This is a genomic window from Pseudomonas sp. YY-1 (assembly GCF_002843095.1).
In the GTDB taxonomy this organism is placed as follows: Bacteria; Pseudomonadota; Gammaproteobacteria; order Pseudomonadales; family Pseudomonadaceae; genus Aquipseudomonas; species Aquipseudomonas sediminis_A.
Genome location: NZ_PJLX01000005.1, coordinates 164,475 through 219,917 on the forward strand (window position 1 = coordinate 164,475; position 55,443 = coordinate 219,917).

54 protein-coding genes, 1 pseudogene and 1 riboswitch (2 of these 56 running past the window's edge) are annotated in these 55,443 nt (G+C 64.3%); of the genes and pseudogenes, 29 read left to right on the forward strand and 26 right to left on the reverse strand.

The annotated features are described in order from the left end of the window. A protein-coding gene (locus CXP40_RS09355) for a DNA-3-methyladenine glycosylase (RefSeq protein WP_099526359.1) crosses the window boundary here: on the reverse strand, nt 1-640 show its 5' portion. It extends 80 nt beyond the left edge of the window; 640 of the gene's 720 nt are visible here — the first part of the coding sequence; the start codon lies at nt 638-640; its stop codon lies off the left edge, out of view. A 246-nt stretch (nt 641-886) separates the two neighbouring features. Between CXP40_RS09355 and CXP40_RS09360 the strand changes: the two genes are divergently transcribed. From CXP40_RS09360 to lipB, 11 genes are all read left to right on the forward strand, one after another. After that, complete coding sequence (locus CXP40_RS09360) at nt 887-2,152, forward strand: glutamate-5-semialdehyde dehydrogenase (protein WP_106733486.1); 1,266 nt, start codon at nt 887-889, stop codon at nt 2,150-2,152. Further along, the gene (nadD, locus tag CXP40_RS09365; protein ID WP_106733487.1) at nt 2,153-2,812 is read left to right on the forward strand and encodes a nicotinate-nucleotide adenylyltransferase; all 660 of its coding nucleotides are present in this window, start codon (nt 2,153-2,155) and stop codon (nt 2,810-2,812) included. 66 nt (nt 2,813-2,878) lie between these two features. Beyond that, nucleotides 2,879-3,232 (forward strand): ribosome silencing factor, encoded by a 354-nt coding sequence (gene rsfS, locus CXP40_RS09370; RefSeq protein ID WP_003240193.1) that lies wholly within the window; start codon nt 2,879-2,881, stop codon nt 3,230-3,232. A gap of 9 nt (nt 3,233-3,241) precedes the next feature. Next, nucleotides 3,242-3,709: a 23S rRNA (pseudouridine(1915)-N(3))-methyltransferase RlmH gene (gene rlmH / locus CXP40_RS09375; RefSeq protein WP_013717179.1), complete on the forward strand. Its 468-nt coding sequence runs from the start codon at nt 3,242-3,244 to the stop codon at nt 3,707-3,709. Nucleotides 3,710-3,719: 10 nt separating this feature from the next. Further along, nucleotides 3,720-5,612 carry a penicillin-binding protein 2 gene (mrdA, locus tag CXP40_RS09380; RefSeq protein ID WP_106733488.1) on the forward strand — a complete coding sequence of 631 codons (1,893 nt, stop codon included), beginning with the start codon at nt 3,720-3,722 and terminating at the stop codon, nt 5,610-5,612. A 38-nt stretch (nt 5,613-5,650) separates the two neighbouring features. After that, a complete protein-coding gene (gene rodA / locus CXP40_RS09385) occupies nt 5,651-6,754 on the forward strand; it encodes a rod shape-determining protein RodA (protein WP_177429648.1) in 1,104 nt (367 codons plus the stop codon). Nucleotides 6,755-6,772: 18 nt separating this feature from the next. Continuing rightward, nucleotides 6,773-7,783, forward strand: a complete 1,011-nt coding sequence (gene mltB, locus CXP40_RS09390; protein ID WP_099526364.1) for a lytic murein transglycosylase B — start codon at nt 6,773-6,775, stop codon at nt 7,781-7,783. Then, nucleotides 7,780-8,793 carry a septal ring lytic transglycosylase RlpA family protein gene (locus CXP40_RS09395; protein ID WP_106733489.1) on the forward strand — a complete coding sequence of 338 codons (1,014 nt, stop codon included), beginning with the start codon at nt 7,780-7,782 and terminating at the stop codon, nt 8,791-8,793. Before mltB ends, CXP40_RS09395 begins: the two co-directional genes overlap by 4 nt. Nucleotides 8,794-8,902: 109 nt before the next feature. Beyond that, on the forward strand, nt 8,903-10,078 hold the full coding sequence (locus CXP40_RS09400; RefSeq protein WP_099526366.1) for a D-alanyl-D-alanine carboxypeptidase family protein: 1,176 nt from the start codon (nt 8,903-8,905) through the stop codon (nt 10,076-10,078). Between the two features lie 151 nt (nt 10,079-10,229). Beyond that, nucleotides 10,230-10,508, forward strand: a complete 279-nt coding sequence (locus CXP40_RS09405) for a DUF493 domain-containing protein (protein ID WP_017675504.1) — start codon at nt 10,230-10,232, stop codon at nt 10,506-10,508. A 5-nt stretch (nt 10,509-10,513) separates the two neighbouring features. Next, nucleotides 10,514-11,131, forward strand: a complete 618-nt coding sequence (lipB, locus tag CXP40_RS09410; RefSeq protein ID WP_106733490.1) for a lipoyl(octanoyl) transferase LipB — start codon at nt 10,514-10,516, stop codon at nt 11,129-11,131. 205 nt (nt 11,132-11,336) lie between these two features. On the opposite strand, the gene lipA is transcribed toward lipB, so the two are convergent. The 6 genes and pseudogenes from lipA to leuS form a co-directional block, all read right to left on the reverse strand. Further along, nucleotides 11,337-12,389, reverse strand: a complete 1,053-nt coding sequence (gene lipA / locus CXP40_RS09415) for a lipoyl synthase (protein ID WP_099526368.1) — start codon at nt 12,387-12,389, stop codon at nt 11,337-11,339. 195 nt (nt 12,390-12,584) lie between these two features. After that, nucleotides 12,585-13,841, reverse strand: coding sequence for a lytic murein transglycosylase (locus CXP40_RS09420; protein ID WP_106733491.1), 1,257 nt, complete (start codon nt 13,839-13,841; stop codon nt 12,585-12,587). An 81-nt stretch (nt 13,842-13,922) separates the two neighbouring features. Next, nucleotides 13,923-14,069: pseudogene (arfA, locus tag CXP40_RS09425) on the reverse strand (alternative ribosome rescue factor ArfA); the annotation flags it as partial. Between the two features lie 93 nt (nt 14,070-14,162). Beyond that, entirely contained in the window at nt 14,163-15,197 is a 1,035-nt protein-coding gene (gene holA, locus CXP40_RS09430; protein ID WP_106733492.1) for a DNA polymerase III subunit delta, read from the reverse strand. 57 nt (nt 15,198-15,254) lie between these two features. After that, the gene (gene lptE, locus CXP40_RS09435) at nt 15,255-15,866 is read right to left on the reverse strand and encodes an LPS assembly lipoprotein LptE (RefSeq protein ID WP_106733493.1); all 612 of its coding nucleotides are present in this window, start codon (nt 15,864-15,866) and stop codon (nt 15,255-15,257) included. 54 nt (nt 15,867-15,920) lie between these two features. Further along, nucleotides 15,921-18,533 carry a leucine--tRNA ligase gene (gene leuS / locus CXP40_RS09440; RefSeq protein ID WP_106733494.1) on the reverse strand — a complete coding sequence of 871 codons (2,613 nt, stop codon included), beginning with the start codon at nt 18,531-18,533 and terminating at the stop codon, nt 15,921-15,923. A gap of 179 nt (nt 18,534-18,712) precedes the next feature. On the opposite strand from leuS, the gene CXP40_RS09445 reads away from it, so the two are divergent. Together CXP40_RS09445 and CXP40_RS09450 are read left to right on the forward strand one after the other, a co-directional pair. Next, complete coding sequence (locus CXP40_RS09445; RefSeq protein WP_099526374.1) at nt 18,713-19,141, forward strand: hypothetical protein; 429 nt, start codon at nt 18,713-18,715, stop codon at nt 19,139-19,141. A 50-nt stretch (nt 19,142-19,191) separates the two neighbouring features. Further along, entirely contained in the window at nt 19,192-19,962 is a 771-nt protein-coding gene (locus tag CXP40_RS09450; protein ID WP_106733495.1) for a YdcF family protein, read from the forward strand. Between the two features lie 82 nt (nt 19,963-20,044). Here the strand turns inward: CXP40_RS09450 and lnt are convergent, their stop codons facing one another. The 5 genes from lnt to miaB form a co-directional block, all read right to left on the reverse strand. After that, on the reverse strand, nt 20,045-21,568 hold the full coding sequence (gene lnt, locus CXP40_RS09455) for an apolipoprotein N-acyltransferase (RefSeq protein ID WP_106733496.1): 1,524 nt from the start codon (nt 21,566-21,568) through the stop codon (nt 20,045-20,047). 92 nt (nt 21,569-21,660) lie between these two features. Beyond that, on the reverse strand, nt 21,661-22,500 hold the full coding sequence (locus CXP40_RS09460) for an HlyC/CorC family transporter (RefSeq protein WP_099526377.1): 840 nt from the start codon (nt 22,498-22,500) through the stop codon (nt 21,661-21,663). 6 nt (nt 22,501-22,506) lie between these two features. Beyond that, a complete protein-coding gene (ybeY, locus tag CXP40_RS09465; RefSeq protein WP_099526378.1) occupies nt 22,507-22,986 on the reverse strand; it encodes an rRNA maturation RNase YbeY in 480 nt (159 codons plus the stop codon). Continuing rightward, nucleotides 22,979-23,971 carry a PhoH family protein gene (locus CXP40_RS09470; RefSeq protein WP_099526385.1) on the reverse strand — a complete coding sequence of 331 codons (993 nt, stop codon included), beginning with the start codon at nt 23,969-23,971 and terminating at the stop codon, nt 22,979-22,981. The genes ybeY and CXP40_RS09470 overlap by 8 nt, the downstream gene beginning before the upstream one ends. 87 nt (nt 23,972-24,058) lie before the next feature. Then, a complete protein-coding gene (gene miaB, locus CXP40_RS09475) occupies nt 24,059-25,402 on the reverse strand; it encodes a tRNA (N6-isopentenyl adenosine(37)-C2)-methylthiotransferase MiaB (RefSeq protein WP_106733497.1) in 1,344 nt (447 codons plus the stop codon). Nucleotides 25,403-25,557: 155 nt separating this feature from the next. On the opposite strand from miaB, the gene CXP40_RS09480 reads away from it, so the two are divergent. Further along, on the forward strand, nt 25,558-25,881 hold the full coding sequence (locus CXP40_RS09480; protein ID WP_013717157.1) for a DUF1820 family protein: 324 nt from the start codon (nt 25,558-25,560) through the stop codon (nt 25,879-25,881). A gap of 38 nt (nt 25,882-25,919) precedes the next feature. Here CXP40_RS09480 and CXP40_RS09485 read toward each other — a convergent pair whose 3' ends face one another. The 5 genes from CXP40_RS09485 to CXP40_RS09505 form a co-directional block, all read right to left on the reverse strand. Beyond that, nucleotides 25,920-26,468, reverse strand: coding sequence for a tetratricopeptide repeat protein (locus CXP40_RS09485; RefSeq protein ID WP_064494964.1), 549 nt, complete (start codon nt 26,466-26,468; stop codon nt 25,920-25,922). A 95-nt stretch (nt 26,469-26,563) separates the two neighbouring features. Then, nucleotides 26,564-27,196, reverse strand: coding sequence for a hypothetical protein (locus CXP40_RS09490; RefSeq protein WP_106733498.1), 633 nt, complete (start codon nt 27,194-27,196; stop codon nt 26,564-26,566). Further along, nucleotides 27,196-28,485 (reverse strand): glutamate-1-semialdehyde 2,1-aminomutase, encoded by a 1,290-nt coding sequence (gene hemL, locus CXP40_RS09495; protein WP_106733499.1) that lies wholly within the window; start codon nt 28,483-28,485, stop codon nt 27,196-27,198. Before hemL ends, CXP40_RS09490 begins: the two co-directional genes overlap by 1 nt. Before the next feature lie 22 nt (nt 28,486-28,507). Further along, the gene (gene thiE / locus CXP40_RS09500) at nt 28,508-29,131 is read right to left on the reverse strand and encodes a thiamine phosphate synthase (protein ID WP_106733500.1); all 624 of its coding nucleotides are present in this window, start codon (nt 29,129-29,131) and stop codon (nt 28,508-28,510) included. After that, a complete protein-coding gene (locus CXP40_RS09505; protein ID WP_177429644.1) occupies nt 29,128-29,925 on the reverse strand; it encodes a hydroxymethylpyrimidine/phosphomethylpyrimidine kinase in 798 nt (265 codons plus the stop codon). The genes thiE and CXP40_RS09505 overlap by 4 nt, the downstream gene beginning before the upstream one ends. 143 nt (nt 29,926-30,068) lie before the next feature. On the opposite strand from CXP40_RS09505, the gene CXP40_RS09510 reads away from it, so the two are divergent. From CXP40_RS09510 to CXP40_RS09555, 10 genes are all read left to right on the forward strand, one after another. Beyond that, on the forward strand, nt 30,069-31,229 hold the full coding sequence (locus CXP40_RS09510; protein WP_106733502.1) for an MFS transporter: 1,161 nt from the start codon (nt 30,069-30,071) through the stop codon (nt 31,227-31,229). A gap of 90 nt (nt 31,230-31,319) precedes the next feature. Further along, a complete protein-coding gene (locus CXP40_RS09515; protein WP_106733503.1) occupies nt 31,320-32,066 on the forward strand; it encodes a siderophore ferric iron reductase in 747 nt (248 codons plus the stop codon). Further along, nucleotides 32,060-32,827, forward strand: a complete 768-nt coding sequence (locus CXP40_RS09520; protein WP_106733504.1) for an ABC transporter ATP-binding protein — start codon at nt 32,060-32,062, stop codon at nt 32,825-32,827. The genes CXP40_RS09515 and CXP40_RS09520 overlap by 7 nt, the downstream gene beginning before the upstream one ends. Nucleotides 32,828-32,829: 2 nt before the next feature. Beyond that, nucleotides 32,830-34,806 carry a Fe(3+)-hydroxamate ABC transporter permease FhuB gene (gene fhuB / locus CXP40_RS09525; protein WP_106733505.1) on the forward strand — a complete coding sequence of 659 codons (1,977 nt, stop codon included), beginning with the start codon at nt 32,830-32,832 and terminating at the stop codon, nt 34,804-34,806. Then, complete coding sequence (locus CXP40_RS09530; protein ID WP_106733506.1) at nt 34,803-35,693, forward strand: ABC transporter substrate-binding protein; 891 nt, start codon at nt 34,803-34,805, stop codon at nt 35,691-35,693. The genes fhuB and CXP40_RS09530 overlap by 4 nt, the downstream gene beginning before the upstream one ends. Nucleotides 35,694-35,808: 115 nt before the next feature. Next, complete coding sequence (locus CXP40_RS09535) at nt 35,809-38,193, forward strand: 7TM diverse intracellular signaling domain-containing protein (protein WP_371916945.1); 2,385 nt, start codon at nt 35,809-35,811, stop codon at nt 38,191-38,193. A 107-nt stretch (nt 38,194-38,300) separates the two neighbouring features. Then, a complete protein-coding gene (locus CXP40_RS09540) occupies nt 38,301-38,942 on the forward strand; it encodes a TetR/AcrR family transcriptional regulator (RefSeq protein ID WP_106733508.1) in 642 nt (213 codons plus the stop codon). Further along, on the forward strand, nt 38,939-40,588 hold the full coding sequence (locus CXP40_RS09545; RefSeq protein ID WP_106733509.1) for an acyl-CoA dehydrogenase family protein: 1,650 nt from the start codon (nt 38,939-38,941) through the stop codon (nt 40,586-40,588). Before CXP40_RS09540 ends, CXP40_RS09545 begins: the two co-directional genes overlap by 4 nt. 12 nt (nt 40,589-40,600) lie before the next feature. Continuing rightward, the gene (locus CXP40_RS09550) at nt 40,601-41,032 is read left to right on the forward strand and encodes a PaaI family thioesterase (RefSeq protein ID WP_099526238.1); all 432 of its coding nucleotides are present in this window, start codon (nt 40,601-40,603) and stop codon (nt 41,030-41,032) included. A 51-nt stretch (nt 41,033-41,083) separates the two neighbouring features. Continuing rightward, nucleotides 41,084-41,287: riboswitch (cobalamin riboswitch) on the forward strand. 51 nt (nt 41,288-41,338) lie between these two features. Then, nucleotides 41,339-42,019, forward strand: a complete 681-nt coding sequence (locus CXP40_RS09555) for an energy-coupling factor ABC transporter permease (RefSeq protein WP_106733510.1) — start codon at nt 41,339-41,341, stop codon at nt 42,017-42,019. Between the two features lie 9 nt (nt 42,020-42,028). Here the strand turns inward: CXP40_RS09555 and CXP40_RS09560 are convergent, their stop codons facing one another. Next, a complete protein-coding gene (locus CXP40_RS09560) occupies nt 42,029-42,757 on the reverse strand; it encodes a hypothetical protein (RefSeq protein WP_106733511.1) in 729 nt (242 codons plus the stop codon). A gap of 67 nt (nt 42,758-42,824) precedes the next feature. Here CXP40_RS09560 and amn point away from each other — a divergent pair, with 67 nt between their 5' ends. Next, nucleotides 42,825-44,357 (forward strand): AMP nucleosidase, encoded by a 1,533-nt coding sequence (gene amn / locus CXP40_RS09565; protein ID WP_177429645.1) that lies wholly within the window; start codon nt 42,825-42,827, stop codon nt 44,355-44,357. 1 nt (nt 44,358) lies between these two features. Here amn and CXP40_RS09570 read toward each other — a convergent pair whose 3' ends face one another. Further along, nucleotides 44,359-45,330, reverse strand: coding sequence for a threonine dehydratase (locus CXP40_RS09570; protein WP_106733513.1), 972 nt, complete (start codon nt 45,328-45,330; stop codon nt 44,359-44,361). A gap of 80 nt (nt 45,331-45,410) precedes the next feature. Here CXP40_RS09570 and CXP40_RS09575 point away from each other — a divergent pair, with 80 nt between their 5' ends. Beyond that, a complete protein-coding gene (locus CXP40_RS09575) occupies nt 45,411-46,754 on the forward strand; it encodes a PLP-dependent aminotransferase family protein (RefSeq protein ID WP_106733514.1) in 1,344 nt (447 codons plus the stop codon). Here CXP40_RS09575 and CXP40_RS09580 read toward each other — a convergent pair. Both CXP40_RS09580 and CXP40_RS09585 read right to left on the reverse strand, forming a co-directional pair. Further along, nucleotides 46,744-47,187: an acetyltransferase gene (locus CXP40_RS09580; protein ID WP_106733515.1), complete on the reverse strand. Its 444-nt coding sequence runs from the start codon at nt 47,185-47,187 to the stop codon at nt 46,744-46,746. The genes CXP40_RS09575 and CXP40_RS09580 overlap by 11 nt on opposite strands. A 59-nt stretch (nt 47,188-47,246) precedes the next feature. Next, nucleotides 47,247-48,278 carry an NAD(P)-dependent alcohol dehydrogenase gene (locus CXP40_RS09585; protein ID WP_106733516.1) on the reverse strand — a complete coding sequence of 344 codons (1,032 nt, stop codon included), beginning with the start codon at nt 48,276-48,278 and terminating at the stop codon, nt 47,247-47,249. Nucleotides 48,279-48,451: 173 nt separating this feature from the next. On the opposite strand from CXP40_RS09585, the gene CXP40_RS09590 reads away from it, so the two are divergent. Further along, nucleotides 48,452-49,021, forward strand: a complete 570-nt coding sequence (locus tag CXP40_RS09590; RefSeq protein ID WP_177429649.1) for a pseudouridine synthase — start codon at nt 48,452-48,454, stop codon at nt 49,019-49,021. A gap of 217 nt (nt 49,022-49,238) precedes the next feature. On the opposite strand, the gene CXP40_RS09595 is transcribed toward CXP40_RS09590, so the two are convergent. The 5 genes from CXP40_RS09595 to CXP40_RS09615 form a co-directional block, all read right to left on the reverse strand. After that, a complete protein-coding gene (locus CXP40_RS09595) occupies nt 49,239-49,631 on the reverse strand; it encodes a globin (protein WP_106733518.1) in 393 nt (130 codons plus the stop codon). A gap of 79 nt (nt 49,632-49,710) precedes the next feature. After that, nucleotides 49,711-49,929, reverse strand: coding sequence for a DUF2788 domain-containing protein (locus CXP40_RS09600; protein WP_003240295.1), 219 nt, complete (start codon nt 49,927-49,929; stop codon nt 49,711-49,713). Between the two features lie 89 nt (nt 49,930-50,018). Further along, nucleotides 50,019-50,498, reverse strand: a complete 480-nt coding sequence (locus CXP40_RS09605; protein ID WP_004424680.1) for an Lrp/AsnC family transcriptional regulator — start codon at nt 50,496-50,498, stop codon at nt 50,019-50,021. Between the two features lie 365 nt (nt 50,499-50,863). Beyond that, on the reverse strand, nt 50,864-51,745 hold the full coding sequence (locus tag CXP40_RS09610; RefSeq protein WP_106733519.1) for a cation diffusion facilitator family transporter: 882 nt from the start codon (nt 51,743-51,745) through the stop codon (nt 50,864-50,866). 4 nt (nt 51,746-51,749) lie between these two features. Continuing rightward, entirely contained in the window at nt 51,750-52,169 is a 420-nt protein-coding gene (locus CXP40_RS09615) for a polyribonucleotide nucleotidyltransferase (RefSeq protein WP_099526226.1), read from the reverse strand. Nucleotides 52,170-52,317: 148 nt separating this feature from the next. On the opposite strand from CXP40_RS09615, the gene hrpB reads away from it, so the two are divergent. Together hrpB and CXP40_RS09625 are read left to right on the forward strand one after the other, a co-directional pair. Then, nucleotides 52,318-54,852 carry an ATP-dependent helicase HrpB gene (gene hrpB, locus CXP40_RS09620; protein ID WP_106733520.1) on the forward strand — a complete coding sequence of 845 codons (2,535 nt, stop codon included), beginning with the start codon at nt 52,318-52,320 and terminating at the stop codon, nt 54,850-54,852. 7 nt (nt 54,853-54,859) lie between these two features. Beyond that, a protein-coding gene (locus CXP40_RS09625; RefSeq protein WP_106733521.1) for a TlpA disulfide reductase family protein crosses the window boundary here: on the forward strand, nt 54,860-55,443 show its 5' portion. It continues 223 nt past the right edge of the window; 584 of the gene's 807 nt are visible here — the first part of the coding sequence; the start codon lies at nt 54,860-54,862; the stop codon falls past the right edge of the window.

Below are 55,443 nucleotides of genomic sequence, written 5' to 3' on the forward strand. Positions count from 1 at the left end.
AGTGACGTGCGTAGGCGGCATCAACGAAACGGTAGGGCAGGTCTTCGTCGCGGCCCTTGGGGATACCCAGGCGCGCGCACTGGATGATCACATGCGGTCGTTCGCCGACATCTTCGACGAACAGTCGCTGCGGATCGAAACGGCGCGCATCCCAGTCCGGCACTTTCAGACCCAGCGCCTTGCAGAGCAGCGTCTGCCCGGCGCATAAACGCTCGATGGCGCGGGGTTGGTCGAGGCTGCCCGGGTTGTTGCGTTGCATCGCCGCCAGGGCATCGGGGCCGCTGATGGCATCGACCCAGGGATGTGCGGATTTGATCAGCACCGCATTACCAGGCCCGTGAGCACTGAAGTTCAGCGAATCGCCGCCGCGCGCGTAGTACATGTAGATATGCCCGCCATCGGCGAACAGCGCCTTGCGCTTCTCTGTGTAGCCGAGCGATGCATGGCTGCCCTTGTCGACCAGGTAGTAGGCCTCGGTCTCGATGATCCGTGCACTCAGCCACAGCGCACCGACGCGATGGCGGATGACCTTGCCAAGCAATTCGCGGGCGAGCAGCTGTGCATCGCGGTCGAAGAAGGTGTCGGGCAATGGATTGGCATCAGGCCAGGGCAAGCTGAGGGTGGGGTCGGCAGGCTTCATCTGTCGCACGGGGGCTAAGTCTCGGGCGGCGAGCATAGCAACAAGAAGCTTAAAAATGCCTGAACGCTCCAGCACCCCATGATGGCCATGTTTGCCCCGCGGCACGTTACATCGGCTACGTCTGGCATTGCCTGGCATTCATCACCCGGCGGATGGGTTGCCTACCGCTTGCCAGACGCCGCTGGGCGCGGCCTTGCGAGCCCGCTATAATCAGCCCCTTTTTCCAACTGCCAGACCTCCGCCGCCATGACCGAGTCCGTGCACGACTATATGACCCGCCTGGGCCAAGCCGCCCGCCAGGCATCAAAGGTGCTCGCCCGCGCCAGTACCGCGCAGAAGAATCGCGCGCTGCACGCCGCTGCCAATGCCCTCGACGCCGCTCGCGCCGAGCTGACTGCCGCCAATGAGCTGGACCTGGCCGCCGCCCGCGCCAGCGGTCTGGAGCCGGCCATGGTCGACCGCCTGGCGCTGACGCCGGCTGTGATCGACAGCATGATCGAAGGCCTGCGCCAGGTGGCGACCCTGCCCGACCCGATTGGCGAGATTCAGGGCATGCGCTACCTGCCGTCCGGTATTCAGGTCGGCAAGATGCGCGTGCCGCTGGGCGTGATCGGCATCATCTACGAGTCGCGTCCGAACGTGACCATCGATGCCGCCAGCCTGTGCCTGAAGTCCGGTAATGCCACCATCCTGCGTGGCGGCTCCGAGGCCATTCATTCCAACCAGGCGATTGCCCGCTGCATCCAGCAGGGCCTGGCCGAGGCTGACCTGCCGGCCGCTGCCGTGCAGGTGGTGGAAACCACTGATCGCGCTGCCGTCGGTGAGCTGATCGCCATGCCGAAGTTCGTCGACGTGATCGTGCCGCGCGGTGGCAAGGGCCTGATCGAGCGCATCAGCCGTGATGCCAAGGTGCCGGTGATCAAGCATCTGGACGGCGTTTGCCACGTCTATATCGACGTCGCCGCTGATCTGGACAAGGCGATTCGCGTTGCCGACAACGCCAAGACCCAGCGCTACTCGCCGTGCAACGCCATGGAAACCCTGCTGGTGCACGCTGCCGTGGCGGGCAAGGTGCTGCCGCCGCTGGCCGCCATCTACCGCGACAAAGGTGTTGAGCTGCGTGGTGATGCCGCCACCCGCGAGCTGCTGGGCGGCGATGTGCTGGAAGCGAGCGAAGACGACTGGTTCGCTGAGTACAACGCGCCGATCCTGGCGATTCGCATCGTCGACTCGCTGGATGCGGCCATCGAACACATCAATCATTACGGCTCGCAGCACACCGATTCGATCATTACCGAGAACTTCAGCGATGCACGGCGTTTCCTCACCGAGGTGGATTCCGCTTCGGTGATGGTCAATGCCTCGACTCGCTTCGCCGATGGCTTCGAGTACGGCCTGGGTGCTGAGATCGGTATCTCCACCGACAAGCTGCACGCACGCGGCCCGGTCGGCCTGGACGGCCTGACCAGCGAGAAGTACGTGGTCTTTGGCGATGGACACATTCGCACATAAATGAACGGACTCGGCGCCCGACGCATCGGCCTGCTCGGCGGTACCTTCAACCCGGTGCATATCGGGCATCTGCGTGCCGCGCTGGAAGTGGCGGAATTCATGGCGCTGGACGAGCTGCGGTTGATCCCCAGCGCCAGGCCGCCGCACCGTGATACGCCGCAGGCGACGGCCGAGCAGCGCCTGGCCATGGTCGAACTGGCGGTGTCTGGCGAGACGCGGTTGACGGTCGATGACCGCGAGCTTCTTCGCGACAAGCCGTCGTACACGGTGGACACGCTGGAGTCGGTGCGCGCCGAGTTGGCGGTGGACGATCAGTTGTTTCTGCTGCTCGGCTGGGACGCTTTTTGCGGCCTGCCGAGTTGGCATCGTTGGCAGGAGTTGCTGCAACACTGCCATCTGCTGGTACTGCAGCGGCCGGATGCCGACAGCGAGGCGCCGGAGGCGCTGCGCGATCTGCTGGCTGCACGCAGTGTCAGTGACCCGCTGAGCCTGCAGGGTGCAGGCGGGCAAATCAGTTTCATCTGGCAGACTCCGCTGGCGATTTCCGCCACGCAGATTCGCCACTTGTTGGCAACCGGCCGCTCGGCGCGATATCTGCTGCCCGATGCGGTACTGGCCTATATCCAGGCGCACGATCTGTACCGTGCGCCCAATGCTTGAAACGCTGCGCATGTGCGCTGGCGTCCATTACACGAGGCAAATGAGTCATTTATGAGCAAGCAGAACATGCCCAGCGAAGAGCTGGTCAAGATCGCCGTGGCGGCGCTGGAAGAGATCAAGGCGACCGACATCACCGTGATCGACGTCAAGGACAAGACCAGCATCACCGACTTCATGGTGATCGCCAGCGGTAGCTCCAGCCGTCAGGTCAAATCGCTGGTGGAAAACGTGCTGGAAAAGGTCAAGGAGCAGGGCGTGCGCCCGATCGGTAGCGAAGGTCTGGACAGCGGCGAATGGGCCCTGCTCGACCTGGGTGACATCGTCGTGCACGTGATGCTGCCGACCGCGCGTCAGTTCTACGACCTCGAGCGCCTGTGGCAGGGCGCCGAGCAGAGCCGCGCGCAACATTCGGCCGAGTAAGCGTAAACCGTGCGGATCAAACTGATCGCCGTCGGTTCGCGCATGCCGCGTTGGGTCGAAGAGGGCTGGCAGGAGTACGTCAAGCGTCTGCCTGCCGAATTGCCGCTGGAGCTGGTGGAAATTCCCCTCAATACCCGCGGCAAGAATGCCGACGTCGCCCGCCTGATCCGTCAGGAGGGTGAGGCCATGCTGAGCAAGGTGCAGCCCGGCGAACGTATCGTCACGCTGGAGGTCCATGGCAAGCCATGGAGCACCGAGCAACTGGCAGCGGAGCTCGATCGCTGGCGCCTCGATGCACGCAACGTCAACCTCATGGTCGGTGGCCCGGAAGGGCTGGCACCGGAGGTCTGCGCGCGTAGCGAGCAGCGCTGGTCTCTGTCGCCTCTGACGTTGCCGCATCCGCTGGTGCGTATCCTGCTCGGCGAGCAGATCTACCGAGCCTGGACCGTATTGTCCGGCCACCCGTACCACAAGTGATCAAGTAGTCATGCCGCAGCCGATTCGCCTCAAGGATCACGAAAAGGACGCTCGCCTGGTCAAGCGCCGGGTGCTCGTCGGCGGCGTGGTGATTATCCTGCTGACCTGCGTGCTGGTCATGCGCATGTACTACCTGCAGGTGATCCAGTACGAGCATCACAGCACCCTGGCAGAGAACAACCGTATCCACGTGCAGCCGCTGCCGCCGACCCGTGGGCTGATCTACGATCGCAACGGCGTGATCATCGCCGACAACCGCCCCAGCTTCAGCCTGACCGTGACCCGAGAGCGTGCCGGTGACTGGCTTAGCGTGCTCGATACAGTGGTCGAGGTACTGGAGCTTAGCGAGGACGAGCGCGCGCTGTTCGAACGCCGCGTGCGCCAGGGGCGGCGTCCGTTCGAACCGGTACCGATCCTGTTCGAGCTGAGCGAGGAGCAGATTGCCCGCATCGCGGTCAACCAGTTCCGTCTGCCGGGCGTCGAGGTGGCTGCGCAGCTGGTGCGGCATTATCCGCAGCAGGAGCACTTCGCTCATTCGGTCGGCTATGTCGGGCGCATCAACGAGCAGGAGCTCAAGCGCCTCGACCCTACCGACTATGCCGGCACGCATCATATCGGCAAGACCGGTATCGAACGTTTCTACGAGGACGAGCTGCACGGCGAGGTCGGCTATGAGGAGGTCGAGACCAATGCCCGTGGCCGCGTATTGCGCGTACTCAACCGCGTCGATCCAAAGCCGGGCAAGGACATCGTGCTCAGTCTCGACGTACACCTGCAGGAGGCGGCCGAGAACGCCCTGGGCGGCCGACGTGGCGCCGTGGTGGCCATCGATCCGAACAATGGCGAAGTGCTGGCGATGGTCAGCCAGCCCAGCTTCGACCCCAACCCCTTCGTCACCGGTATCAGCTTCAAGGCCTATGGTGAGCTGCGCGACTCCATCGATCAGCCGCTCTACAACCGGGTGCTGCGCGGCCTCTATCCGCCGGGCTCGACGATCAAACCGATGGTTGCTGTGGCCGGTCTCGATGCCGGTGTGGTCACGCCTACTTCGCGGGTGTTCGACCCAGGCTTCTATCAGTTGCCCAACCACAGCCACAAATACCGTAACTGGAACCGTACTGGTGACGGTTGGGTCGATCTCAATCTGGCCATCGCTCGCTCCAACGACACCTATTTCTACGATCTGGCGCACAAGATGGGCGTCGATCGCATGCACGATTACATGAGCCGCTTCGGCCTTGGGCAGCGTGTTTCCCTGGATATGTTCGAGGAGACCGCCGGCCTGATGCCTTCGCGCGACTGGAAACGGGCACGTTATCGTCAACCCTGGTATCCGGGCGAGACGCTGATTCTCGGTATCGGTCAGGGCTACATGCAGACCACGCCGCTGCAACTGGCGCAGGCCACCGCATTGATGGCCACGCGCGGCAAGTGGATTCGTCCGCACCTGGCCAAGAGCGTCGATGGCCGCCTGCCGTCAGACCCCAATCCGATTGCGGATATCGTCCTGCGTGATCCCAAGTTCTGGGATTACGGCATTCGCGGCATGGAAGAGGTGTTGCACGGCCCTCGCGGTACCGCGCGCAAGGTTGGTGACAGTTCGGTCTATCGCATCGCTGGCAAGAGCGGTACGGCGCAGGTGGTGGCGATCAAGCAGGGTGAGAAGTACGACCGTAACAAGGTACAGGAGCGCCACCGCGACCACGCGCTATTCATCGGTTTTGCACCGGCGAACAACCCGCAGATCGCCGTCGCGGTCATGGTGGAGAACGGTGAGTCCGGCTCCGGTGTTGCCGCGCCCGTGGTCAAGCAGGTGATGGATGCCTGGCTGCTGGATAAGGAAACCGGCCAGCTCAAGGCCAAGTTCGCGTTGCCCAAGCCTGCCGAGGTCAGTCAGCGATGATCAGCAATTTCGACCGTACCCTGTCCGACGAGGACGTGCTGCGTCGTCGCGCCAGTCTGCTGCAGCGTATGCACATCGATGGCTGGTTGCTGCTGCTGTTGCTGATTCTCGGCACTGGCAGCCTGTTCATTCTGTATTCGGCTAGTGGCAAGAACATCGACCTGCTGCTCAAGCAGGCGTCGTCCTTTGGCATTGGCATGCTCGCGGTGGTGGTAATTGCCCAGTTCGACCCGCGCTTCATGGCGCGCTGGGTGCCCCTTGCCTACGTGATAGGCGTCGCGCTGCTGATGGTGGTGGAAGTAATGGGCCATACCGCGATGGGCGCCACACGCTGGATCAATATCCCCGGGGTGATCCGCTTCCAGCCGTCGGAACTGATGAAGATCATCATGCCGATGACCATCGCCTGGTACCTGTCGCGGCACAACCTGCCGCCGCGCTTCAAGCACATCGTCATCAGCCTGGCGATGATCGGTGTGCCCTTCGTACTGATCGTCAAGCAGCCGGACTTGGGCACCTCATTGCTGATCCTCGCCTCGGGTGCTTTCGTGGTGTTCATGGCCGGCCTGCAGTGGCGCTGGATCATCGGCGCCGCCGCTGCCGTGGTGCCGGTCGCGGTGGGCATGTGGTACTTCGTCATGCATGACTACCAGAAACGCCGCGTGCTGACCTTCCTCAACCCGGAGAGCGACCCGCTGGGCGCGGGCTGGAACATTATCCAGTCCAAGGCCGCCATCGGTTCCGGCGGTGTATTGGGCAAGGGCTGGTTGCTGGGTACTCAGTCGCACCTGGATTTTTTGCCGGAAAGCCACACGGACTTTATCATTGCCGTGCTCGCGGAGGAGTTCGGCCTGGTCGGCGTCTGTCTGTTGCTATTGCTCTATCTGCTGCTGTTGGCGCGCGGCCTGGTGATCACCGCTCAGGCGCAGACGCTGTTCGGCAAGCTGCTGGCCGGGGCGCTGACCATGACCTTCTTCGTCTACGTATTCGTCAACATCGGCATGGTCAGCGGGCTGCTGCCGGTGGTTGGGGTTCCGCTGCCCTTCATTAGTTACGGCGGAACCCATCTGGTCACGCTGTTGTCAGGCTTCGGGATATTGATGGCGATCCACACCCACAGAAAGTGGATCGCTCAGGTTTGATTTGGGGGTTATGGGTTAATGCATTCTCTGCGTAGTTGGGCTGCTCGTACGTTGATGGGAGTCGGTATCGCCGGCGTGTTCGGCACTGGCGCTCAGGCGCTGGCGGCCGATTACGACGGCTCGCCGCAGGTGGCCGAGTTCATCGAGGAAATGACCCGCGACTATGGCTTTGCCAGTGAGCAACTGGTCAGTCTGTTCACCGAGGTCGAGCGTAAGCAGGCGATCCTCGATGCCATTTCGCGTCCGGCCGAGAAGGTCAAACCCTGGAAGGACTATCGCCCGATTTTCATCACCGACAAGCGCATCGCTCAGGGTGTGGAATTCTGGAACAAGAACCAGGCTGCGCTGGAAAAGGCCGAGGCCGAGTACGGTGTGCCGCCGCAGTTCATCGTCGCCATCATCGGCGTGGAAACCTTCTACGGCGGCAATACCGGCAGCTGGCGGGTAATGGATGCGCTGTCGACCCTGGCCTTCGACTACCCGCCGCGCGCGCCGTTCTTCCGCAAGGAGCTGCGCGAATTTCTGCTGCTGACTCGTGAGGAGCAGGTCGACCCGATCAGCCTCAAGGGCTCTTACGCCGGTGCCATGGGCCTGCCGCAGTTCATGCCGAGCAGCTTCCGTGCTTACGCCGTGGACTTCGACGGCGACGGCCATATCAACATCTGGAGCAACCCGACCGATGCCATCGGCAGTGTTGCCAGCTATTTCAAACGTCACGGCTGGCAGGCCGGCGGCCAGGTCGCCAGTCGCGTCGAGGCCAGCGGTGCTCGCGTCGACGAAGGCCTGACCCAGGGCCTGGACCCGGTGAAGAGCGTCGCCGAACTGCGCGCGCTGGGCTGGAAGAGCCAGGACAAACTGGCAGAAGACCTGCCGGTGACCGCATTCCGTCTGGAAGGTGCGCAAGGCGACGAATACTGGTTCGGTTTGCCCAACTTCTACACCATCACCCGCTACAATCGCAGCGTGATGTATGCCATGGCAGTCAACCAACTGGCCGAGCTGCTGGTCGAAACGCGGGGTAATCGATGAGTGCGTCCAAACTGCTGCCGCTGGCAGCCTGCGTAACGGCAGCGCTGTTGCTGGCGAGCTGCTCCTCCAATCGGGCACCGCAGCCTGCGGTGGTGCCCGGTCAGTCGGCCGGTATCTCTGGCCCGGATGATTTCAACCGGCCACACAGGGATGGCGCGCCCTGGTGGGACGTCGATGTCTCGAAGATTCAGGACGCCATCCCCATGCCACATTACGGGCCAGTCAAAGCCAGCCCCTATGTGGTGTTCGGCAAGCAGTACTACCCGATTCAGGACGCCCGTCGCTACCAGGCGACAGGGCCTGCTTCCTGGTACGGCACCAAATTCCATGGCCAGGCCACTGCCAACGGCGAAACCTACGATCTGTACGGCATGACCGCAGCGCACAAGACATTGCCGCTGCCTAGTTACGTGCGCGTGACCAACCTGGAGAACGGCAAGGTCGTGATCTTGCGGGTCAATGACCGTGGGCCGTTCTACTCCGACCGCATCATCGATCTGTCCTTCGCTGCCGCGAAGAAGCTCGGCTATGCCGAGAAGGGCACTGCGCGGGTCAAGGTCGAAGGCATCGACCCGCACGAGTGGTGGGCGCAGCAAGGTCGTCCGGTGCCATTGGTGCTGGCCAACAATCAGCCGGCCAAGGCTGCTGTTGCTCAACCCGTCGCGCAGCCCGTGCCGCAGGTCGTCGAGCAGTACGCGCCGCCGCCCGCACAGCACGCCGCTGCGGTGGTGCCCGTGCAGATTGACGCAAAAAAAAACGATTCACTCGGAGCCTCTGGCCTGTATCTCCAGGTGGGAGCCTTCGCCAATCCGGACGCTGCGGAGCTGCTCAAGTCCAAGCTGAGCCAGACCAGCAGTGTGCCGGTGTTCATCAGCTCAGTGGTGCGCGACCAGCAGATTCTGCATCGGGTGCGCATGGGGCCGATCAGCAACCAGGGCGAGGCTGAGCAGCTGCAGAGCAGTGTGCGCCTGGCCAACCTGGGGCAGCCCACGCTAGTGCGTGCCGACTGATGGCAACTTAACCGGTGTTTGCCGGACTAAATCCGAGGCTCGCCTACTGGCGAGTCGAAAGATGGCCCTACGGGGCCGTACAACCCATGCAACGATTTTCGAGAGACGGATGAACATCACCAGCTTCGTGCAACGTGCTTCACTGGTTCTTACCCTTCTGGCCGCGCCACTCGCCATGGCTAACCAGCAGGTGGTGCCTGCGGCGCCGCAACTGGCCGCCAAATCCTATGTTCTGATGGACGCCGCCAGCGGCAACGTCCTGGTCGAGAACAACGCTGACCAGCGCCTGCCGCCGGCCAGTCTGACCAAGCTGATGACCGCCTACATCGCCACCCTGGAAATCCGCAACGGCAAGATCGGCGAGCAGGATCTGGTAACCATCAGCGAGCATGCCTGGCGCACCGGTGGCGCCGCGTCCGGTGGTTCCACCATGTTCCTGCCGCTGAACAGCCAGGCCACGGTCGACGATCTGCTGCACGGCATCATCATCCAGTCCGGCAACGACGCCAGCATCGCCATCGCCGAATACATCGCCGGTAGCGAAGACGCCTTCGCCGACATGATGAACACTACCGCCGAGCGCCTGGGCATGAAGAACAGTCACTTCATGAACGCTACCGGTCTGCCGCACCCGGAGCACTACTCCAGTGCCCATGACATGGCGATCCTGGCTCGCGCGATCATCGACGAAGACGCCGAGCACTATGCGATCTACTCGCAGAAGGAGTTCCTCTGGAACAACATCAAGCAGCCCAACCGTAACCTGCTGCTGTGGCGCGACCGTACCGTCGATGGCCTGAAAACCGGTCACACCTCGGAGGCCGGCTACTGCCTGGTGGCCTCGGCCGTACGTGATGGCGCGCGCATGATCACCTCGGTATTCGGTACCGACAGCGAGCAGGCCCGTGCGGCGGAAACCCAGAAGCTGCTGACCTATGGCTTCCGCTTCTTCGAAAGCCGCACCTTCTACCAGAAAGGCGCAGAGCTGGCTCAGGCCACCGTCTGGAAGGGCGCTACACATCAGGTCAAGGCAGGTCTGGCAGAGAACCTGACCATCACCATGCCCAAGGGCCAGCTGGAAAAACTGCAGGCCAGCATGATCATCAACCCGCAGCTGATCGCCCCGATCCAGCAGGGCGATGTGATCGGCAAGGTCGAAGTCAAACTGGGTGACGACGTGGTGCGCAGCACCGATCTGGTGGCGCTGGAACCGGTAGAAGAGGGCGGCCTGCTGCGTCGTCTGTGGGACAGCATTCGACTGTTCTTCTTCGGCCTGTTCAACTGACAGGCACCGCTGAAAGCGACCTGCGTTGTCGTCATGGCATTGAAACCGGCTGAAGCAGTGCCCATTTACGTGTTGTAAGCCATGCCTCTTTTAGCCCGCCGCTCCAACCCGGAGCGGCCCTTTCTGGACGGGCCACAAGCCCGCTGATGCCATGACCGATAGCGACGTGCAACCGCCAAAAATCGAATTTCCCTGTGAGCGTTACCCGATCAAGGTCATTGGTACCGCTGGCGAGGGTTTCTCCGACCTGGTAATCGAAGTGATCCAGCGCCACGCCCCCGACCTGGATACCTCCACGTTGGTGATGCGTGACAGCCGCAACGGTAACTTCCTTTCCGTTCAGGTGCTGATCACTGCCACCGGTGTCGAGCAGCTGCAGGCGATTCACGTCGATCTGCGTGCAACCGGCCGTGTGCATATGGTGCTGTGATACCCATGCCCGAGCTTGTCGTCCGTCACCTCGGGCTGGTCGACTACCAGCCCACGCTGGAGGCCATGCGCCAACTGACCCGTGAGCGCGATGCGCAGACCCCGGACGAAATCTGGTTGCTGCAACATCCCAAGGTGTTCACTCAGGGGCAGGCCGGCAAGGCCGAGCATGTGCTCGCTGCGGGCGATATCCCGGTGATCCAGGTCGAGCGTGGCGGGCAGGTGACCTTTCACGGTCCTGGGCAGCTGGTGGCCTATCTGATGCTCGATCTACGTCGCCTCGATCTCGGCGTGCGTGAGCTGGTCACCGCCATGGAGCAGAGCCTGGTCGAGCTATTGGCCGGCTATGGCATCGAGGCGGCGCCCAAGGCGGATGCGCCCGGTGTATACGTGGCAGGTGACAAGATCGCTTCCCTGGGGCTGCGCGTCAGCCGTGGCTGCTCGTTCCACGGCCTGGCGCTGAACGTCGATATGGACATGGCGCCTTTCCTGCGTATCAACCCCTGTGGCTACGCCGGGTTGAAGATGGTGCAGCTGCGTGACCTGATGCCATCGCCGCCCGCGTTCGACGACGTGGCGCAACGTCTGGAGCAGGCGTTGCGCGCCCGTCTGGGCTACGCGTAGCGGGTCGTGGTGCCCCCAAGCGGCATGATATTGGCGATTTCTTGGTGCGCACGTCGCACCCTACGAGTTGTAGTCCGGCTGAGTCGTGCGTAGGGTGCGCTGCGCGCAGCAATGAGGTCACTGCATTTCGGCGTGCCGAGTGCATCGTTCGGTCAGCAACGAAAAAGGGACGCCGAGGCGTCCCTTTTCGTTGGTCGTGAAGATCTCAGTTCAGATTCAGCGCCGGAATGAGGCTGGCGTTGACCTCCTGGCCAGGCACCGGAACCGGGGCAGCGAGGCCCAGGTTGTTCTTCTCGAACACGCGGTCGGCGCGATAGCTGGAACGTACCAGCGGGCCGGCGGCGACTTCCATGAAGCCTTTCTCGAGGCCGATGTCACGGAAGCGATTGAACTCTTCAGGGCTGACCCAGCGTTGCACCTTGAGGTGGTTGCGCGTGGGTTGCAGGTACTGGCCGAGGGTGAGGATGTCCACGCCGATGGCGCGCAGGTCATCCATGGTTTCCAGGATTTCTTCGTCGGTTTCACCCAGGCCGAGCATCAGGCTGGTCTTGGTCAGTACGTCCGGGCGGTGTTTCTTGGCGTGCTCGAGCACCTTGAGGGTCTTCTCGTAGCCAGCGCGCGGGTCGCGAACCACATAGGTGAGGCGTTTGACCGTCTCGACGTTCTGCGCAAAGACTTCCAGGCCGGAGTCGACCACGCGCTCGATGGCCTGGTGATCGCCATCGAAGTCCGGAGTCAGGGCCTCGACCACCACCTGCGGGGTGTTTTCCTTGATCGCTCGCACGCAAGCTGCATAGTGGCCGGCGCCGCCGTCTTCGAGGTCGTCACGATCCACCGAGGTCAGCACGATATAACGCAGGGCCATCAGTTCCACCGACTTGGCGGTGTTCTGCGGCTCTTCCAGGTCCAGCCAGCCATTGGGGTTGCCGGTGTCCACGGCACAGAAACGGCAGGCACGGGTGCACACCGAACCCATCAGCATGATCGTGGCCGTGCCATTGGACCAGCACTCGCCCATGTTCGGGCAGTGCGATTCCTGGCAAACGGTGCTCAGGCGGTGTTCGCCGACGTTGCGCTTGACGGCCTCGAAACGGCTGCCGCCAGGGGCCTTGACCCGCAGCCACTTGGGCTTGGGTTCGAAAACCTGGGGTTCGGCCGAGGCGCGGCGCTTCTGGCCATCCTTGATCGCGGTGATGCCTTGGGCGGTGCGAAACTTTTCGCCGCTGGCGACGGATTTGGGCGAGGAGGTGTCGGACATCGGAAATCTGGGCTCCGGTAGAGGCTCCGTGGGCAGGTGGCTTTTGGCCGCCGGCCAGTCTACCACAGAAGGTGTATGCAGACGTTGAGGCCGCCTGTCGACAAAGCACCGGCAAGGTGCCGCCTGGGCGTCGCTGTGACAGCTTGGCAAAGGGCTCGCCACTGATGGCAAGCCCTTGCCGGGACAGGCCTGGATTCAGCGTGTGCGCAGCTGTTCCAGCAGCTGGGTATTGGGGTAGCCATCGGCTGGCCAGTTCAACTGCAGTTGCAGGGCGCGAATGGCTTTGCGCGTATTGGCGCCGATGATGCCGTCGGCCGGGCCTGGGTCGAATCCTGCCTTGGTCAGCAGCTCCTGCAGTTCGACGCGCTCGCTACGACCCAGTTGGCGCTCGCCGCGCGGCCACTGTCCTTTGACTTCGCTTGGACGCAGCAGGTTGTCGGCGAGCAGACCGATGGCCAGCGCGTAGGACGTGGAGTTGTTGTACTTGAGGATGCTGCGGAAGTTATCTAGCAGCAGGAAGGCCGGGCCTTTGTGGCCGGCAGGCAGTTGCAGGCTGGCGCGGGCACTGGCGGCCGCACCTGTCGGTGCCAGCGGGCGGACGCCGAGCTCTGCCCATTCGGCCAGCGTGCGGCGCTGATCGGGATCGGCCAGGGCGTAGTCGAAGCCGTTCGGTAGATTCACCTCGAAGCCCCAAGGTTGACCACGCTGCCAGCCAGAAGCCTGTAGATAATGTGCGGCGGATGCCAGTGCGTCGGTCGAAGAACCCCACAGGTCGCGCTTGCCGTCGCCGTCGAAGTCGACGGCATGCTGGTTGTAGGTCGTCGGCATGAACTGGGTCTGCCCCATGGCACCGGCCCAGGAGCCGATCATGCGCTCGCTGGATACATCGCCGTTCTGCAGGATTTGCAGCGCAGCCAGCAATTGAGCGCGCCAGAAGCTCTGGCGGCGACCGTCATAGGCCAGGGTGGCGAGGGAGCGAATGACGCTATTGCTGCCGATGTTGTTGCCGAAGTTGCTCTCCAGGCCCCAGATGGCTACCAGGATCGGGGCTTCGACGCCGTACTGCTGCTCGATGCGTTGCAGCACCAGGCTGTGCTGCGCAAGCAGCACCCGGCCGCGGCCGATACGGCTGGAGGAGACGGCACCGTCCAGGTACTCCCACACCGGGCGAGTGAATTCGGGCTGACTACTGTCTGCCTTGAGCACCGCAGGGTCGGGGGTGACGCCGGCGAATACGCGATCGAACAGCGCTGCGTCGATGCCAGCGGCAATCGCTTCGCTACGCATCGTCTGGCGCCAGTCGGCAAAACTGGGCAAGGGCGTTTCGGCTACAGTCTGGACCGCTGCAGGGGCAGTGGCGGTAGGCAGATTTTCCGCAGGGGCCTGGGCGCAGGCCGCCAGCAGCAGGAGAGGAAGCAGAGCCAGGGCGCGACGTGGAAGCTGGTGTGGCATGTCTATCTCAAGGCGTTTAAGCAGGCGGTTACCTTAGCACGCTCGACGGGGATTCTGGGCTATCAGCGAAGCGAAGAGGCCCATAAAGCAAGAAGCCTCCCAATTGTGGGAGGCTTCGCGGCGGTAGCTGCCTTTACCTTTCTGTGGTCGCTCCTGGCGGGAGCGAAACAGTGGCTGGGCGACGATGGATTTGGCCTTGTTCGGCCGTTTGCCGGCTTTCTTGCTCATGGCGTTTCCTCATGCAGACTGGCCTGCGCCAATGCAGGCAGCGGAGAACTATGCGCCGCTGTACAGAAAATGTCCAGATTTTGGGAGCCTGCACTACGGAGCGAGACGCAGCCTTTGTCCGGACAGTTGCAGGGTCAGCATGGCCAGCTCGCTCCACGGATCACCGGGCGCCTGGCCCTTGATCTGTGCGTCGATCAACTGCGCCTGCTGCAGCAACTGGCCCCAGCGTTTGCTGCTGTGACGCTGCAAGGCTTTGGAAACCAGGGGGCGACGTTTATCCCAGACTGGCGGGCGGGCGCTGGAGAAGGCTTTGTCCAAGGGAATACCCTGGCTCTGCTGGTGGGCGATGCCGGCCAGCAGACGAATCTCGCGCGCCAGCGCCCAGAGAATCACCGGGGTTTCCACACCTTCACCACGCAGCCCTTCGAGGACGCGCAAGGCGTGTGCGGCATCGCCAGCGAGGGCGCAGTCGATCAGGCCGAAGACGTCAAAACGCGCACTGTCAGCTACGGCGGCCTGGACGGTTTCGGCATCGACCTGGTTGCCGTCGGCGAGCAGCTTGAGTTTTTCCACTTCCTGAGCGGCGGCCAGCAGGTTGCCTTCCACCCGCGCGGCGATCATGTCCACCGCATCGGCGCTGGCGCTCAGGCCGGCCTGCGCGAGGCGCTGGCGAATCCACTGCGGCAGCTGATTGGCATCCACCGGCCAGATCTGGATGAACTGGCTCATCTGGCCGTCGATCAGCGCTTTGGCCCATTTGGATTTTTGCGTGCTGCCATCGAGCTTGGGCAGGCTCAGCAGCAGGACGGTGTCCTCGGGCGGGCGGGCCAGGTACTCGAGCAGGGCGGCGGTGCCCTTGTCGCCTGGCTTGCCGGAGGGCAGGCGCAGTTCCAGCAGGCGCTTCTCGGCGAACAGCGAGAGGCTGGCACCCGCCTGCAGCAGGTTGCCCCAGTCGAAGTTGGCTTCGGCATTGAACACCTGGCGTTCGCCGAACCCTTGCTGGCGACAGGCATTGCGGATGGCGTCAGCAGTTTCCTGGCACAGCAATGGCTCGTCGCCGCTGATCGCATAGACAGGTGCGAGCGTGCCTTGCAGGTGTTTGCCGAGTTGCGCGGGGGCAAGCTTCATCGAGTCGATGTCATCAGGCAGGCGGGGCGTCGGGCCGCAGGTGCGGCCCTTGAGCCTTTAGCGGGACGGCAGTTCGATTGGCGACTGCTGCGGGGCGACCTGGCTCGCGCGCGCACGGCGCTCAGCTTCCAGTGCTTCGGCTTCGGCCTTGGCACGGGCTTCTGCGGTCTGCTGCAGTTGATCCAGTCGCTCTGGGCTGATCTGTTGTAGGCTGAACATCAGTTGCTGGATCATTTCACGGCGCAGTTCACCGCGCAGCTGAGCGGCTTCCTGGTCGGAGCCTGCGAGGTTGTTGTCGTCCTGCTGGTAGTAGTTCTGCACTTCCACCTTGTTGCCGGTCAGCAGCAGGTTCTGTGCGCCGCGGATCTCGTATTCCAGGCCCATGGTCAGCTCGTACTCGGCGGTACGGGCACCGCTGCTGTAGCTAGCACTGCGACGATTTTCGGTCTCGCGGGCGATCACCAGCTTGTAGGGCGCACCGGGGTAGACGCGAACATCGTTGTTCTCCAGCACTTCACGCACTTGCTGCACGGTGTCGCCGTAGGCGTCGCGCGCGCTGACGTCGAGTTCCTTGAGGGCGAACTGCATGTCGCCGGTGCCGCGCAGCTGGAAGCCGCAAGCGCTGAGCAGGCCAGCCAGGCCGATGATCAGCAGATTCCGTTTCATCATTCTCATATCCCCTTGGCGGATCACGGCGCCACACATGTGTGGCGCCGAGCTTAATCAGTTGGCGACTATGTTGACCAGCTTGCCTGGCACCACGATGACCTTGCGAATGCTCAGGCCTTCGGTGAAGCGCAGCACGTTTTCGTTGGCGCGGGCGGCGGCTTCGACGTCTTCACGGCTGGCGCTGGCTGCCACGATGATCTCGCCACGCAGTTTGCCGTTGACCTGTACCACCAGGGTCAGGCTGTCCTGCACCAGGGCCGACTCGTCGACCTGTGGCCACTGCGCATCGATCACCGCATCGGTGTGACCCAGATGCTGCCACAGCTCGTGGCTGATGTGCGGGGTAATCGGCGCGAGCAGCAGGGTGACGATTTCCAGGCCTTCCTGAGCCAGCGCGCGATCCTGCTCGGTCGCAGTGGCGGCCTTTTCCAGCACGTTCATCAGGGTCATCACCTGGGCGATGGCGGTGTTGAATTTGTGGTGCTGACCGATATCGTTGCTGGCTTGCTTGATGGCCAGGTGAATGGCGCGGCGTACAGCCTTCTGCTCGTCGGTGAGAGTGTTCACATCCAGCTTGCCCGGCAGGCCGGCGCTGACGTGACTCTGCGCCAGACGCCAGACGCGACGCAGGAAGCGGTTGGCGCCTTCGACACCGGCATCCGACCACTCGCAGCTCATGTCGGGCGGCGAGGCGAACATCATGAACAGGCGGCAGGTGTCCGCGCCGTAAGCGTCGATCATGTCCTGCGGGTCGACGCCGTTGTTTTTCGACTTGGACATCTTCTCGGTGCCGCCGATTTCCACCGGCAAACCGTCGCTCTTGAGCTTGGCGCCGATGACCTTGGCCTTGGCATCACGCTCGACCTCGACGTCGGCCGGGTTGAACCAGTCCTTGCCGCCGTTTTCCAGGGTGCGATAGTAGGTTTCGGCAACCACCATGCCTTGGGTCAACAGGTTCTTGAACGGCTCGTTGGAAGTGACCAGGCCTTCGTCGCGCATCAGTTTGTGGAAGAAACGCGCGTACAGCAGGTGCAGGATGGCGTGTTCGATGCCGCCGATGTACTGATCTACCGGCAGCCAGTGGTTGGCTGCAGCCGGGTCGACCATGCCGCCGGTGTATTGCGGCGAGGCATAGCGCGCGTAGTACCAGGACGACTCGACGAAGGTGTCCATGGTGTCGGTTTCGCGCTTGGCCGGTGCGCCGCATTTCGGGCAGCTGCACTCGTAGAACTCGGGCATCTTGGCCAGCGGCGAGCCAGCACCATCCGGCACCACGTCTTCGGGCAGCACTACCGGCAGCTGGTCTTCCGGCACCGGCACGTCGCCGCAGGCGTCGCAGTGGATGATCGGGATCGGGCAGCCCCAGTAGCGCTGGCGGCTGATGCCCCAGTCGCGCAGGCGGAACTGGGTCTTGCGCGCGCCGTGCGCGCTGGCTTCCAAGTCGCCGACGATGGCGTCGAAGGCGGCGCTGAAGTCCAGGCCGTCGTACTTGCCGGAGTTGATGGTGGTCAGGCCGGCCTTGTCGCCGTACCAGTCCTGCCAGGTGCTGGCGTCGTAGTCCTTGCCTTCACCGGCGTAGACCTGCGTGATCGGCAGGTCGTACTTGTTGGCGAACTCGAAGTCGCGCTCATCATGCGCTGGCACCGCCATTACCGCACCTTCGCCATAGCCCCACAGCACGTAGTTGGCGACGAATACCGGCAGCTTGTCGCCGGTCAGCGGATGAATGACGAACTGGCCGGTGGCCACGCCCTTCTTCTCCATGGTGGCCATGTCGGCCTCGGCCACGGAGCCGGCCTTGCATTCGGCGATGAAGGCGGAGATGGCCGGGTTGCCCTCGGCGGCGCGCTGGGCCAGCGGATGCTCGGCGGCCACGGCGACATAAGTGGCGCCCATCAGGGTGTCCGGGCGGGTCGAGTAGACCTTCAGTTGGCCGTCGATGCCGATGCTGGCGACGTCGTAGTCGAACACGATGTCGGCACCAAAACTCTTGCCGATCCAGTTGCGCTGCATGGTCTTGACCTGCTCGGGCCAGCCATCCAGCTCATCCAGGCTGCTCAGCAGCTCTTCGGCATAAGCGGTGATCTTGAAGTAGTACATCGGGATTTCGCGCTTCTCGATCAGCGCGCCCGAACGCCAGCCACGGCCGTCGATGACCTGCTCGTTGGCCAGTACGGTCTGGTCCACCGGGTCCCAGTTGACGGTGCCGTTCTTGCGGTAGATCACGCCCTTTTCGAACAGGCGGGTGAACAGCCACTGCTCCCAGCGGTAGTAATCCGGCTTGCAGGTGGTGACTTCGCGCGTCCAGTCGATGGCCAGGCCCAGCGATTTGAGCTGGGACTTCATGTAGGCGATGTTCTCGTAAGTCCACTTGGCCGGCGCCACCTGGTTCTTCATCGCGGCGTTTTCTGCCGGCATGCCGAAGGCGTCCCAGCCCATTGGCTGCAGCACGTTCTTGCCCTGCATACGCTGGTAGCGGGCGATCACGTCACCGATGGTGTAGTTGCGCACGTGCCCCATGTGTAGCTTGCCGCTGGGGTAGGGGAACATCGACAGGCAGTAGAAGGTGTCCTTGCCGGGTTGTTCGCTGACGACGAAGGATTGTTGCGCGTCCCAGTGGGACTGCGCGGCGGCTTCTATTTCACGGGGCGAGTACTGTTCGTGCATGGCTCTGGCGCTGAAGGAATGGGGCTTGCGGAAAACGTCGTAGCATACATGAGCGCCGTCTATCGAGGGAAACCCAGATTATGCCGAGCCCGCCGTTGGTCGCTGCGCCAGGCTGCACGCAGGGCCTTCGCTAAGCTTTACTCAAGGCCCGCGGTTGTCGGGGCTCGCGAGGTGGTTAGATGGTGGATGCACGGCAGGCGGAACGAGGGGGTGGCCTTTACGAGCGACTGCTGCAAAGGCTTGCCTTGGCTCTCGAAGAGGCCGATACCGCGAGCCGCCTGCATGCCGAGCCGCTGCGCGAGCTGGAGCTTGATGGGCTGAGCCCGGCAGAGCTGGACCTGATTCGTGCCTACCTCAATCGTGACCTGCACTGGCTGCGCGGCTGGCACGCGGCGGCTGAGGAGTTGGCGCTGATACAGCGCCAGCCACTGCGCAGTGCCAAGTCCGTTGGCGGCAAGCCGATGGGCAGGGTCAAACCCGTGATGAAGCGGCGTCAGGCGCTTTGTTGCGCACTCTGCGGTGCGCCAGTCAGCTGGCATCGAGGGCAGGATGCACGAGCTTGCCAGGCCTGTGGCTCCAGGCTGTTTCGCAGCGGCAATCCGCGTTAGCGGCTAGTTGAAAACCAACCTGCTAGGCTTGGGCGCCCCGGAGGTGCCTGATGCCGATTCGCTTCATCCTTAAACAACTATTGATGCCGCCAGGCGTTCTTCTCCTGCTGATCGCGCTGGGCTGGTGGCTGCGTCGCCGCTTTCCACGGCTCGCGTTTGCCTGCTTTGCCGTCGGTTTCGGTGGGCTATGGCTGATGAGCCTGCCTGCCGTGACGCAGTGGAGTGCCGCCTGGTTGGAGCGTGAGCCGGTGCTGGAGCAGGCGCAGTGGGCAACGCTGGCGCAGCGTGCCGACGCCATCGTGATTCTCGGTGCCGGGCGCGAGCAGAATGATCCGGGCTGGGGGCGTACCGATCAGCCTGGGCTGATGGCCTTGGAGCGCCTGCGCTACGCCGCTCGCCTGGCGCGCGCCTCCGGCCTGCCACTTGCTGCCACTGGCGGCCTGCACTACGGCCAGCCGCCCAGTGAGGCAGCGTTGATGGCCGATGCCATGCGCCTCGACTACGGGCTGGAGATTCGCTGGCTGGAGGAGCAAAGTCGCACCACCTGGGAGAATGCCGTGCTCAGCGCTGAATTGTTGCAGCCCCAGGGCGTGCGGCGCGTGGTGCTGGTCACCCAGGCCTGGCACATGCAGCGTGCACGCTGGAGTTTCGAGCAGGCCGGCTTCGAGGTGATCACCGCGCCGATGGGCTATCTCAGTGCGGGTTACGAGCGCCCGCTGGGGGGCTGGCTGCCAGAGTCGAGGGCTATCTGGCAGAGCAGTCAGTTGCTCAACGAGTTCATAGGGTTGTTGGCGTATCCCATTGTCTACGGCAAGCAGTAGGGCGTACTCGCCGCAGGCAGTACGCCTGCGGATTCTGCGTTCCGAGGGCTGGCGGGCTGCTCGCTTCGCTCGCGAGACCGCCCTACAGCGTCTTGGCCATGCGGCTGGCCAGCAGCGCCCAGCCCAGCAGCAGGGCGCAGAGAATCGCCAGCGGCCAGATGCGCCATTGCAGGTAGGGCGTGAGCCCCTGCATGGGCACCACTTCGCCGTAGAGCACGCCGCGTTCGAACTGCGGCAAGCCGAACTGGATGCGCCCTTGTGGGTCGATGATCACCGTCATGCCGTTGTTGGTGGCGCGGATCATCCAGCGTCCGGCCTCCAGTGCACGCATCTGCGCCATCTGCAGGTGCTGTAGCGGGCCGATGGAGGTGCCGAACCAGGCGTCGTTGCTCACCGTCAGCAGGATGTCGCTGTCCGCCGCAAGTGCCGCCGCGAACTCCGGGTAGACCACTTCGTAACAGATGAATGGCGCGATGCGATGTCCCTTGGCCAGCAGCGGTGACTGGTCACTCGGGCCGCGGGCGAAGTCGGACATCGGCAGGTCGAAGAAAGCGATCAGGCCGCGCAGCAGGTCTTGCAGGGGCACGTATTCACCAAACGGCACCAGCTTCTGCTTGAGGTAGGTGCCCTGGCCTTCGCCAAAACTGGTGATCGCATTGTAATAGCGAATCTCCCCGCGCTCGTTGGACTGCCGCACTGGTACGCCGGTGATCAGCGCACTGTTGCGGTCACGGGCGAAGCGATCCATCACGCCGATATAGCCTTGAGCCATGTCCTTGAGTACCGGGATCGCCGTTTCCGGCCAGACCAGTATGTCGACCTGCTTGGCGCTGAAGCTGAGGTCGCGGTATAGGGCTAGCTGCGCGTTGAGCTGGGCCGGGTCCCATTTCATGTTCTGCTCGACGTTGCCTTGCACGGCGGCGACGGTCAGGCTGTTGCCGGCGGCGCGGGTCCAATTGTGGTCTTTCATTGCCAGGCCTGCGAGCCACGGGCTCAACAGCAGGAGCAGGGCGCAGAGGTAGCGCGGTTTGTGCTTGCGCAGTTGCTCCAGGTTGATGATCAGCGCGGCCGACAGGGCGATGACGAAGGACGACAGCCAGACTCCGCCAATTGGCACCAGGCCGGCCAGCGGTCCTTCGAGTTGGCTGTAGCCGGCGTAGAGCCAGGGGAAGCCTGTGAGGAACCAGCTGCGAAAGACTTCCTGGGCGACCCATAGCGCGGCGAATGCCAGGGCGTCGGCCAGTGGCGCTTCGTTGCGGCGTATCCAGCGCGCCCAGAGGGCGGCTGTCAGGGCGAAGAGCAGGCCCAGGCCGGCGACGAAACCCAGGGTGAGAAAGCCGGCCAGTGCCGGTGATGCCGCGCCATAGTCATGGATGCTGACATACACCCAACTGGTGCCAGCGGCGAACAGGCCGAAGCCGTAGCTCCAGCCGCGCAGCGCTGCCTGGCCGGGGCGTAGATGGCGCAAGCCGAAATAGAACAGGGCAATGGACAGCACGGCCAATGGCCAGAGATCGAAAGGGGCGAGCGCCAGGGTGGTCAGGGCGCCTGCGCCGCAGGCAAGCAGGTGGCCGGGCCAGCCTGGACGAGTGATCCATTGCAGCATGGTTAGATCCTTGGAATCAGGGTGGCGCAAGGGTAGAGCGGAAATGGCGCAGGGGGAAGCGGCCACCCTCGCTGGGCAAGGGCGGCTGAGAATCAGCGGCTAACCGGTGTCAGGCGCAGCAGATGGATGCGGCGGCTGTCGGCGTTGAGCACGCGGAAGCGGAATTCGCCGATCTCGGTGACCTCGTTGCGCTTGGGCAGGTGGCCGAAGGCGCTCATCACCAGACCACCGACGGTGTCGTACTCGTCGTCGGAGAACTCGCTGTCGAAGGTTTCGTTGAAGCTGTCGATGGGGGTCAGCGCCTTGATCAGGTAGTCGCCGGAGGGCAGCGGCTTGATGTAGCCGTCTTCCTCGACATCGTGCTCATCCTCGATGTCACCGACGATCTGCTCGAGCACGTCCTCGATGGTCACCAGGCCGGCGACACCACCGTATTCGTCGATGACCACGGCCATGTGGTTGTGGTTGGCGCGGAACTCACGCAGCAGCACGTTCAGGCGCTTGGACTCGGGCACGAAGGTGGCCGGGCGCAGCAGGTCCTTGATGTTGAAGTTGGGCTGTTCGCCCTGCAGGATCAGTGGCAGCAGATCCTTGGCCAGGAGGATGCCGATGACGTCGTCGAGGCTCTCGCCGACTACCGGGTAGCGCGAGTGCGCCGCGTCGATGATGGCGGGCAGGAATTCGCGGGGCGTCTGGCTGGCCTTGATGCTGATCACTTGCGAGCGCGGCACCATAATGTCGCGTACCTGCAGGTCGGCGACCTGGATGGCGCCTTCGACGATGGCCAGTGCTTCGCTGTCGAGCAGCTTGTTCTGGTGGGCTTCGCGCAGGACTTCCAGCAGTTCCTGGCGGTTTCTCGGCTCATGAGCAAAAGCCTGGGTCAGCTTGTTGAACCAGGACTTCTGCTCGTTGCTCGATCGGTCTTCGCTCATGGCGTTTTACTCGGGGTCCTTTTCATTAGGAGATTCGTCACCGGCATACGGGTCGGGATGACCCAATTCGGCGAGCAATTGTCGTTCCAGATCTTCCATCTCGAGGGCTTCGTCTTCCTCGATATGGTCATAGCCCAGCAGGTGCAGGCAGCCGTGGATCACCAGGTGCGCCCAGTGCGCCTCCAGCGCTTTACCCTGCTCGGCCGCTTCGCGCTCGACCACTGGCACGCAGATCACCAGGTCGCCGAGCAGCGGGATGTCGAGAATCCCATCGGGAATCTCGGCAGGGAAGGACAGGACGTTGGTGGCGTAGTCCTTGTGCCGCCAGGTGTGGTTCAGCTCGCGACCTTCGGCCTCGTCGACCAGGCGGATGGTCAGCTCCGAATCGGCCGTGCGTTGGCGTAGCGCCAGTTCGCACCAGCGGCGCAGTTGCGCCTCGTCCGGGTGCTGGCCGTCACTGGCCAGTTGCAGGTCGAGCTCAAGCATCGTGGCCGTCGCCCTTGCCGTTCAGGCGCGCGTCGTGGCGCTCGTAGGCTTCGACGATGCGTTGCACCAGCGGGTGGCGCACCACGTCCTTGGGCTTGAAGTGGGTGAAGCTGATGCCGGGCACGTCACGCAGTACCTCGATGACGTGGGCCAGGCCGCTCTTGGTGCCACGCGGCAGGTCGACCTGGGTGATGTCGCCGGTGATCACGGCGGTGGAGCCGAAACCGATACGGGTGAGGAACATCTTCATCTGCTCGACAGTGGTGTTCTGACTCTCGTCGAGAATGATGAAGCTGTTGTTAAGCGTGCGGCCGCGCATGTAGGCCAGCGGCGCGATCTCGATCACCTGCTTCTCGATCAGCTTGGCTACGTATTCGAAACCGAGCATTTCGTAGAGTGCGTCGTACAACGGGCGCAGGTAAGGGTCGATCTTCTGTGCCAGGTCACCAGGCAGGAAGCCGAGCTTCTCACCGGCCTCGACTGCCGGGCGCACCAGCAGGATGCGCCGCACTTGCTCGCGCTCCAGCGCGTCCACCGCGCAGGCCACGGCCAGGTAGGTCTTGCCAGTACCGGCCGGGCCGATGCCGAAGTTGATGTCGTTGTCGAGGATCGCCTTGACGTAGCGCTGCTGGTTGGCGCCGCGCGGCTTGATCACGCCCTTTTTGGTGCGCAACGTCACTTGCGGAAGGTTGCTGGGGTTGACCAGTTCCTCGACGCCGGACTCCTGCAGGTACAGGTGCACCAGGTCGGGCGACAGCTCGGTGGCTTTGGTTTCGCGGTACAGCTTGCGCAGCAGTTGCTCGGCGGCCTGGGTCTTGTCGGCGCTGCCAAGCATTTCGAACTGGTTGCCACGGTTGCGGATTTCCAGGCCGAGGCGCTCTTCGATCAGGCGCAGGTGCTCGTCGAACTGGCCGCAGAGGTTGGCGAAACGGCGGGCCTCGAAAGGTTCGAGGGTGAAACGATGAGGTTCTAGAGAGGCGTTCAAGGTGATGGTGTGATCGTCACTTGTCTGGGTATGAAAAGGCAGCATAACGCTGGTCGCCGACAACGCAAAGTGTCGGCGGCTGCGTCTTTAGTGGAGGGTCTCGGTATCGAGCAAAGTGCCGCGCAGCGAGTGCGGCAGGGCGTCGTCGATGTGCACGTCGACGAACTGGCCGATCAGGCGCGGGTTATCGCAGCGGAAATTGACGATGCGGTTCTGCTCGGTGCGGCCCTGGAGCATGCCCGGGTCCTTCTTCGAATAGTCGCTGACCAGGATGCGCTGCACCGTGCCGACCATGCGCCGGCTGTTCTCGAAACCGTTCTGGTTGATGCGGTGCTGCAGCAGGGCCAGGCGCTGTTTCTTCACCTCGTCCGGGGTGTCGTCGACCAGGTCGGCGGCCGGGGTGCCGGGGCGCGAGCTGTAGATGAAGGAGAAGGAGAAGTCGAAGCCGACGTCTTCGATCAGCTTCATGGTCTGCTCGAAATCCTTGTCGGTCTCGCCGGGGAAGCCGACGATGAAGTCCGAGCTGATCAGGATGTCCGGTACCGCCGCACGCAGTTTGCGGATGCGCGACTTGTATTCCAGCGCGGTGTGGTTGCGCTTCATCGCCGCGAGGATGCGGTCGGAGCCAGACTGCACCGGCAGGTGCAGGTATTTGACCAACTGCGGAATCTCGGCGTGGGCCTGGATGATCGCGTCGGAGAACTCCAGCGGGTGGCTGGTGGTGTAGCGGATGCGCTCGACGCCATCGAGGGCCGCCACGGCATGCAGCAGTTCGGCGAAGTCGGCGATATGGCCGTCCGGGGCTTCCCCGCGATAGCCGTTGACGTTCTGCCCGAGCAGGGTGATTTCCTTCACGCCCTTCTCGGTCAGGGAGGTGATTTCCATCAACACGTCGACCAGTGGGCGGCTGACTTCCTCGCCACGGGTGTAGGGCACGACGCAGAAGGTGCAGTACTTGCTGCAGCCTTCCATCACCGAGACAAAGGCGCTGGGGCCGTCGACGCGTGGCTCGGGCAGGCGGTCGAATTTCTCGATCTCGGGGAAGCTGATGTCCACCTGGGCGGTCTTGGTCACGCGCGCGGCGTCGATCATCTCCGGCAGGCGGTGCAGGGTCTGCGGGCCGAATACCACGTCGACATAGGGCGCGCGGTCGCGGATCGCCGCGCCTTCCTGGCTGGCCACGCAGCCACCGACGCCGATCACCAGGTCCGGGTTGGCCTGCTTCAGCTCGCGCCAACGGCCGAGCTGGGAGAACACCTTGTCCTGCGCCTTTTCGCGGATCGAGCAGGTATTGAGCAGGATGACGTCGGCTTCTTCGGGTTTTTCCGTGACCTCCAGGGCCTGATGCTCGCCCAGCAGGTCGACCATGCGCGAGCTGTCGTACTCGTTCATCTGGCAACCGTGGGTTTCGATATAGAGCTTCTTGGTCATGGCACTGTCTGAGGTGGTTAAAAAATGACCGCGCATTATAGGCGTGTGCCGGGGGGGATGCTACCGCTCAGTTCCTGTAGCTCGGATTGCATCCGGGCTACGCATGCTGCGCTGTGCTATTCTGCGCGCCCCGTTTTTCCTGACTTCGAGTCTTCATGAGCAAGCGCGATCCCATCTACAAGGTGATTTTTCTCAACCAGGGCCAGGTGTACGAGATGTACGCCAAGCAGATCTATCAGAGCGATCTGTGGGGCTTTCTGGAAGTGGAGGAGTTCGTCTTCGGCGAGCGCAGCCAGCTGGTGGTCGACCCCAGCGAGGAGAAGCTCAAGGCGCAGTTCGAGGGCGTGGTGCGCAGCTTCGTGCCGATGCACGCGATCATCCGCATCGACGAAGTAGAGCGTCTGGGTACGGCGAAGATCAGCGAAGCCAAGGGCGGTGGCAACGTCATGCCATTCCCCATGCCGATGCCGGATAAATAAGCTCAGAGTCGTAGGGTGCGCCGCGCGCACCAGTGTTTTTAAGGCAGCGGCGAGAAGGGCGATCGACCTTCGGCGGTCTGCAGTTCCAGCAGGTAGCTACGGAAGATCTGCCCTAGCACCTGGCTGGCGATTTCCAGTTCATCGCGACGCATCTGTGCCGACACCAGGTCGGCGCTGTCCATGGCTTCGTCCGAGCCGTTGACCGATGCCATCTTCAACACGATGTAGGCCTGCACGTTGTTGGCCGGTACGCCTTCGCCACGGAAGAACATGGTGCCCAGGCGCAACTGCGCTTCGGCATGGCCCTGCAGCGAAGCGCGTTCGAACCAGGTCAGGGCCTGCTTGAGATCACGTGGTGTGCGTTTGCCGTCGTAGTAGTACTCACCCAGCTCATAGGCCGCCTGCATGTTGCCGGCGCGCGCCATCTCCTGGCAGCTGGCCAGGGCGTCAGGCATCTCTTCGGGGGAGGCGTTCAGGGCACAGCTGCCGCTAGCGGGGATCAGCAGGGAATTGCCGCCTGCAAACGCAAACAGCGGGAGGAAAAGCAACAGGCAGCCCAGGGACAGGGTGCGGCCGGTGCGGTTCATCTGGATAACGGGACCTCGGCAATTCAGGGCGGGTGACGTGCCCGGTCGGCGCAAAACGTGCCGACCGTCGCATTATGGAATAAACCGGGCGGTTGTTACAAAGCCTGTTTCTTCGCACTTCCCGGCAGGCTCAGCAGTAGCCAGGCCAGCAGCGGGTAAGCCGGTGTCAGCAGCACGTGAAACAGGTCAATGCGGCGCAGCGGCCCGATCACGCCCTCGGTACCGACCGCCACGCCGGCCAGCAGGAACAGGCCCACGACCACGGCTGCGCTGATTGCCGGCGCGCGGCGCGGCCATTGGACTGCGCCGGCATAGAGGATCAGCACCAGCGTGGCCAGATTCAGCGCCAGGCGGTAGTCCTCCATATAACCAAGCTGGCGGAACAGCTCGAAGAAGGCGCACAGCCCGAGCAGGATGCGGCCCCAGTTCGGTCTGCTCCAGGCCCAGCCGCGACCTAGCGCCAATGCAGCGGCACCGAGCAGGGGCAGGCCGAGAAAGCTGCTAGCCTGCGAGAGCCACAGGTGTGCGGGCTGCCAGCTTGGGTCGAAGCCGTAGCGAATCACGCCGACGCTTGCCGCCGCAGCCGGCAGCAGAAAGCCGAGCAGCGCGCAGAACAGTGCCGGCTGATCGCCTTCGCCGTAACGCCCACGTGCTCGGCCGATCAGCCAGACACAGGCGGCGCAGGCCAACGCCAGCAACGCATCGCTGAAGGCAGTGCTGTACTGCATCAGGCTTTTTTCAGCTCGGCGAAGGCGCGTTCTGCGGCGGCGAAGGTGATGTCCAGCTCCTTGTCGCCATGGGCGATGGAGGTGAAGCCCGCTTCGAAGGCGCTCGGCGCCAGGTACACGCCGCCATCCAACATCAGATGGAAGAAGCGGTTGAAGCGGGCGCTGTCGCTGGCCATCACGTCAGCGAAGGTGACGATATCGTCGGCACCGCTGAAGTACAGTCCGAACATGGCGCCTGCCTGGGTGGTGACGAAGGGGATGCCGGCAGCATCGGCGCGTTCCTGCAGGCCGGCGAGCATGCGCGAGGTGTAGTCGGTCAGCTCGCTGTGGAAGCCCGGACGGCTGATCAGCTTGAGGGTGGTCAGGCCGGCAGCCATGGCCAGCGGGTTACCCGACAGGGTGCCGGCCTGGTAGACCGGGCCGAGCGGGGCGATGCATTCCATGATCGCGCGCTTGCCGCCGAAGCAGCCTACTGGCATGCCGCCGCCGATGATCTTGCCGAAGGTGGTCAGGTCCGGGTTCACACCGTAGTGCGCTTGCGCACCGCCGAGGGCGACGCGGAAACCGGTCATCACTTCGTCGAATATCAGCACCACGCCGTGCTTGTCGCACTGCTCGCGCAGGCCTTCGAGGAAACCTAGGGCCGGCGGCACGCAGTTCATGTTGCCGGCCACTGGCTCGACGATGATGCACGCCACTTCTTTGCCGACTTGCGCCAGGCACTCGGCCACGGCATCGATGTCGTTGAACGGCAGGGTCAGGGTGTGTTTGGCGAAGGCCGCTGGCACGCCTGCGGAGTTCGGCACGCCCTGGGTCAGGGCGCCGGAGCCGGCCTTGACCAGCAGGCTGTCGGAGTGGCCGTGGTAGCAGCCCTCGAACTTGATGATGCTGTCGCGGCCGGTGTAACCACGGGCCAGGCGGATGGCGCTCATGGTCGCCTCGGTACCTGAGCTGACCATGCGCACCATCTCCATCGATGGCACCAGGCCGCAAACCAGCTCAGCCATTTCGGTTTCCAGGGCGGTCGGCGCGCCGTAGGACAGGCCGTGCTCCAGTTGGCGACGCACCGAGTCGAGCACGTCCGGGTGGCTGTGGCCGAGGATCATCGGGCCCCAGGAACCGACATAGTCGACGTAGCGCTTGTCGTCTTCATCCACCACGTAAGCGCCTTCGGCGTGCTTGAAGAACAGCGGGGTGCCGCCGACGCTGCGGAAAGCACGCACTGGCGAGTTGACGCCGCCGGGGATGTGTTTCTGGGCGTTGGCGAAGAGCATTTCGGAACGGGACATGGCAGGTCTCTCTGGAAGCGAATCAGTCGAACAGCGCGGCGAAGGCGCGGGCGCGATCTTCCACCTCGAAGGCGGAGTCGGCAGCGAACAGGGCGTGGATCACGGCGATCATGCTGGCGCCGCGGGCGATCAGGCCGGGTGCGGTTTCCAGTGTCACGCCGCCGATGGCGACGATGGGCTGGGCAAAGCGCGCGCGGGCCTGATCCAGCAGCTCCACGGTGGCAGCTGGAGCGCCGGGTTTGGTGTTGGAATTGAAGAAGCGGCCAAAGGCGATATAGCTGGCGCCCTCGGCGACGGCGCGCTCGGCCAGCTCCAACTGGGCATGGCAGGTGCCGCCAATGACGACATCCGTACCGAGACGGGCGCGGGCGGTGGCCAGCGAGCCGTCGCTCTGACCGAGGTGCAGGCCGACGCCCAGGCGCGCAGCCAGCTCCAGATCGTCGTTGATGATCAGCGTGGCACCGTGGCGCAGGCAGAGTTCGGCCAGAGCTTGCGCTTCATCGAAGCGGCGTATGGCATCGCCTGATTTGTCGCGGTACTGCAGCAGGCGCGCACCGCCAGCCAGCGCCGCTTCGGCGTAGGGCAACAGCTTACCACCCGCCAGCAGAGGGGTATCGGTGATGGCGTAGAGGCCGCGCAGACTCATTGGCCGTAATCCAGCGGCAGGCGGCGTGGCACGTACTGGCCGTGGCCGGGTTGTTCGGCGTCGCGCAGGGTACGCCAGGTGTAGTCCAGGGCGCTTTTCACCGCGCTGACCAGTTCTTCACCCAGCGCCAGGCGACCGGCCAGGGTGCTGGCCAAGGTGCAGCCGGAGCCGTGGTAGCTGCCGGGCAGGCGTGCGCAGGTAAAGGTGTGGCGACTTCCATCGCGGCTGTACAGGCGGTTGTGCACTTCGGCTTCGTCGCCGTGGCCGCCGGTGATCAGCAGGTGCTCGATGAAGGGCAGCAGTTTCTCGGCGCACTCGTCGGCGCTGCCTTCCGGCAGTTCGGCGAGGATGCGCGCTTCCGGTAGGTTCGGCGTGGCGATGGTGGACACGGCGAACAGGCGTTCGCGCATGGCATAGCCGACGTCATCCTTGCCCAGCGAGCCGCCGCCGCCGGCGCGTAGCACCGGGTCGCAGACCAGCGGTACACCGGGCAGTTGGCTCATCACTTCGAGCACGTTCTCGACCATCTCTACCGAGCCGAGCATGCCCAGCTTGACGGCGGCCACCGGCATGTCGGCGATCACTGCGCGGGCCTGGGCCAGTACCCAGTCGCGGTCGAGCACGCGGAAGTCGGAGACGTTGACGGTATCCTGCACGGTCAGGGCGGTCACCGTCGGGGCGGCGTGGCAGCCTTGAGCCAGCAGGGCTTCGATATCAGCCTGCAGGCCGGCACCACCACTGGGGTCGTGACCGGACATGCAGAGCACTACGGGGCGGGAGTTTGGCGTTTTCATGGTGCGCGAGCTTATCACTAACGAGCCTGAAGTCGCTGCACGCCATGCCAGTTGCTAGCCTTTCTGATTCTCGTCTGTATTGGCATTAGCTGGTCTGGAAGTGGCATCATGCGCGCCCCTGCCGCCTTGCCCGAATGCCTCCAATGACGCTGCGTACTTGCCTGATCATGATGACCGCCCTGGCGGTGATCACCGATAACCTGATCATTCCTTTTTATCCGCAGTATTTCGCCGAGCGTTTCGACAATCCGCCGGAGCAGCATGTCGGCCTCTATCTGGCGGTTGTCAGCCTGGTGGTGATGTCGGTGTTCCCGCTCTGGGCGCGCCTGGCCAAGCGCGTGCACCCGGTGCGCATTCTGATCAGCGCGCAGCTGATGGCTGGCAGCCTGACCGCTGCTTGCTATTTCATCGACTCGCTGCCGCTGTTCTGGGTGGTGTCGCTGCTGATGGTGGTGTTCAAGGGCAGCTACCTGCTGATGTATCCCTACGTGATGAGCCTGCAGCAGCAGGACAACCACACCCAGACCATCGGCACGTTGTCGGTGGTGGTGCACTTCGGCGCCATTCTCGGTGCCGCGCTGGGCGGCCTGATCCTGCAGATCATGAACATTGGCGACGTGTTCCTGGTAATGGCTGCTGGCGACTTCATCCAGATGGCCATCTGCATGCACCTGGTGCGTGGCTACCTGCCGGCACCAGGCGAGCAGCCGGCAAGCGACGAGGCGCCGGTGAAGAACGAGTCGCGCAGCCTGCCGGCGATCTACCGCCTGTGCCTGGTGATGCTGTTGTTCTACTTCGTGGGTTACGTGACCCGGCCGTTCTTTGCCGTCTATTGGCAGCAGGTGGCGCACTGGAACAGCGAGATGGCGGCCGGTTTCGTCTATGCGCTGCCCGGCGCCGTGGCCGTGTTGGCGCTGTGGTGGGGGCGCCGAGCGACCCAGCAGGGCAACACCCGTGATGGCATTCTTGCCGGTCTGCTGCTGGGCGCGGTGGCCACTTTCATTCAGGGTTTCGGCGATCAGTGGCTGATCCTGCTCGGCCGAGTGCTGTTCGGTTGGGCGCTGTATCAGGTCACCGTGCGCCTGGATGCCCTGCTGTTCGAACTCAGTTCGCCTGAGCACTACGCGGTGGACTTCAGCAAGATCAACATCTTCCAGTGCCTGGGCAATATGGGCTCGGCCTACGGTGCGGGGCTGCTGGTCAGCCATTACGGCCAGGCCATGCCGTTCTGGATCGGTGCTGTCGGCTTGCTGCTGACTGCGGCACTGTTCCCGCTGCTGGTGCGAAAACCCAAGACTGTGTGAGTCTTGAGTGGCGAATGATAATTTGATGCAGATGCGTATCAATGATTAAATTCGCCCTTCGCACTGCTTCCATCATCCGGGTTCGCCGCGATGCACGACCTTCACCACTTGCTCGACGTGATTTCCCGCAGTCTGCCTGGGCTGCAGGGCCGTATCGGTCATGCCGAGGCTGATCTGCTGGTTTGCGGCAGCGATGGCAACGCACAGCGTATCGCCACGCTTTATCAGCACTGGCGCCAGGCTCACCCCGAAGCCGGGCCGCATTACTGGACTGTGCGCAGCTGGACCTACCTGGTCTGGCAACCCATCTACCTGACCTTGCTCGGCGTGCATCTGGCGCAGCGCATGCCCTGTCTGTCGACGCTTGGGCAGGATGTTCAAAGTGGTGTGGTGTTGGGCTTCTGTCTTTCCGATCACTGCCCGCAACGGGCTGCAGAGGGCGAGCTGATCAACCTTGCTGGCAGCCAACTGGCCGACCTGTTGCGCCGCCAGCATGTCGAGTTCTGTCAGGTGCAGAGTATCCACGGCAAGCTGGCTCAGCGGCTGGCAGCCGACTATGTGCTGGCAGCGTTGCTGCTGGTGCAGCGTCAACTGAGCCTGGATAACCAGCAACTGCGGGGGCTATCGGCGCGCTGGCTGGAAGCATTGGGGCTGCGCGGTGGTAGCGACCTGCTGGAAGTGCGTCTGGAGGATGGGCGTGACTGCCTGACCCTGGAGCGCAAGGCCTGTTGCCAGCATTTTCGGCGTTGCGACGGCGAGCTGTGCAGCACCTGCCCGAAATTGCGTCGTGACGAGCGCCTGGTGCGTCTGCGTGAGGAGCTGGCTCAGGCATGCTGAATCTGCGTGATATCGAAGTGCGTCGTGGCGAGCGGGTGACGCTGGCAGTGGACGATCTGCACCTCGAAGGTGATCGCTTCACCGTGATTCTCGGCCACAATGGCTCGGGCAAGTCGACCCTGATGAACCTGCTGGCGCGGCAGTTGCAGCCGACCCGAGGCTCGCTGCAGCTCGATGAGCGCGACCTAGCCGGTTTTTCCGCCCGTGACTTCGCCCAGCGCGTGGCCTTCCTACCGCAGCACCTGCCCGACGTCGCCGGCCTGACCGTGCGCGAGCTGGTACGCCTGGGGCGCTTTCCCTGGCGTGGATTGCTCGGCCGCTGGCGCGCCGAAGACCATGCGGCGGTCGATCAGGCGCTGGCCCAGACAGATGTCGCCCATTACGCCGATCACCTGGCCGACAGCCTCTCCGGTGGCGAGCGCCAGCGTGCCTGGATCGCCATGCTGCTGGCCCAGCAATCGCCGCTGTTACTGCTCGACGAGCCCACCTCGGCGCTGGACCTGGCGCACCAGTACGAGCTGATGGGCCTGCTGCGCCAGCTCAATCGCGACAGCGGACGCGGCATCGTCGCCATCCTCCACGACATCAACCTCACAGCGCGGCATGCTGACCGGGTGATCGCCCTCAAGCAGGGGCGGATCTTCTTCGACGGCAGCCCGGACGAGCTGCTCAGCGGGCCGTTGCTCAGCCAGCTCTATGACATCGATATCGAACTGATCGAGCAGCCCGGCAGCGCCCGCAAGATTGCCGTGGTGGCCTGAGCATGGCGGTAGTCTCGGCGCCGTCACGCCACCTTCTGACACTGTTCGCGCTGCTGCCCCTGGCACTCCTGCACCTGTGGCTGGCGGCCGATCTCGCTCCATTCGAACTGTGGGCGATGCTTGCTTCTGCCGAGCACAGCTTCGAGTTTCTGCAGCTACAACTGTCGGCTCTACCCAGGCTGAGCATGGCGATGCTGACGGGTGCTGCGCTGGGCCTGTCCGGCAGCCTGCTGCAGCAGATCACGCAAAATCGCCTGGTGTCGCCCATGACTATCGGCGCTTCGTCCGGGGCCTGGCTCGGGCTGGTGCTGGCCACCTTGCTGGTGCCGACCTTCGCGGCCGATCACGGGCAGTGGGCGGCGCTGCTCGGTGCGCTGCTGGCAGTCGGCCTGGTGCTGCTGATTGCCGGGCGCAGCGGTATTGGCGGGCTGCCGCTGGTGCTGGGTGGCATGGCCATCAACCTGTTGCTCGGCGCCCTGGCTGCCGGGCTGGTGCTGATCAACAACCAGTACACCCAGGGGTTGTTCGTCTGGGGTGCGGGTGATCTGGCGCAGATCGACTGGCACTGGGTGCAGTGGCTGTGGCCCAAGTTGTTGCTGGCGCTGCCGCTGCTGATCCTGGCGCCGCGGCCGTTGAGCCTGCTGCAGCTTGGCGGCGATGCTGCCCAGGGCCGTGGCCTGGCGCTGTGGCCGGTGATGCTGGTGCTGTTCCTGGCAGCGCTGTGGTTGTGCTCGGTGTCGATCACGGCGGTCGGCCTGATCGGTTTCATCGGCCTGCTCACACCGAACATGGCGAAAATGCTCGGCGCCCGCACCGCGCGAGACGAGCTTCTCTACAGCGCGCTGCTTGGCGCATTGCTGCTGCTCGGCACCGACGCCCTGGCACTGCTGGCCAATCGGCTTAGTGGCCAACTAGTGCCCAGTGGTGCTGCCGCCGCATTGATCGGGGCGCCAGTGCTGTTGTGGTTGGCGCGCCGCCACCTGGCTGCGGAAGATCCGCGTGGCCTACAACTGCCGCGCGGCGCCGAGCACTTCGGTTGGCGCAGTGCGCTGTGGTTGGCGGTCTTTGCGCTGCTGGCGCTTACCGTGGCGCTCGGGCTGGCGCGTGGTATCGATGGCTGGCGTTTGGAGTGGCCGTCGGCGTTGGTCTGGTCGCTACGCTGGCCGCGTGTGCTCACGGCTGCTTCGGCCGGCGCCGGCCTGGCGATTTCCGGCCTGCTGCTGCAGCGTCTGCTGCGTAACCCGCTGGCCAGCCCGGATATTCTCGGCCTATCCGCCGGGGCCACGCTGGCGGTGATGCTGGCGCTGATCGTCTTCGGTGGTGCGCTGCTAGGCGCGGTCGCGCCGCTGGCGGCCTTCGTCGGCAGTCTGGCGGTGCTGGCGGTGTTGATGCTGCTGGGGCGGCGTCATCGCTACTCACCAGCGCTGATGGCGCTGCTGGGGATTTCCCTGGGCGCGCTGCTCAACGCGGCGCTGCAGTTCGTGCTGGCCAAGGGCAGTGGCGACTCGTTCGCGTTGCTCGGTTGGCTGGCTGGCTCCACCTATCGCGCCACACCGGCACAGGCTTTGGGGCTGACGCTGGGCGTGCTGCTGTTCGGCGCGCTGGCGCTGCTGTTTCAGCGCGCCCTGACGCTGATCGGCATCGGCGACGGGGTAGCCGCCAGCCGTGGCCTGGACGTGCCGCGCTTGCGTCTGGCGTTGCTGGTGCTGGTGGCGCTGCTGTGCGCGCTGGTCACCAGCCTGCTCGGGCCTGTGGCGTTTCTGGGGCTTTTGGCCCCACATATCGCGGTGATGCTCGGTGCGCGCCGGGTACTGCCGCAACTGCTGCTTGCGGCCTCGCTGGGCGCGGTGCTGATGCTGCTGGCGGACTGGGTTGGCCGCACCCTGATCTTCCCGCTGCAGATTCCGGTTGGCATTGTCGCCTCGGTGCTGTGTGGCGGTTACTTCGTCTTCTTGTTGATCCGTGGGAGGTTGACGTGAAGCGTTGGTTGCTCGGCTTGCTGCTGCTGTGGCTGACGCCCGCCTGGGCGAGTGATGCGCCACGGGTCGCTGCACTGAGCTGGGAGGCCACAGAGCATCTGCTGATGCTCGATGTGACGCCGTTGACCGTGGCCGATGCCGGTGACTACCGCGCCTGGGTGGTAAGGCCGACGCTGCCTGAGGGCGTGCCGTCGAGCGGTTCGCGCCTGGAGCCCAACCTCGAGTTGCTGGCCGAGTTACAGCCTGAGCTGATCGTCATTCCACCGGTGCTGGAGGACATTCGCCCGTTGCTCGAACGTATCGCGCCGGTACAGGTGTATCAGGGCTTCAGCCAGCAGCACGACAATCAGCAGGTGCAGCGCGAGGCGTTTCTCGACCTGGCGCGCTCCTTGGGGCGCGAGGCGTTGGCCGAGCAGCGCCTGCAGGCGATGGACGTCTATCTGGCGCAATGGCGTGAGCGGCTGCAGGCCCATTACGCAGAGCACTTGCCGGCCGTCACGGTGATTCGCTTCTCGTCGCCGACCGCCGCCTTCATCAACGGCCCCAACTCCATGCCGCAACATGCGCTGGCGCTGCTCGGCCTGCAGCCGGCACTGGACCTGCCGCCGAGCCCCTGGGGCATCACTCAGGTGCCGATCACTACCCTGGGGCGTATCGAGCAGGGCGTGGTGCTGCATATCGAACCCTTCCCCCAAGAGGCGCAGTTGTTCGCCTCACCGCTGTGGCAGGCCATGCCGTTCGTGCGCGAGCAGCGCTTCGCCGCGATGCCTTCGACCTGGACCTACGGCGGGGTGTTTTCCCTGCAGTACCTGGCTGAGGCGATAGGTGAGGCGCTGCTTAAACTGCCGTCTGAATCTGGAAAAGCGCCCCAACAGCCCCTAGAGTAGAGCGATTAGAATATAAGTCTGCCGTGCGTGGCGACGCCATCTGATGGGCTAATGGGGGCCTGGGCGTCGTTCGACAGGGTTCTGGAGTTGTATGTACCGGCTGCTCCTGCTCATCATGAGCATCGTTCTTCCTTCGCTCGTGGGCGCTGTTACCTTCGACGAGCAGACTCGCGCCCTGCCGCTGGGGCAGAGCATGTACGTGTTCGAAGACGTGCGTGGCGATGCCAGCATCGACGATATCGCCTCGCCGGCTGTACAAGGCAGCTTCCGCCTGCATGACAAGCCTGTGCTCAATGCCGGCTATTCGCGTTCGGTATTCTGGTTGCGGCTGGATTTGCACTACTTGCCGCAGCAGGCGCCGGGCGCGCGCAACTGGCTGCTGGAACTGGCCTACCCACCGCTCGATCACCTGGAACTTTATCTGCCGGATGAAGCGGGCGGCTTCGCGTTGGCTCAACGCACTGGCGACGCCTTGCCCTTCGATAGTCGGCAGATCCGCCAGAACAACTACCTCTTCGAGTTGAACCTCGAGCCAAACCAGGAAAAGCGCATTTATCTGCGCCTGGAAAGCCAGGGCTCGATCCAGGCGCCGCTGACCCTGTGGGCACCCAATGCCTATCTGGAGGAGCAGCCGGGGCGCATCTATGTGCTCGGTATCATCTACGGCGTACTGCTGGTGATGCTGGTCTACAACCTGTTCATCTTCCTCAGCGTCCGCGACCCCAGTTACCTCTATTACATCCTCTACATCGCCTCGTTCGGCCTTTACCAGATATCGGTGAACGGTGCCGGCATCGAGTACTTCTGGCCCAACAGCCCCTGGTGGGCCAACGCCGCCACGCCCTTCATGATCGGCTCAGCCGCCCTGTTCGGCTGCCAGTTCGCGCGCAGCTTCCTGCATACCTCGGAACACAGTCCCTGGGTCGACCGTCTGTTGTTGCTGCTGATGGCCTGCGGCGCCGTGGTGATGGTCCTGGCGTTGTGCATCAGTTACGCAACCGCGCTGCGCCTGGCCACCTACCTGGCCCTGCTGTTCACCGTGGTGATCTTCGCCGCCGGCATCCTCGCCTGGCTGCGCGGCATGCGCGTGGCGCGCTATTTCATCTTCGCCTGGACGGCGTTCCTCGTCGGCGGCATCGTAAATACGTTGATGGTGCTGGGGCACCTGCCCAATGTCTTTCTCACCATGTACGCCAGCCAGATCGGCTCGGCTCTGGAAGTGGGCCTGCTTTCGCTGGCCCTGGCTGATCGCATCAACGCGATGAAGGAAGAGCGCACGCGCATCCTCCAGGAGGCCGGACGCAAGCTCGAAGCGTTGAACCAGGAGTTGGCCGACAGCAACCGCTTCAAGGACGAGTTCCTCGCCACCGTCACCCACGAACTGCGCACGCCGATGAATGGCGTGATTGGTTCGCTGGAGCTGATGCAGACGGTGAAGATGGACATCGAGCTGGAGCAGTACCAGAAGACCGCCGCGACCTCCGCGCGCGACATGATGCGCATGGTCAACGATATCCTCGCCCTCACCGAACTGCAGGCCGGCAAGCTTTATCCGCGGCGTGAGGCGTTCAGCCTGCGTGGATTGTTCGATGGCCTGCGTGCCCAGTACGCGCCGCGCGCTGAGGACAAGGGACTGACCTTCGCCCTGGAACTGGACGACAACCTGCCCGATACGCTGGAGGGGGACGCCGCCAAGCTGGCTCAGGCACTGGGCTACCTGCTGGACAATGCCATCAAGTTCACCAGCGAGGGCGGTGTGACGCTGCAGGTCGGCCGTGCTGATAGTGTGGGTGGCAACCTGCCGCTGAGCGTGCTGGTCTGCGACAGCGGTATTGGCTTCGCTCATGAGGGCGATCTGTATCAGCGCTTCCATCAGCTCGACGGGTCCATGACCCGCAAATATGGCGGCCTGGGCATTGGCCTGGCGATCTGCCGGCAACTGGTCGACCTGCTCGGCGGCAGCCTCAGCCATGAGTCGCAGCCCGGATTCGGCAGCCGTTTTCGTCTCAACGTACCGCTGACGTTGCCGCAGCAGCAGGCGGCGCCGATCGTGCGTCCGCCGCGTGCGCAGAGCGGAACGGTGCAGCGCCAGGCGCAGCAGTGCACGGTGCTGATCGTCGAGGACAACGCGATCAACCAGTTGGTGACCCGCGGCATGCTGCTCAAGCTGGGCTACCGCGTGCGTACCGCCGACAACGGTGCCGAAGCGCTGGAGCTGCTGCGCAGTGAAAGCGTCGATGCCGTGCTGCTGGATTGCCAGATGCCGGTGATGGATGGCTTCGCCACTTGCCGCGCACTGCGTGCCCTGCCGGGGTGCGCCGAACTGCCGGTGCTGGCGATCACCGCCCATAGCCACAGCGGTGACCGCGAACGCTGCCTGGCCGCAGGGATGAGCGATTACCTGGCCAAGCCGGTGAAGTTCGAGGAGCTGCGCGTGCTGCTGCACGACTGGGTGCTGTGCCGTCCAGCCACGGTTTCCGGTGGCGCCGCTCCGCTCTGACACCACGCAGCCTCATTCCCGATTCAGCGGCAGATTTGGCCGGATCGTCCCTTTAGCCATGGTCTGAATCCTGATTCACTGCATGCAAGTGAATCAGGATTCAGACCATGGCTTATCGCATCACCGAAGCTCGACTCGACCGCGATCAGGCGCAGCGCCAGCGCATTCTCGACTGCGCCTTGCTGCGAGTGGCAGAGGGTGGTTTCGCCGCCCTGACCATGCAGGCGCTGGCTGAGGATGTCGGTATCGCCACGGGCAGTCTGTACCGCCACTTTCGTAGCAAGGGCGAACTGGCCGCCGAGGTCTTCGCCGCTGCCAGTCAGCGTGAAGTGGATGCCCTGGCCGCCGCCCTGCGCGGGCCGGGTAGCGCCAGTGAGCGCCTGCGCATCGGTCTTGAGCAGTTCGCCGCCCGAGCCTGGCACAGCCGCCGCCTGGCTTTTGCGCTGATCGCCGAGCCGGTCGACCCGGAGGTCGATGAGCAGCGCCTGCTCTACCGCGAAGCCTATGCCGAACTGTTCATCGATCTGTTGGAGGAGGGCGCCGGGGCCGGTGAATTTCGCGTCGAGCAGATCGGTCTGACGGCGGCCTGCCTGGTCGGCGCGATTGCCGAAGCGCTGGTCGGCCCTCTGTCGCCACCTGCTCGCGCCGCGCGCGAGGCCGGTCAACCCACCCTGGAACTGGCGCAGGTCAGCGCCAGCCTTGCCACCTTTTGCCTGCGCGCCGTCGGCGCCGAGGAGCCCACGCGATGAGACCCAGCCTGCATGCCGAAACCCACGAGGTGTTCAACCAGGTGCCGAGCCTGGATGGCGCCAACCTCTATCGCCTCGATCTGCCATTGCAGGAGTGGACTCGTCGTTATGACGGCGCCTGGGCAGACGAGCGCCTGAGCGCCTATGGTGCGCTGGCCGGCGGTGCCCTGATGCAGGCCGGCTTTCTCGCCAACGAGAACAAGCCAGTGTTCAAGAGTCATGACCGCTACGGTAATCGTATCGATCTGGTGGAGTTCCATCCGGCCTACCACGAGCTGATGCGTACGGCGGTCGAGCACGGCCTGCCGTCGCTGCCCTGGACCGACCCGCGCGCCGGCGCGCACGTCGCACGCGCCGGTCTGACCTATATGCACAGCCAGGCCGAGGCCGCCAGTGGCTGCCCGCTGACCATGACCTTTGCCGCGGTGCCCGCCATCCGCCTGCAAGCCAACGTGGCCGAGCAGTGGCTGCCGAAGATCCTCGCCACCGAGTACGACCCGCGCAACCTGCCGATGGAGCAGAAGACCGGCGTCACCATCGGCATGGCCATGACCGAGAAACAGGGCGGCACCGACGTGCGCGCCAACACCACCCGCGCCTATCCCATCGGCCTTGGCGGGCCGGGGCAAGGCTACGAGCTGGTTGGCCACAAATGGTTCTGCTCGGCGCCGATGTGCGACGCCTTCCTTACCCTGGCCTACACCGACAAGGGCCTGTCGTGCTTCCTGCTGCCGCGTCACCGCCCGGACGGCACGCGCAACGCGTTCTACATCCAGCGCCTGAAGAACAAACTGGGCAATTGGGCCAACGCTTCCAGTGAGGTGGAGTACCGCGGCGCCTTCGCCTGGATGCTCGGCGAGGAAGGCCGCGGTGTGCCGACCATCATCGAGATGGTGGCCATGACCCGCTTCGATTGCATGGTCGGCTCCAGCAGCCTGATGCGCCAGGCGCTGACCCAGGCCGCGCACCACTGCGCGCATCGTCAGGTGGGCGGCAAGCTGCTCGCCGACCAGCCGTTGATGCAGAACGTGCTGGCTGACCTGGCGCTGGAGAGCGAAGCCGCGCTGGCGCTGTGCATGCGCATGGGGCGCGCGCTCGACCACCAGCATGACGCGCAGGAAGACAAATTCGCTCGTCTGGTCACAGCCGTGGGCAAGTACTGGATCTGCAAGCGCGCGCCGGAAATGATCTACGAGGCCAGCGAGTGCATGGGCGGCGCCGGTTACGTCGAGGAAACCATCCTGCCGCGCCTGTACCGCGAAGCGCCGGTCAACTCGATCTGGGAAGGCTCCGGCAACGTGCAATGCCTGGACGTGCTGCGCGCATTGTCCAAGGAGCCCGGCGTGCTCGATGCGCTGTTCGCCGAGCTGGGCGATGGCCATGGCGATGCTCGCCTGAAGGCACATATCCAGCGTCTGAAAGCCGATTTTGCCGATACCGCCGATATCCAGTACCGCGCGCGCCAGCTCACCGAAGACATGGCTGTGGCGCTGCAGGCCAAGCTGCTGCTGGAGGCGGGCAACGCCACCGTCTCCGATGCCTTTATCGCCAGCCGCCTGGATGGCCGTGGCCGCGTCTATGGCACCCTGCCACGCGGTGTCGACGTCGAGGCGCTGCTGGCGCGTAGCACGCCGCACCTGGCCTGACCGGAGGCCCGCATGCAAGCACATCCGCGTTATCGCGAGTTGGTCGAGCGAGGCTTCGCCGATGCCAACTTCATCAACGACCTGGGCATTCGAGCTACCGACTGCGGCCCAGGTTGGGTCGAGGCGGAGCTGGATATCCAGCCGCGCCACCTGCAGCAGAACGGTTTCATCCACGCTGGTGTACAGACCACTCTGGCCGATCATGCGGCCGGTGCTGCCGCCGCGACGCTGGTGGCCGAGGGGCAGACGGTGCTGACCCTGGAGTTCAAGGTCAACCTGCTACGCCCGGCGCGCAGTGAACGCCTGTTCTGCCGCGCCGAGGTGCTCAAGGCCGGGCGCCAGGCGACTGTGGTCGAGGCCGAGGTGTTCGGCGAGGAAAACGGCGAGAAACGCCTGTACAGCAAGGCTTCGGTGACCATGGCCGTGGTGACGCTGCCGGCCTGAGCAAGGCCCGAATGTGATTGCCCGGCACGCTGTTTTTTAGCCGGGCAGGCGAGTAATCTTGCCGCTGATGGTTCTGCGTGCACGTACGTGACGCGGATGAAAAGGGAACAGGGTGCGGCGAATCTCGCCAATGCCCTGGCTGCCCCCGCAACTGTAAGCGGCGAACGATGCCCTCATGCCACTGACTCCGGTCGGGAAGGCGGGCGGAGTGCCAAGCCGTGAGCCAGGAGACCTGCCATCGACAACGGGCGTTTCGCCCACCCTCTATCCGAATCGTCGCGCGGTGGGCGCGGCAAAGGAACTCGCATGCATATCGAACCCGGTGTCGTCGAAGGCGCCAAGATCCTGCTCAGCTACGCAACGGCCGTCACCGCTTTCGGCCTGACCGCCAAACTCGCCCTGGACAGCGTCCGCAGCAACGGTGGTGCCGCCGCCCTGGCGCTGCGCAGCCTGCTGACCACCGCGCTGGTGTTCTGCTTCTTCGAGGTGTTTCCGCATCATGCGGTGGGCGTTTCCGAGGTGCACCTGATCCTTGGTTCTACCTTGTTGTTGCTGTTCGGCGCTGGTGCCGCAGCCATCGGTCTGGCGGCTGGTTTGCTGCTGCAGGGGCTGCTGTTCGCTCAGTTCGACCTGCCGCAGTACGGCATGAACGTCACCACGCTGCTGATCCCGCTGTGGGGCATCAGCCTGCTGGCCAAGCGCATCGTTGCGCCCGGCACCGCGTACGTCGATCTTTCCTACAAGCAGGCGCTGGCGCTGTCGACTGCCTATCAGGGCGGCATCGTCGCCTGGGTTGCGTTCTGGGCCTTCTACGGTCACGGCTTCTCCAGCGAGAACCTGGCGGCCGTGGGCAGTTTCGGTCTGGCCTATATGAGCGTGATCCTGGTCGAACCGCTGATCGACCTGGGTGTGCTGGCCGGGGCCAAGGCGCTGTCGCGCTTCAGCCAGGGGCCGCTGTTCAACGTGCGCCTGCATCAGACTGCCTGACCCCGTCACTCAGCGGCGGCGCTGCCAGATCATCTTGCCGGTATTGCTCTCGGTGACCAGGTACTGGTCGCTGAAGCGGTAGTAGGCGGCAGGTTGATAATCGGTGGCGCCACTCAGGCGCACCATCAGCATGCCGTCCTGGCTGCGCCAGTGACCGCTGTACTGCATCTCGCCGGGGCTGTCGTAGCTCCAGTCGCTGCCGCCGCCGACCGAGCGACTCCACTGCGTGACGCTACCGTCGGCATTCAGTTGAAGGGTCATCAGGGTGTTGAACGAGGCGAAGTTGGCGCCGCCGCTGTTGATGATCTTCTCGTGCACCCAGGTGCCGACCAGCGCCGAATCCTGAGCGCCTGCGACGGAAGGCGTCGCCGCCGTTGTTGCGGCTTCGCGCTGGAACAATGCCTGGCGTTCCAGCGCCTCGCCGTTGCGGGGATTGCGCGCCGCAATGCTGGTGTTGAGCATGGCGTTGGCATAGGTGGCGTTCATGTTGGCCAGCAGCAGGCCGGTCTGTGGGTCGCTGATCTCGGCACGTAGCAGTTTGCCGTCGTAACGGCCTTTGACGATCAGGCGTAGATGCTGGTTCTCCACGTACTCGCCTTCCACCATGGTGTCGTTCTGGCGCAGGATCAGCTCGCTCGACTGGCCGTCGAGCGTGGCCCGGTAGTGGCCATCGAGTTCACCAGCTTGAGTGCTTGAGCACGAGGCCACGACCAACAGCACAACGATTGCACGACGCATGAAGATGACCTCTGGGCAATTGCTCCAAGCCTAGTCGTTGGCAGCGCGATGTGAGGTCTGTCGCGCTATGTTTTCGTCACCGTATGCAGGCAAGATAGGCGCGTACGTTCAGTCAGGAAGATGCACAGTGAAAGCCTGCTCAGATGATTTCATCATTGCCCATACCCCCGAAGAAGCAGTCGACCGCCTCGCCGCGTTGCACCAGGAGGCCACTGGCGCCCTGAGCCACGCTCTCAAGCGCTACCTCAAGGAGCGCATCCGCCCCGATGCCAGCGAGCACTGTCTGTTTCGCTACCCCGAATTGCGCCTGACCTACCTGTGCCAGGGCGAGGTGCCGACCACCGTGCGCGCCTATGCCAAGGTACAGGTGCCGGGCACCTACGCCATCACGGTGACCCAGCCGGCGGCCTTTCGCAAATACTTGCTGGAGCAGCTGCGCCCATTGATGAACGACTTCACCCTGCGTGTGGAAGTCGGCCGCAGCCAGCAGAACATTCCTTACCCATACGTGGTCGAGGGCGGCGATGAGCTGGCCGGCAGTGGCGTGACCGCCGCCGAGCTGGCGCGCGTATTTCCCAGCACCGACCTGTCCGCCGCCACCGACGGCACCGCCGATGGCCTCTACGACTGGGAGAACATCGATCCGCTGCCCCTGGCGCTGTTCGATGCGGCGCGCACCGACTTCTCGCTCAAGCGCATCCAGCACTACACCGGCAGCGACTGGCGCCACGTGCAGCCGTGGATCCTGCTGACCAACTACCACCGTTACGTCGACCAGTTCATCCGCCATGGCCTGGACATGCTGGTGGGCGACTCGCGCTTCACCCGTATGGTGCTGCCGGGCAACGTGGTGATCGAGCGTGGTATGGCCGAAGGCGAGATGCAGGCGATCATCGAGAACGTGGTCTGGCACCGCTACCAGATGCCGGCCTACCACCTGCAGGCCGAGGACGGCCACGGCATCACCCTGGTCAACATCGGCGTCGGCCCATCCAACGCCAAGAACATTACCGACCACCTGGCCGTGCTGCGCCCGCATTGCTGGCTGATGATCGGTCACTGCGGCGGTCTGCGTCAGTCGCAGACCATCGGTGACTACGTGCTGGCCCATGCCTATATGCGCCGCGACGGCATTCTCGACCGCGTGCTGCCGCCGCATATTCCGCTGCCGGCGCTGGCTGAAGTGCAGCAGGCGCTGCAGGAAGCCGCCAAGCTGGTCACTGGCGAAGAGGGCGACGAACTGAAGAAACGCCTGCGCACCGGCACCGTACTGACCTACGACGACCGCAATTGGGAGCTGCGCTGGGCCCAGGAACGGCCGTTGATCAACCTGTCACGCGCGGTGGCGGTGGACATGGAAAGCGGCACCATCGCCGCCCAGGGCTATCGCCTGCGGGTGCCCTACGGCACGCTGTTGTGCGTGTCGGACAAGCCGCTGCACAGCGAGATCAAGCTGCCCGGTGCGGCGGGCGCCTTCTACGAGCGCGCGGTAACCCAGCACCTGCATATCGGCATCGCCGCGCTGGAGCTGATGCGTAGCCAGCTCAATTCGCTGCACTCGCGCAAGTTGCGCAGTTTCGACGAGCCGCCGTTCCGCTAAGTCAGGCCGCGACGGGCGCCTCGTCACGCAGCAGTTCGGCCAGTGCTGCGCGGTCGATGTTGGCGCCGCTGAGCACCACGGCCACGCGCTGGCCGGCATTGAGCTCACGCTCCTGCATCAGCGCAGCCAACGCCGCTGCGCCGGCGCCCTCTGCGAGATTGTGAGTGTCCTCGTGGTAGGCGCGGATGGCGGCGCGAATTTCCTCGTCGTCGACCCGCACGATGCGTGCGGCGCCGGCGCGAATCATGTCCAGCGCCAATTGTTGCGGCTGGCGGCAGGCCATGCCGTCGGCCAGGGTGTCTGCGCGTTCGGTCTGTACCAGGCGGCCTTGCTCGAAGCTGCGTGCATAGGCGTCGGCACCGCTGGCGACGACGCCGACGATCTCGGTATCGAGGCCGAGCAGGTCGCGGGTGCGGATCATCCCGCAGATGCCCGAGCCCATGCCGATGGGCACGTACACCCGGCGCAGGTTCGGTACCGTCTCCAGCAGCTCCAGGGCATAGGTGGCCACGCCGCGCACCAGATCCTCATGCAGAGACGGCACCCAGTGCAGGCCGTCGCATTCGGCGATGCGCGCGGCTTCGGCACGGGCTTCGTCGAAGTCGCGGCCATGTTCGATCACCTCGGCGCCGAGAGCGCGCATCGCCGCGTTTTTCTCGCGGGCGTTGCCATGCGGCACCAGGATGCGAATGGCCAGGCCGGCTGCGCGCGCCGCCAGTGCCAGGCTCTGGCCGTGGTTGCCACGGGTGGCGGTGACCAATCCGCGTACCTGCGGTTCGCGACGCAGCAGGGCGTCGATATAGACCAGCCCGCCGCGCACCTTGAAGGCGGCAGTCGGGGCGTGATTCTCGTGTTTGACCCAGACCTCGCAGCCCAGGCGCTGGGCGAGCAGCGGCCAGGCCAGTTGCGGCGTGGCCGCCATATGGCGGTGAACCAGTTCAGCGCTCTGGCGCAGTTGGGCGAGGTCGAACATGACAGGCACTCCGAGTGGTGTTGACCCGGATGCTAGTGCGGCGCATTGTATGGGTAAATCTTTATATTGCATGGCAAGCAATGTGGCTTCCTGATTTTCAAGACAGCTCCCTACCGACGTACCTGGCACTGGTCGAGGCCATCGCTGCGGCCATTGGTCGTGGCGAACTCAAGCCCGGCGAGCGCTTGCCGCCGCAGCGACGTCTGGCCTGGACGCTGGGCATCAACCCGAGCACGGTGATGCTTGCCTACCGTGAGGCAGCGCGTCGGCACTTGGTTTCCGGCGAGGTCGGACGCGGCACTTATGTGCTCGCCGGCAGCCGCGAGGCGAGCCTGTTCCGCCTCAAGCAGCCGGCCGCGCAGGGCGAACTGATCGACCTGTCGACCAACGTACCGGTGCATGACCCGGACAACCTCGATCTTTCCGCCAGCCTCGCTGCGCTGGCTGCTCGTGGCGAACTGGACGCGTTGCAGGCCTACCCGTCGGCAGCGCTGGTCGAGCGCGCGCACCTGGCCGGCGCCACCTGGCTGCGTCGACGCGGCCTGGAGTTGGCGCCGGGTGGCCTGCTGCTCTGCGCCGGTGCCCAGCAGGGCGTGTCGGCCGCGCTGCTGGCGCTGTGCGAGGCGGGTGAGCCGATCCTGGTGGAGCGTTACACCGCGCCGGGGATCAAGGCCGCCGCACGTCAATTGCGCCTGCCGCTGCACGGCGTGGCGATGGACGAGTACGGCATCCTGCCCGATGATCTCGATCGCCTGGCTCGTGCCACAGGTGCGCGCGTGGCGGTGTTCACGCCCTGTTTGCAGAATCCCACCGGTGCCAGCCTGGACGCCGAGCGCCGCGTGGCTATCGCCGAGGTGGCGCGGCGCCGTGGCTTGTGGATCCTCGAGGACGATGTCTACGGTGTGCTCGGCAGCGAGGCACCGCTGGCGGTGCGGCTGCCTGAGCGCTGCCTGCTGATCAGCAGTCTGTCCAAGAGCGTCGCACCCGGCTTGCGCCTGGGCTTTATCGCCGGCGCGCCGGAGCTGCTCGAACGTATCGACCCCGAAGCTCAGGCCACGCGCTGGGCGGTGACACCGCTGAGCCTGGCGCTGGGCTGTGAATGGATCGAAAGCGGCATCGCCGAACAGCGCCTGGCCTGGCAGATCGATGAGCTGCAACAGCGCTGGCGCCTGGCCGCGCGCGTGCTCGGGCCGCGCATGCCGCAGGGCAGGGCGGTGGCGCCGCATCTATGGCTGGATGCTGCAACGCCGGCTGGTCTGGCCGAGGCGTGCCGGCAGCATGGCGTCGAGGTGGTGCCGGCCGAGGTGTTCGCGGTCGAGGCCAATCCGGGAAATGCCGTGCGCATCAGCCTCGCCGCGGCAGCCAGCCGGGTCGAGCTCAAGCAGGCGCTGGAAGGAATCGTGGCGGCCTGGCCTAGCGCTTGAGTGTCATGTGCAAGATAGGAAAGGGCCGCCCACCTCCGTCTAGGCGCGAGCGGTCAGTCACGACGAAACCCAGGTGCTGGTAGAAACCGACGGCCTGCGGGTTTTGCTCGTTGACGTCGACCCGGGTGGCGCCCAGCACGTCGATGGCGTGGCGCATCAGTCGCTTGCCCACGCCCTGGCCGTGGCAGGCGGGGTCGACGAATAGCATTTCCACCATGCCTTCGCTGGTGCCTAGAAAACCCAGTATTCGCCCTGACTCATCGCGCGCGCAGGTCAATTGCACGGCCGGGAAATACTGCTCGCGCAGCAAGGGTTTGATCACCTGCAGATCAGCTTCCGGCAGGAAGTGGTGAGTGGCGCGCACGGCCGCCTCCCAGATTTCCACCAGGGTAGGCAGTTCGGCATCGGTGGGTGGGGCGAGAATCAGCGGCATAACGGCAGGCATCTTGGATCAAACAGGGCGCAGAGCATGCCAGCTCTGCGCCCGTGCTGTCATTTGCTTGCGTCTAGTACCACGCGGTAGCGCGCCTTGCCGCTGCGCAGATGGTCGATGGCCGCGTTCACCTGACTCATGGGGAATTGCTCGACCTGCGGCAGAATTTGATGCCGCGCGCAGAATTCGAGCATGGTCGCCATGGTTTTCGGCGATCCCACTGGTGAGCCGGACAGGCTCTTTTGCTGCGGGATCAGGTTGAACACGTGCACCGGGATGGCGCTGGGCACGATGCCGACAAAGTGCAGGCGGCCCTTACCGCGCAGGGTGCCAAGCAGGGCGGCCCAGTCGAGGTCGGCGCTGGCGGTGACCAGAAGGAAATCCAGGGTGCCGGCAATCGCCTTCATCGCCGCGCTATCGGTAGAAGCCACTACCTTGTGTGCACCCAGGCGTTTGGCTTCATCCTGCTTGTTCAATGACGAGGTAAAGGCCGTCACCTCACAGCCCCAGGCGTTGAGAAAGCGCAGCGCCAGGTGGCCGAGGCCGCCGATGCCGACCACGCCGACGCGGTCGGTGGGCTTGATGTCGAATTCCAGCAGCGGGCTGAATACCGTGGAACCGGCGCAGAACAGCGGGCCGACCAGCGCCGGGTCGAGGCCGTCGGGCAGCGGCACGGCCCAGGCCCAGTGCGAGCGCAGGCGGTCGGCGAAACCACCGTGGCTGCCGACGATGGTTGGTTTCACCGAGCGGCACAGCTGGTGCGAGCCTTCCATGCAAGAGCCGCAATGCATACAACTGCCCTTGTACCAGCCGATGCCGACCCGTTGGCCGAGCTTGAGGCCGCGCGCCTGTTCGCCGAGGCGGACGATGGTGCCGACCACTTCATGGCCGGGGATGAAGGGGTAGCGCGCATTGCCCCATTCGTTATCGATCATCGACTGGTCGGAGTGGCAGATGCCGCAGTATTCCACCGCTACTTCCACCTCTTCGGCGCCGAGTGGGCCGGGGTCGTAGCTCAGGCGTTCCAATGGCGCCTTGGGGGCCGTGGCAGCCCAGCCGGTGAAGGTGGCGAGTTCGGCGTTGTTGCTCATCGGTGGCTCCTGATCGCAGGGGTGAATCAGCAGCTTAGCTGCTCTGACAGACCGTGGAAGCACCATCAACGCCGCTTATCGTGAGTTACACTGCGCAGCCCAGTTTCATCGAAGCCCGTTGCATGTCGCGCCCTCGTCCTCCCGCCAATCGCCGTTCTGCCGCCCCACGCCGTGTGGCCAAGGCGCCACCTGCACAGCCGCGCCTGTTGATCCTGAACAAGCCGTTCGATGTGCTCACTCAGTTCAATGACGACCAGGGCCGCGCCACGCTCAAGGATTTCGTCGATGTGCCCGGCGTCTATTCGGCCGGTCGCCTGGATCGCGACAGCGAAGGCCTGCTGCTGCTGACCAACGACGGTCGCCTGCAGGCGCGTATCGCCGACCCCAAGCACAAACTGCCGAAGACCTACTGGGTGCAGGTAGAGGGTGAGCCGAGTGACGAGCAGCTGCAGCAGCTGCGCAGCGGCGTGACGCTCAATGACGGCCTGACCTTGCCGGCCGAGGCGCGGCGCCTGGACGAGCCCGAACTGTGGGAGCGCAACCCGCCGGTACGTTTTCGCAAGAGCGTGCCGACCGCCTGGCTGGAGCTGGTGATCCGCGAGGGACGCAACCGCCAGGTGCGGCGCATGACCGCCGCAGTCGGCTTGCCGACCCTGCGCCTGGTGCGTGTGGCCATCGGCCCCTGGACACTCGATGACCTGCAGCCTGGGCAATGGCGTGAGGTGCCAGCGTTACTGCCATAGGGTGCGTCATTGTCGGCGAAGTTGGTGTGCACGGCGCACCCTACGGCCGGCGGAGCCCTGTAGGGTGCGCCGCGCGCACCAGGGTCACGACCATTGCTCCCGTGTTCCCGCTGGACGGGTATAGGGGGGGTGAACGGCGGCGGCTGCGATGATCAGTAAGGCGCACCGCGCAGCGGACGTTTTGTCGCAGAGGCCGGGCCGGCGACCCTGACCTGCATCAATAACCGGCCTTGATCACGGCGATACCTTTGTTCAGCACTTCACGCCAGGCCTGGCGCACGTCTGCGTCGCACTCCTTGTCGTGTTCGCTGATGGTCGCCAGCAGCGCGTCGAGCCACAGGTCGTAGAGTTCCGGGCGAATGTCCAGGCGCTCACGCGAGTGCGATTCGCCGAGGGCGCGCAGCTTGGTGTCAGGCATGCCGCGGGCGTGCATCACCAGGTTGAGAATGCCCTGACGCAGCAGCTGTTTCTGCGCGCTCATGTCGGTGTCGACGAACTTCTCGCGGATCAGCGGCGAGCTGGCGAGGAAGTGGCGGTAGAAACTGTCGAAGAAATCCGGGCTGGCGCAGCAGCGTCCATAGCTCTGCATCACCAGATTGGCGGCGCTCATGTGTCACTCCTTGAGTGGGCTGCAGGCCGCGTTTGCGGCGGCCTGGTATCGATCAGAGGTGTCGCGTCGGCTGGCTGGATCAGCCGTGAATACCGCGCGCGGTCTCGATGATGTAGGTGATGATCGGCTTGGCGAGGAAGGCGAACAGGCACAGGCCCAGGCCGAGGAACAGGATGGCGGTGCCGAGGCGGCCGGCCTTGGACTTCTTCGCGAGGTCCCAGATGATGAAGAACATGAACAGCATCAGGCCGCCCACCAGGACGTACATCATCAGGGCTTCAAATTGTTCGGTTTCCATGGTGCCTCGTGATTCGGACGGAAAACGCAGGGCGAAAATTATACGCGCCTGAGCCAGGGCGCGGCATGATCCGCTTCACCCTGCGACTTTCAGTCGCGCAGGTGCTGCAACGGCAACTGCGTGCTGGACAGAATCTGCTGCAGCACGAAGCTCGAACGCACGCTGGAAACGCCGTCGATACGGGTCAGGGTGCCGAGCAGCAGCTTCTGGTAATGATCCATATCCGGCACTACCACCTTGAGCTGGTAGTCGGCATCCATCCCGGTCACCAGGCAGCATTCCAGCACTTCCGGGCATTTGCGGATTTCATCCTGAAAGTGTTCGAAGCGCTCGGGTGTGTGTCGGTCCATGCCGATCAGCACGTAAGCGGTCAGGCTCAGGCCGAGCTTCTTGCGGTCGAGCAGGGCGACCTGGCCGGTGATGTAGCCGTCGTCTTCCAGCTGCTTGACCCGGCGCGAGCAGGGCGATGGCGAGAGGCCGATACGTTCGGCGAGTTCCTGGTTGGACAGGGCAGCGTTGCGCTGCAATTCGGCGAGAATGTTCAGGTCGTAACGGTCGAGTTTGTCCATTTTTCATCTGGCTCATTATTTGATTGCGCCAGATAGTGCTCCCTTAGTTGTAAATTGCGCAATTGGTAAATTTGTAAGCAATATTAGCAATCTTATTTCGGCGCGGCGGGCGTAAGCTTTCTCTCAGTTTCACGGCCCGGACGACAAGTCCTACCGGCCTCGCCCAACCAGGTGAGCCGGCGCCGACGGTCCTACCGGACCGCACCGGCACCCGGGTCCGCACTGCCCAACCAGGCGGGCGAGGAAAGCGGCGACAACATCGCCAGCACAGGACAGATTTCCCGAGGGGGCCGCAAGGCCCCTTTTTTATTGCCTGAAATTTCCGTTGCCTGAGGCGTGCCGAAAGGCGGGGCAGGACCTTGCGGTCAGTGCTGGACCACTTCCTGCGGGTCGGCGTGCACCAGCACTTCGGCGCGCGGGTAATGCGCGTGGATCGCCTTTTCCACGGCCTCGCAGTGCGCATGCGCGTCGGACAGGCTCATCTCGCCCGGCAACTCCAGGTGCAACTGGACGAACCAGCGAGTGCCGGAAATGCGCGTGCGCAGGTCATGCGAGCCCAGTACGCCTGGTACCGCATTGGCCAGCGCGTACATGTGCTGTGAGGTTTCGCTGGGCAACTCCTCGTCCATCAGCACGGCCACCGCGCCGCGTACGATGCTGATGGCGCTCCAGAAGATGTAGAAGGCGATACCGATGGCGAAGATCGCATCCATCTGCAACCAGCCGAAGCGGGTCAGCAACAGGGCGAGGAGAATGCTGCTGTTGAGCAGGATGTCGGAGCGGTAGTGCAGCGAGTCGGCGTGAATCGCGGTAGAACCGGTCTCGCGCACCACCTTGCGTTGAAAGGTCAGCAGGGCGACGGTCAATCCCAGCGACAGCAGCATGACGGCGATGCCGACGCCTTCGGCTTCCAGCGGTTGCGGAGATTGCAGGCGTTCGATGCCCTGCAGGCCTATGAGCACAGCGCTGACGCCGATGAACAGTGCCTGGCCCAAGCCGGCCAGGGCTTCGGCCTTGCCGTGGCCGTAGCGGTGATCCTCGTCGGCCGGGCGCAGGGCGAAGTGCACGGCGATCAGGTTGATCAGCGAGGCGGCGCTATCGAGCAGCGAATCGGTGAGGCCGGCCAGCAGACTGACCGAACCGCTCAGCCACCAGGCAATCGCCTTGGCCAGCACCAGCGTCAGCGCTACGGTCAGCGCTGCGCGGGTGGCCAGGCGCATCAGCCTGGCATGCTGCGTGTTGTGCATGGGCTCAGGCAGCCGGGCGCAGGCCGTAGGCAGCCAGTTGCTCGGCGCTACCGCTGTGCTGGATCAGGCGCGGGTCATCGAGCGGCAGCTGGTGCCCGGTGCTGGTTTCGATCAGGGTCTTGAGCGCGTACTGGTCGACCTTGCCGTCTTCGCCGATCAGCTTCTGCAGCTGTTGCGGGTCGACTTGAACGGTCTGGCCTTCGGGCAGGTAGATGGCGCCGGTGGCGAAGTCTACGGCGAAGGCGATCAGGCCGGGAATTACATAGAACAGCAGGCCGACGGCGTTTGCCACGGCAATCGCCGGATCGATCTTGCCTTCGATCTGGCCACGACGATCCGGGTAGAAGATCGATCCGCAGGCGGTCAGTTGAGTGAGCAGGGTAGCGGCGACAACGCCAGCGATGACACGGGATTTCGTGCGCATGAGCACCTCCTGGAAAAAGTGGCGCAACTATAGCAGTTCGCCATTGCAAAGCCGCGGGTTGAAGCGGTTGTCGATAAGACCGGCGGCAGCGCTGACGGTTCGCCGCAGCGCGGCTGCTTTATAATCGCCGGCCTGCTGTGGAGAAATGATGAACACCCTGCCGATCGATTCGCTGCTGCCTGATTTGCGCGATGCACTGAGCGCCCGCCACGAAGTGGTGCTGGAGGCGCCGCCCGGCGCCGGCAAGACCACCCGCGTACCGCTGGCACTGCTCGACGCGCCCTGGCTGGCCGGGCAAACCATCCTCATGCTCGAACCGCGCCGCTTGGCTGCGCGTGCTGCCGCAGAGCGCCTGGCCAGTGAGCTGGGCCAGCGGGTGGGCGAGACGGTTGGCTATCGCATTCGTCTGGATAGCAAGGTGGGGCCGAAGACCCGTATCGAGGTGGTCACGGAAGGCATTCTCGCCCGCCGCCTGCAGGACGACCCGGCGCTGGATGGCGTTGGCCTGGTGATCTTCGATGAGTTCCACGAACGCAGCCTCGATGCCGATTTGGCCCTGGCCCTGACGCTCAACGGTCGCGCCATGTTCCGCGCGGTGGACAGTGGCGAGACGCCGCTCAAGGTGCTGCTGATGTCCGCCACCCTTGAAGGCGAGCGTCTGTCGGCGTTGCTGGGCGATGCGCCGGTGCTGCGCAGTGAGGGCCGTATGTTCCCGGTGGATATCCGCTGGAGCGCGCCATTTCAGCCCGGCGAGTGGATCGAGCCGCGTGTGCTGCAGACGGTGCAGCAGGCATTGGCCGACGAGCCGGGCAGCCTGCTGGTGTTCCTGCCGGGCCAGGCCGAGATTCGCCGCGTGGCCGAGCAACTGGGCGAGGCGCTGAGCGATCGCGAAGATATCCTGCTCTGCCCGCTGCATGGTGAGCTGGAACTGTCCGCCCAGCGCGCCGCCATCGAGCCGGCCCCGGCAGGCAAGCGCAAGGTGGTGTTGGCGACGAACATCGCCGAGACCAGCCTGACCATCGACGGCGTGCGCGTGGTCATCGATGTCGGCCTGGCGCGGGTGCCGCGCTTCGACCCGGCCAGCGGCATGACGCGCCTTGATACCCAGCGCATTTCCCGCGCTTCGGCCACCCAGCGTGCCGGTCGTGCTGGCCGCCTGCAGCCGGGCGCTTGCTATCGATTGTGGTCACAGGCGCAGCACGAGCAGCTCAGCGCCTATTCCAGTGCGGAAATCCTTCAGGCCGATCTGTCCGGTCTGGCCCTGCAACTGCTGCGCTGGGGCGTGACGCCGCAGGAGCTGAGTTGGCTCGACGTGCCACCGCCCGCCGCCTACGCCCAGGCGCTGGATCTGCTCGGCCGCCTCGGTGCGCTGGATGAGCGTGGTGCGCTCAATGCTCATGGCCAGGCCATGGCCGAGCTGCCCAGCCATCCGCGCATTGCCCATCTGTTGCTGCGCGGTCAGGCGCTGGGCCTCGGTGCACTGGCTTGCGACCTGGCGGCGTTGTTGTCCGAGCGCGATATCCTGCGCGGCGGTGGCGCTGATCTGCACAGCCGCTTAACCCTGCTATCTGGTGAAAGCCACGCCGCGCGCAGTGCCCAAGGTGGTGTGCAGCGCGCGCGGCAACTGGCGAAACAGTTTCACGGGCTGATCAAGAATCGTCCGGTGACTCAGGCGGTGAGCGACCCCGAGCATCCGCGCTGGCTCGGCTGCCTGCTGGCTTTCGCCTACCCGGATCGCATCGCCCAGCAGCGCCGTGCCGGTGGCGCCGACTACCGCCTGGCCAATTGCCGCGCGGCGCAGTTCGGTGAAGCCGATGCCCTGATGAAGCACGAATGGCTGGTGGTCGCTGACCTGGGCAGTCGCCAGGGCCAGCGCGAGGAACGCATCTACCTGGCTGCCGATCTCGACCCGGCGTTGTTCGCTGGGGAGTTGGCCGAGCAGGTGCAGACGCTGGAGGTGCTCGACTGGGACGAGCGCGAGGGCGTGCTGCGTGCCGAGCGTCAGCGCAAGGTCGGCGAGCTGGTGCTGGAACGCCAGGCGCTGGCGGCGCTGGATGAGGCCGTGCGCGGCCGGGCATTGGTCGGCCTGGTGCGGCGCAAAGGGCTGGAACTGCTGCCCTGGACGCCGGAGCTGCGCCAGTGGCAGGCGCGTGTGGCGTTGTTGCGCGAGCTGGACATTCAGCAGCAGGGGCAAAGCGAATGGCCTGATCTGTCCGATACCGCGCTGCTGGCCAGCCTCGAACAGTGGCTGACGCCATACCTGGGCAAGGTCAACCGCCTCAGCCATTTCGCCAACCTCGACCTACCTTCGATCCTGCAGACGCTGCTGCCCTGGCCGTTGCCGCAACGCCTCGACGAACTGGCGCCGCGTGCTCTGAGCGTGCCGTCCGGCTCACGCATCGCCATCGACTACACGGAGAACCCGCCGGTGCTCGCCGTGCGCCTGCAGGAGCTGTTCGGCCTGGCCGCGACGCCGCTCATCGCCGGTGGTCGCCTCGGCCTCAAGCTGCATCTGCTGTCGCCGGCGCGTAGACCGGTGCAGGTGACCCAGGACCTGGCCAGCTTCTGGGCCAATACCTACATCGATGTGAAGAAGGATTTGAAAGGCCGGTATCCGAAGCACTACTGGCCGGACGATCCCTTGATTGCCGAGCCCACTGCGCGGGCCAAGCCAAGAAAATGAGAAGCCGATGCTGACGCTGAACATCGGGCCTTTGGCCCTTGGTGTATCCCATGTGCTGCTGTTGGGCAGTCTGCTGCTGGCCACACTAGTTGGCTGGTTGATCGGTCGTCGCCACGGCTGCAACCCGGAAAGTCAGTTGTTTCGCATGCTGATGCTGGGGTTGTTGGTGGCGCGCCTGACCTTCGTGCTGATGTATGCCGGTTACTACCGCGATGAGCCGTGGCGCGTGGTAGACATCCGTGATGGAGGCTTCATCGCCTGGCCGGGTGTGCTCGCCGGGCTGATGCTGGGCGCCTGGTATCTCTGGCATCGGGCACAACTGCGGCGATCGCTGGGGGTGGCGATGAGTGTTGGCCTGGCACTATGGCTGGGCGGCAGCCTGGTGCTGCAGGCGCTGGAGCAGGGTACGCGGCTGCCCGATCTGCAGGTGCGGGATATGCAGGGTAATCCTGTGAATCTGCGCGACTACGCGGGCCAGCCGTTGGTGGTCAATCTATGGGCTACCTGGTGCCCACCGTGTCGGCGTGAGATGCCGGTGTTGATGCAGGCGCAGCAGCGTGAGGCGGCAATCACCTTTCTTTTCGTCAATCA

What these genes read in the sequence shown, in the direction of transcription:
- CXP40_RS09515 (WP_106733503.1), top strand. Translation starts at nt 31,320, where the DNA reads ATGCACGACCTTCACCACTTGCTCGACGTGATTTCCCGCAGTCTGCCT.
- CXP40_RS09600 (WP_003240295.1), bottom strand. Translation starts at nt 49,929, where the DNA reads ATGGAAACCGAACAATTTGAAGCCCTGATGATGTACGTCCTGGTGGGC.
- CXP40_RS09510 (WP_106733502.1), top strand. Translation starts at nt 30,069, where the DNA reads ATGACGCTGCGTACTTGCCTGATCATGATGACCGCCCTGGCGGTGATC.
- CXP40_RS09520 (WP_106733504.1), top strand. Translation starts at nt 32,060, where the DNA reads ATGCTGAATCTGCGTGATATCGAAGTGCGTCGTGGCGAGCGGGTGACG.
- CXP40_RS09535 (WP_371916945.1), top strand. Translation starts at nt 35,809, where the DNA reads ATGAGCATCGTTCTTCCTTCGCTCGTGGGCGCTGTTACCTTCGACGAG.
- lipA (WP_099526368.1), bottom strand. Translation starts at nt 12,389, where the DNA reads ATGTCCGACACCTCCTCGCCCAAATCCGTCGCCAGCGGCGAAAAGTTT.
- CXP40_RS09490 (WP_106733498.1), bottom strand. Translation starts at nt 27,196, where the DNA reads ATGCAGTACAGCACTGCCTTCAGCGATGCGTTGCTGGCGTTGGCCTGC.
- fhuB (WP_106733505.1), top strand. Translation starts at nt 32,830, where the DNA reads ATGGCGGTAGTCTCGGCGCCGTCACGCCACCTTCTGACACTGTTCGCG.
- CXP40_RS09480 (WP_013717157.1), top strand. Translation starts at nt 25,558, where the DNA reads ATGAGCAAGCGCGATCCCATCTACAAGGTGATTTTTCTCAACCAGGGC.
- CXP40_RS09540 (WP_106733508.1), top strand. Translation starts at nt 38,301, where the DNA reads ATGGCTTATCGCATCACCGAAGCTCGACTCGACCGCGATCAGGCGCAG.
- leuS (WP_106733494.1), bottom strand. Translation starts at nt 18,533, where the DNA reads ATGCACGAACAGTACTCGCCCCGTGAAATAGAAGCCGCCGCGCAGTCC.
- CXP40_RS09605 (WP_004424680.1), bottom strand. Translation starts at nt 50,498, where the DNA reads ATGGACAAACTCGACCGTTACGACCTGAACATTCTCGCCGAATTGCAG.
- CXP40_RS09405 (WP_017675504.1), top strand. Translation starts at nt 10,230, where the DNA reads ATGACCGATAGCGACGTGCAACCGCCAAAAATCGAATTTCCCTGTGAG.
- CXP40_RS09400 (WP_099526366.1), top strand. Translation starts at nt 8,903, where the DNA reads ATGAACATCACCAGCTTCGTGCAACGTGCTTCACTGGTTCTTACCCTT.
- lipB (WP_106733490.1), top strand. Translation starts at nt 10,514, where the DNA reads ATGCCCGAGCTTGTCGTCCGTCACCTCGGGCTGGTCGACTACCAGCCC.
- CXP40_RS09575 (WP_106733514.1), top strand. Translation starts at nt 45,411, where the DNA reads ATGTGGCTTCCTGATTTTCAAGACAGCTCCCTACCGACGTACCTGGCA.
- ybeY (WP_099526378.1), bottom strand. Translation starts at nt 22,986, where the DNA reads ATGCTTGAGCTCGACCTGCAACTGGCCAGTGACGGCCAGCACCCGGAC.
- CXP40_RS09395 (WP_106733489.1), top strand. Translation starts at nt 7,780, where the DNA reads ATGAGTGCGTCCAAACTGCTGCCGCTGGCAGCCTGCGTAACGGCAGCG.
- CXP40_RS09610 (WP_106733519.1), bottom strand. Translation starts at nt 51,745, where the DNA reads ATGCACAACACGCAGCATGCCAGGCTGATGCGCCTGGCCACCCGCGCA.
- CXP40_RS09555 (WP_106733510.1), top strand. Translation starts at nt 41,339, where the DNA reads ATGCATATCGAACCCGGTGTCGTCGAAGGCGCCAAGATCCTGCTCAGC.
- amn (WP_177429645.1), top strand. Translation starts at nt 42,825, where the DNA reads ATGTTTTCGTCACCGTATGCAGGCAAGATAGGCGCGTACGTTCAGTCA.
- CXP40_RS09545 (WP_106733509.1), top strand. Translation starts at nt 38,939, where the DNA reads ATGAGACCCAGCCTGCATGCCGAAACCCACGAGGTGTTCAACCAGGTG.
- mltB (WP_099526364.1), top strand. Translation starts at nt 6,773, where the DNA reads ATGCATTCTCTGCGTAGTTGGGCTGCTCGTACGTTGATGGGAGTCGGT.
- CXP40_RS09460 (WP_099526377.1), bottom strand. Translation starts at nt 22,500, where the DNA reads ATGAGCGAAGACCGATCGAGCAACGAGCAGAAGTCCTGGTTCAACAAG.
- CXP40_RS09560 (WP_106733511.1), bottom strand. Translation starts at nt 42,757, where the DNA reads ATGCGTCGTGCAATCGTTGTGCTGTTGGTCGTGGCCTCGTGCTCAAGC.
- thiE (WP_106733500.1), bottom strand. Translation starts at nt 29,131, where the DNA reads ATGAGTCTGCGCGGCCTCTACGCCATCACCGATACCCCTCTGCTGGCG.
- CXP40_RS09585 (WP_106733516.1), bottom strand. Translation starts at nt 48,278, where the DNA reads ATGAGCAACAACGCCGAACTCGCCACCTTCACCGGCTGGGCTGCCACG.
- holA (WP_106733492.1), bottom strand. Translation starts at nt 15,197, where the DNA reads ATGAAGCTTGCCCCCGCGCAACTCGGCAAACACCTGCAAGGCACGCTC.
- CXP40_RS09420 (WP_106733491.1), bottom strand. Translation starts at nt 13,841, where the DNA reads ATGCCACACCAGCTTCCACGTCGCGCCCTGGCTCTGCTTCCTCTCCTG.
- mrdA (WP_106733488.1), top strand. Translation starts at nt 3,720, where the DNA reads ATGCCGCAGCCGATTCGCCTCAAGGATCACGAAAAGGACGCTCGCCTG.
- CXP40_RS09505 (WP_177429644.1), bottom strand. Translation starts at nt 29,925, where the DNA reads ATGAAAACGCCAAACTCCCGCCCCGTAGTGCTCTGCATGTCCGGTCAC.
- lnt (WP_106733496.1), bottom strand. Translation starts at nt 21,568, where the DNA reads ATGCTGCAATGGATCACTCGTCCAGGCTGGCCCGGCCACCTGCTTGCC.
- hemL (WP_106733499.1), bottom strand. Translation starts at nt 28,485, where the DNA reads ATGTCCCGTTCCGAAATGCTCTTCGCCAACGCCCAGAAACACATCCCC.
- miaB (WP_106733497.1), bottom strand. Translation starts at nt 25,402, where the DNA reads ATGACCAAGAAGCTCTATATCGAAACCCACGGTTGCCAGATGAACGAG.
- rsfS (WP_003240193.1), top strand. Translation starts at nt 2,879, where the DNA reads ATGCCCAGCGAAGAGCTGGTCAAGATCGCCGTGGCGGCGCTGGAAGAG.
- CXP40_RS09570 (WP_106733513.1), bottom strand. Translation starts at nt 45,330, where the DNA reads ATGTTCGACCTCGCCCAACTGCGCCAGAGCGCTGAACTGGTTCACCGC.
- CXP40_RS09550 (WP_099526238.1), top strand. Translation starts at nt 40,601, where the DNA reads ATGCAAGCACATCCGCGTTATCGCGAGTTGGTCGAGCGAGGCTTCGCC.
- CXP40_RS09615 (WP_099526226.1), bottom strand. Translation starts at nt 52,169, where the DNA reads ATGCGCACGAAATCCCGTGTCATCGCTGGCGTTGTCGCCGCTACCCTG.
- CXP40_RS09445 (WP_099526374.1), top strand. Translation starts at nt 18,713, where the DNA reads ATGGTGGATGCACGGCAGGCGGAACGAGGGGGTGGCCTTTACGAGCGA.
- CXP40_RS09360 (WP_106733486.1), top strand. Translation starts at nt 887, where the DNA reads ATGACCGAGTCCGTGCACGACTATATGACCCGCCTGGGCCAAGCCGCC.
- CXP40_RS09485 (WP_064494964.1), bottom strand. Translation starts at nt 26,468, where the DNA reads ATGAACCGCACCGGCCGCACCCTGTCCCTGGGCTGCCTGTTGCTTTTC.
- CXP40_RS09595 (WP_106733518.1), bottom strand. Translation starts at nt 49,631, where the DNA reads ATGAGCGCCGCCAATCTGGTGATGCAGAGCTATGGACGCTGCTGCGCC.
- nadD (WP_106733487.1), top strand. Translation starts at nt 2,153, where the DNA reads ATGAACGGACTCGGCGCCCGACGCATCGGCCTGCTCGGCGGTACCTTC.
- hrpB (WP_106733520.1), top strand. Translation starts at nt 52,318, where the DNA reads ATGAACACCCTGCCGATCGATTCGCTGCTGCCTGATTTGCGCGATGCA.
- CXP40_RS09450 (WP_106733495.1), top strand. Translation starts at nt 19,192, where the DNA reads ATGCCGATTCGCTTCATCCTTAAACAACTATTGATGCCGCCAGGCGTT.
- CXP40_RS09580 (WP_106733515.1), bottom strand. Translation starts at nt 47,187, where the DNA reads ATGCCGCTGATTCTCGCCCCACCCACCGATGCCGAACTGCCTACCCTG.
- lptE (WP_106733493.1), bottom strand. Translation starts at nt 15,866, where the DNA reads ATGATGAAACGGAATCTGCTGATCATCGGCCTGGCTGGCCTGCTCAGC.